Annotated in this window: 45 protein-coding genes, 2 tRNA genes and 1 pseudogene (2 of these 48 running past the window's edge); 21 read left to right on the top strand and 27 right to left on the bottom strand. The window is 73.5% G+C overall.

Features of this window, described 5'->3' with window-relative positions:
- The 5 genes from OG946_RS11735 to ehuB form a co-directional block, all read right to left on the bottom strand.
- On the bottom strand, window positions 1-16 hold the start of the coding sequence (locus OG946_RS11735; protein WP_326796066.1) for an IclR family transcriptional regulator. 794 nt of this gene lie to the left of the window's left edge; 16 of the gene's 810 nt are visible here — the first part of the coding sequence; it begins with the start codon at window positions 14-16; its stop codon lies beyond the left edge, outside the window.
- Between the two features lie 170 nt (window positions 17-186).
- Window positions 187-957, bottom strand: a complete 771-nt coding sequence (gene ehuA, locus OG946_RS11730) for an ectoine/hydroxyectoine ABC transporter ATP-binding protein EhuA (protein ID WP_442814606.1) — start codon at window positions 955-957, stop codon at window positions 187-189.
- Between the two features lie 22 nt (window positions 958-979).
- Window positions 980-1,633: an ectoine/hydroxyectoine ABC transporter permease subunit EhuD gene (gene ehuD, locus OG946_RS11725; RefSeq protein WP_326796064.1), complete on the bottom strand. Its 654-nt coding sequence runs from the start codon at window positions 1,631-1,633 to the stop codon at window positions 980-982.
- The gene (gene ehuC, locus OG946_RS11720) at window positions 1,630-2,376 is read right to left on the bottom strand and encodes an ectoine/hydroxyectoine ABC transporter permease subunit EhuC (protein ID WP_326796063.1); all 747 of its coding nucleotides are present in this window, start codon (window positions 2,374-2,376) and stop codon (window positions 1,630-1,632) included. The genes ehuD and ehuC overlap by 4 nt, the downstream gene beginning before the upstream one ends.
- Window positions 2,376-3,293: an ectoine/hydroxyectoine ABC transporter substrate-binding protein EhuB gene (gene ehuB, locus OG946_RS11715; protein WP_326796062.1), complete on the bottom strand. Its 918-nt coding sequence runs from the start codon at window positions 3,291-3,293 to the stop codon at window positions 2,376-2,378. The genes ehuC and ehuB overlap by 1 nt, the downstream gene beginning before the upstream one ends.
- Before the next feature lie 97 nt (window positions 3,294-3,390).
- Between ehuB and OG946_RS11710 the strand changes: the two genes are divergently transcribed.
- Complete coding sequence (locus OG946_RS11710) at window positions 3,391-3,891, top strand: DUF3830 family protein (RefSeq protein WP_326796061.1); 501 nt, start codon at window positions 3,391-3,393, stop codon at window positions 3,889-3,891.
- Between the two features lie 52 nt (window positions 3,892-3,943).
- On the opposite strand, the gene OG946_RS11705 is transcribed toward OG946_RS11710, so the two are convergent.
- On the bottom strand, window positions 3,944-5,389 hold the full coding sequence (locus OG946_RS11705; protein WP_326796060.1) for an amidase: 1,446 nt from the start codon (window positions 5,387-5,389) through the stop codon (window positions 3,944-3,946).
- Window positions 5,390-5,433: 44 nt separating this feature from the next.
- Window positions 5,434-6,375, bottom strand: coding sequence for a D-2-hydroxyacid dehydrogenase (locus OG946_RS11700; RefSeq protein WP_326796059.1), 942 nt, complete (start codon window positions 6,373-6,375; stop codon window positions 5,434-5,436).
- A gap of 246 nt (window positions 6,376-6,621) precedes the next feature.
- On the opposite strand from OG946_RS11700, the gene OG946_RS11695 reads away from it, so the two are divergent.
- Together OG946_RS11695 and OG946_RS11690 are read left to right on the top strand one after the other, a co-directional pair.
- A complete protein-coding gene (locus OG946_RS11695; protein ID WP_326796058.1) occupies window positions 6,622-7,596 on the top strand; it encodes a maleate cis-trans isomerase family protein in 975 nt (324 codons plus the stop codon).
- A 100-nt stretch (window positions 7,597-7,696) separates the two neighbouring features.
- Window positions 7,697-8,437, top strand: a complete 741-nt coding sequence (locus OG946_RS11690; protein ID WP_326796057.1) for a maleate cis-trans isomerase family protein — start codon at window positions 7,697-7,699, stop codon at window positions 8,435-8,437.
- 96 nt (window positions 8,438-8,533) lie between these two features.
- Here the strand turns inward: OG946_RS11690 and OG946_RS11685 are convergent, their stop codons facing one another.
- Window positions 8,534-10,303, bottom strand: coding sequence for a putative bifunctional diguanylate cyclase/phosphodiesterase (locus OG946_RS11685; protein ID WP_326800222.1), 1,770 nt, complete (start codon window positions 10,301-10,303; stop codon window positions 8,534-8,536).
- Between the two features lie 446 nt (window positions 10,304-10,749).
- Between OG946_RS11685 and OG946_RS11680 the strand changes: the two genes are divergently transcribed.
- Window positions 10,750-12,183, top strand: coding sequence for a M6 family metalloprotease domain-containing protein (locus OG946_RS11680; RefSeq protein ID WP_326796056.1), 1,434 nt, complete (start codon window positions 10,750-10,752; stop codon window positions 12,181-12,183).
- 102 nt (window positions 12,184-12,285) lie between these two features.
- On the opposite strand, the gene OG946_RS11675 is transcribed toward OG946_RS11680, so the two are convergent.
- The 8 genes from OG946_RS11675 to OG946_RS11640 all read right to left on the bottom strand — a co-directional run bounded on the left by OG946_RS11675 (window position 12,286) and on the right by OG946_RS11640 (window position 20,652).
- A tRNA-Lys gene (locus tag OG946_RS11675) sits at window positions 12,286-12,359 on the bottom strand.
- On the bottom strand, window positions 12,337-12,924 hold the full coding sequence (locus OG946_RS11670) for a bifunctional DNA primase/polymerase (protein WP_326796055.1): 588 nt from the start codon (window positions 12,922-12,924) through the stop codon (window positions 12,337-12,339). The genes OG946_RS11675 and OG946_RS11670 overlap by 23 nt, the downstream gene beginning before the upstream one ends.
- 124 nt (window positions 12,925-13,048) lie before the next feature.
- The gene (locus OG946_RS11665; protein ID WP_326796054.1) at window positions 13,049-13,429 is read right to left on the bottom strand and encodes a hypothetical protein; all 381 of its coding nucleotides are present in this window, start codon (window positions 13,427-13,429) and stop codon (window positions 13,049-13,051) included.
- A 109-nt stretch (window positions 13,430-13,538) separates the two neighbouring features.
- Window positions 13,539-15,110, bottom strand: coding sequence for an AAA domain-containing protein (locus OG946_RS11660; protein WP_442814323.1), 1,572 nt, complete (start codon window positions 15,108-15,110; stop codon window positions 13,539-13,541).
- Window positions 15,107-16,654, bottom strand: coding sequence for a hypothetical protein (locus OG946_RS11655; RefSeq protein ID WP_326796053.1), 1,548 nt, complete (start codon window positions 16,652-16,654; stop codon window positions 15,107-15,109). The genes OG946_RS11660 and OG946_RS11655 overlap by 4 nt, the downstream gene beginning before the upstream one ends.
- On the bottom strand, window positions 16,651-17,907 hold the full coding sequence (locus OG946_RS11650; protein WP_442814605.1) for a hypothetical protein: 1,257 nt from the start codon (window positions 17,905-17,907) through the stop codon (window positions 16,651-16,653). Before OG946_RS11650 ends, OG946_RS11655 begins: the two co-directional genes overlap by 4 nt.
- 219 nt (window positions 17,908-18,126) lie before the next feature.
- Window positions 18,127-19,170 (bottom strand): phosphatase PAP2 family protein, encoded by a 1,044-nt coding sequence (locus OG946_RS11645; RefSeq protein WP_326796052.1) that lies wholly within the window; start codon window positions 19,168-19,170, stop codon window positions 18,127-18,129.
- A gap of 192 nt (window positions 19,171-19,362) precedes the next feature.
- Window positions 19,363-20,652 (bottom strand): tetratricopeptide repeat protein, encoded by a 1,290-nt coding sequence (locus OG946_RS11640; protein WP_326800219.1) that lies wholly within the window; start codon window positions 20,650-20,652, stop codon window positions 19,363-19,365.
- Between the two features lie 302 nt (window positions 20,653-20,954).
- On the opposite strand from OG946_RS11640, the gene OG946_RS11635 reads away from it, so the two are divergent.
- Complete coding sequence (locus OG946_RS11635; protein WP_326796051.1) at window positions 20,955-21,329, top strand: hypothetical protein; 375 nt, start codon at window positions 20,955-20,957, stop codon at window positions 21,327-21,329.
- A gap of 67 nt (window positions 21,330-21,396) precedes the next feature.
- The gene (locus OG946_RS11630; RefSeq protein WP_442814322.1) at window positions 21,397-22,254 is read left to right on the top strand and encodes a spermidine synthase; all 858 of its coding nucleotides are present in this window, start codon (window positions 21,397-21,399) and stop codon (window positions 22,252-22,254) included.
- A gap of 21 nt (window positions 22,255-22,275) precedes the next feature.
- Here OG946_RS11630 and OG946_RS11625 read toward each other — a convergent pair whose 3' ends face one another.
- Window positions 22,276-22,848, bottom strand: coding sequence for a hypothetical protein (locus tag OG946_RS11625; protein WP_326800217.1), 573 nt, complete (start codon window positions 22,846-22,848; stop codon window positions 22,276-22,278).
- Between the two features lie 141 nt (window positions 22,849-22,989).
- On the opposite strand from OG946_RS11625, the gene OG946_RS11620 reads away from it, so the two are divergent.
- Window positions 22,990-23,694, top strand: a complete 705-nt coding sequence (locus tag OG946_RS11620) for a response regulator transcription factor (RefSeq protein ID WP_101424383.1) — start codon at window positions 22,990-22,992, stop codon at window positions 23,692-23,694.
- On the top strand, window positions 23,691-25,175 hold the full coding sequence (locus tag OG946_RS11615; RefSeq protein ID WP_326796050.1) for a HAMP domain-containing sensor histidine kinase: 1,485 nt from the start codon (window positions 23,691-23,693) through the stop codon (window positions 25,173-25,175). The genes OG946_RS11620 and OG946_RS11615 overlap by 4 nt, the downstream gene beginning before the upstream one ends.
- 217 nt (window positions 25,176-25,392) lie before the next feature.
- Here OG946_RS11615 and OG946_RS11610 read toward each other — a convergent pair whose 3' ends face one another.
- The 4 genes from OG946_RS11610 to OG946_RS11595 form a co-directional block, all read right to left on the bottom strand.
- On the bottom strand, window positions 25,393-26,811 hold the full coding sequence (locus OG946_RS11610) for a GH1 family beta-glucosidase (protein WP_326796049.1): 1,419 nt from the start codon (window positions 26,809-26,811) through the stop codon (window positions 25,393-25,395).
- Window positions 26,812-26,926: 115 nt separating this feature from the next.
- Window positions 26,927-27,820 carry a carbohydrate ABC transporter permease gene (locus tag OG946_RS11605; protein WP_326796048.1) on the bottom strand — a complete coding sequence of 298 codons (894 nt, stop codon included), beginning with the start codon at window positions 27,818-27,820 and terminating at the stop codon, window positions 26,927-26,929.
- A 10-nt stretch (window positions 27,821-27,830) separates the two neighbouring features.
- Window positions 27,831-28,832, bottom strand: a complete 1,002-nt coding sequence (locus tag OG946_RS11600; RefSeq protein WP_326796047.1) for a carbohydrate ABC transporter permease — start codon at window positions 28,830-28,832, stop codon at window positions 27,831-27,833.
- A 10-nt stretch (window positions 28,833-28,842) separates the two neighbouring features.
- Entirely contained in the window at window positions 28,843-30,015 is a 1,173-nt protein-coding gene (locus tag OG946_RS11595) for an ABC transporter substrate-binding protein (protein ID WP_326800216.1), read from the bottom strand.
- A gap of 443 nt (window positions 30,016-30,458) precedes the next feature.
- Here OG946_RS11595 and OG946_RS11590 point away from each other — a divergent pair, with 443 nt between their 5' ends.
- From OG946_RS11590 to glmS, 6 genes are all read left to right on the top strand, one after another.
- Window positions 30,459-31,514, top strand: a complete 1,056-nt coding sequence (locus OG946_RS11590; RefSeq protein ID WP_326796046.1) for a LacI family DNA-binding transcriptional regulator — start codon at window positions 30,459-30,461, stop codon at window positions 31,512-31,514.
- Window positions 31,515-32,834: 1,320 nt separating this feature from the next.
- Entirely contained in the window at window positions 32,835-35,666 is a 2,832-nt protein-coding gene (locus OG946_RS11585) for a glycoside hydrolase family 48 protein (protein WP_326796045.1), read from the top strand.
- Between the two features lie 159 nt (window positions 35,667-35,825).
- Window positions 35,826-38,420, top strand: a complete 2,595-nt coding sequence (locus OG946_RS11580; RefSeq protein WP_326796044.1) for a glycoside hydrolase family 9 protein — start codon at window positions 35,826-35,828, stop codon at window positions 38,418-38,420.
- A 605-nt stretch (window positions 38,421-39,025) separates the two neighbouring features.
- Entirely contained in the window at window positions 39,026-40,186 is a 1,161-nt protein-coding gene (locus tag OG946_RS11575) for an RNA-guided endonuclease InsQ/TnpB family protein (protein ID WP_326796043.1), read from the top strand.
- Window positions 40,187-40,676: 490 nt separating this feature from the next.
- Window positions 40,677-40,907, top strand: coding sequence for a hypothetical protein (locus tag OG946_RS11570; protein ID WP_326800215.1), 231 nt, complete (start codon window positions 40,677-40,679; stop codon window positions 40,905-40,907).
- 38 nt (window positions 40,908-40,945) lie between these two features.
- Window positions 40,946-42,760, top strand: coding sequence for a glutamine--fructose-6-phosphate transaminase (isomerizing) (gene glmS / locus OG946_RS11565; RefSeq protein ID WP_326796042.1), 1,815 nt, complete (start codon window positions 40,946-40,948; stop codon window positions 42,758-42,760).
- A 48-nt stretch (window positions 42,761-42,808) separates the two neighbouring features.
- Here the strand turns inward: glmS and OG946_RS11560 are convergent, their stop codons facing one another.
- Window positions 42,809-43,936, bottom strand: coding sequence for a HesA/MoeB/ThiF family protein (locus OG946_RS11560; protein ID WP_326796041.1), 1,128 nt, complete (start codon window positions 43,934-43,936; stop codon window positions 42,809-42,811).
- A 178-nt stretch (window positions 43,937-44,114) separates the two neighbouring features.
- Between OG946_RS11560 and OG946_RS11555 the strand changes: the two genes are divergently transcribed.
- The gene (locus tag OG946_RS11555) at window positions 44,115-45,467 is read left to right on the top strand and encodes a M14 family zinc carboxypeptidase (protein WP_326796040.1); all 1,353 of its coding nucleotides are present in this window, start codon (window positions 44,115-44,117) and stop codon (window positions 45,465-45,467) included.
- Window positions 45,468-45,779: 312 nt separating this feature from the next.
- Here OG946_RS11555 and OG946_RS11550 read toward each other — a convergent pair whose 3' ends face one another.
- Window positions 45,780-46,301, bottom strand: a complete 522-nt coding sequence (locus OG946_RS11550; RefSeq protein ID WP_047015912.1) for a universal stress protein — start codon at window positions 46,299-46,301, stop codon at window positions 45,780-45,782.
- A gap of 882 nt (window positions 46,302-47,183) precedes the next feature.
- Here OG946_RS11550 and OG946_RS11545 point away from each other — a divergent pair.
- From OG946_RS11545 to OG946_RS11535, 3 genes are all read left to right on the top strand, one after another.
- Window positions 47,184-48,506, top strand: coding sequence for a helix-turn-helix domain-containing protein (locus tag OG946_RS11545; RefSeq protein ID WP_442814321.1), 1,323 nt, complete (start codon window positions 47,184-47,186; stop codon window positions 48,504-48,506).
- 5 nt (window positions 48,507-48,511) lie between these two features.
- Window positions 48,512-49,120, top strand: coding sequence for an oligoribonuclease (gene orn / locus OG946_RS11540; RefSeq protein ID WP_326796039.1), 609 nt, complete (start codon window positions 48,512-48,514; stop codon window positions 49,118-49,120).
- A 92-nt stretch (window positions 49,121-49,212) separates the two neighbouring features.
- Window positions 49,213-49,285: transfer RNA gene (locus tag OG946_RS11535), tRNA-His, on the top strand.
- A gap of 75 nt (window positions 49,286-49,360) precedes the next feature.
- Here the strand turns inward: OG946_RS11535 and OG946_RS11530 are convergent.
- Window positions 49,361-49,900, bottom strand: coding sequence for a CGNR zinc finger domain-containing protein (locus OG946_RS11530; protein ID WP_442814320.1), 540 nt, complete (start codon window positions 49,898-49,900; stop codon window positions 49,361-49,363).
- Window positions 49,901-49,984: 84 nt separating this feature from the next.
- Here OG946_RS11530 and OG946_RS11525 point away from each other — a divergent pair, with 84 nt between their 5' ends.
- The 3 genes from OG946_RS11525 (at window position 49,985) to OG946_RS11515 (ending at window position 52,978) form a co-directional block, all read left to right on the top strand.
- Window positions 49,985-51,250, top strand: a complete 1,266-nt coding sequence (locus OG946_RS11525; protein WP_326800213.1) for an MFS transporter — start codon at window positions 49,985-49,987, stop codon at window positions 51,248-51,250.
- Between the two features lie 121 nt (window positions 51,251-51,371).
- Entirely contained in the window at window positions 51,372-51,779 is a 408-nt protein-coding gene (locus OG946_RS11520; RefSeq protein WP_326796037.1) for a YciI family protein, read from the top strand.
- On the top strand, window positions 51,776-52,978 hold the full coding sequence (locus OG946_RS11515; RefSeq protein ID WP_326796036.1) for an RNA polymerase sigma factor: 1,203 nt from the start codon (window positions 51,776-51,778) through the stop codon (window positions 52,976-52,978). The genes OG946_RS11520 and OG946_RS11515 overlap by 4 nt, the downstream gene beginning before the upstream one ends.
- Window positions 52,979-53,207: 229 nt before the next feature.
- On the opposite strand, the gene OG946_RS11510 is transcribed toward OG946_RS11515, so the two are convergent.
- The 3 genes and pseudogenes from OG946_RS11510 to OG946_RS11500 form a co-directional block, all read right to left on the bottom strand.
- Complete coding sequence (locus OG946_RS11510; RefSeq protein ID WP_326796035.1) at window positions 53,208-55,541, bottom strand: GNAT family N-acetyltransferase; 2,334 nt, start codon at window positions 55,539-55,541, stop codon at window positions 53,208-53,210.
- Window positions 55,541-56,851: pseudogene (locus tag OG946_RS11505) on the bottom strand (lysine N(6)-hydroxylase/L-ornithine N(5)-oxygenase family protein); the annotation flags it as partial. The pseudogene OG946_RS11505 and the gene OG946_RS11510, both read right to left, overlap by 1 nt.
- Window positions 56,805-57,671, bottom strand: partial view of a pyridoxal phosphate-dependent decarboxylase family protein gene (locus tag OG946_RS11500; RefSeq protein ID WP_326796034.1) — the 3' portion only. 735 nt of this gene lie beyond the right edge of the window; the window shows 867 of its 1,602 coding nt (coding positions 736-1,602); its start codon lies beyond the right edge, outside the window — the gene reads right to left on this strand; the stop codon is at window positions 56,805-56,807. The pseudogene OG946_RS11505 and the gene OG946_RS11500, both read right to left, overlap by 47 nt.

Here is a 57,671-nt window from a genome sequence, read left to right as displayed (position 1 = left end):
GGTGCAGGACCGGCACGTGGTCTCCCTGAAGTGTCTCCTCAGGTGTTCCCCGCTTTCCCTGCCGTCAGGCCCCGGAGACCCCCTCCTCCCCGTAGTTGTCCGTAACTCACTGTTCCCTCCCCCGAAGCACGCCGGCGGGCGTCCTCCGTGACCGGAGGGCGCCCGCCGGATGGCGTCCGCCGCGTCTCAGAGGATCGCGTTCAGGAACTGCTGCGTACGCTCGTTCTCCGGATCGCTGAAGATCTTCTCCGGCGGCCCGGACTCGATGATCTTTCCTTCGTCGAACATCAGCACGTCGTCGGAGATGTCCCGGGCGAAGTTCATCTCGTGGGTGACGCACAGCATCGTGATGTCCGTCGTCCGCGCGATGTCCCGCAGCAGGTCGAGCACGCCCGCCACCAGCTCCGGGTCCAGCGCCGAGGTGACCTCGTCCAGCAGCAGCACCTGCGGCCGCATCGCCAGCGCGCGGGCGATCGCCACGCGCTGCTGCTGGCCGCCGGAGAGCTGGGTGGGGTACTTGTCGATGTGCTCGGTGAGGCCCACCAGCTCCAGCAACTCCCGCGCCCGGGACTCGGCCTCGTCCTTCGCCATCCCCAGCACGTGCACCGGGGCCTCGGTGATGTTGCGCATCACCTTCATGTTCGGGAAGAGGTTGAACTGCTGGAACACCATGCCGATGTGCTTGCGCACCTCGCGGACGTGGTTCTCGCCCGCCGGCTCCAGCTTGCCGTTGCGCTCCTCGTGGAAGAGGTAGTCGCCGTTGACCTTGATGGTGCCGCTGTCCGGCTCCACCAGGGTCATCAGCAGCCGCAGGATCGTGGTCTTGCCGGAACCCGAGGGCCCGATGAGCGTCACGTGCTTGCCCGACGAGACGTCGAAGCACAGGTCGTCCAGGACGACGTTGTCGCCGAACCGCTTGGTCACGTTGTGGAAGCGGATCAGCTCGCTGCCGTCCACGGGCGGGTTCTCGGTGGTGGAGTCAGGTGTTGTTGACAAGGCGACGCTCCAGGACTCGGATCAGGAGGGAAGCGGGGTACGCGATCACGATGAACGCCACGCCCACGATGGTGATGGCCTCGGTGGTGAAGGTCTCGTTGCTGAACTGCCGGGCCTCGCCGAGCATGTCCAGTGCGCCGATGACGGCGATCATCGGCGAGTCCTTGAGCATCGCGACCACGTAGTTGCCCAGCGCGGGCACCACCCGGCGGATGGCCTGCGGCAGGATCACGGACGACCACGTCCGGCCGCGCGACAGGCTGAGCGCCTTCGCCGCCTCCCACTGGCCGACCGGCACGCCGTCGATGCCCGCGCGGTACACCTCGGCGGTGTACGTCGAGTAGTGCAGGCCCAGGCCGACGATGCCGGTGGTGAGCGGGGACATGGACGGGCCCCATTGGGGCACCACGTAGAACAGGAAGAACAACTGCACCAGCAGCGGCGTGTTCCGGATGAACTCGGTGATCGCGGTCACCGGCCAGCGGACCCACCGCTGCGGCGCGCGCTGCGCCATGGCCCAGACCAGGCCGAGCGCGAAGGCGATCAGCGTGCCGAGCGCCAGGGCCTGGAGCGTGACGAGCACGCCGTCCCAGAACCGTGGCATGAAGTCGTCGACGACCTCCCAGTCGAACGTCATCCCAGACCTCCAGCGCCTTGAGTGCTCGCCTGCATGGACTCACCGCTGGGGCTGAGCTTGCGGGAGAGCAAGCCGTTCCTCTTCTCCGGAGCCCGGCCCACCCCCGCTTTGGCCCGGCGCTCCAGCATCCGCATGAGGCGGGTGAGGATGAACGCGAGAATGAAGTACAGAACCAGGAGCAGCGTGTAGATCGGCGCGCTCTCGTTCTTCGCCAGCCGCAGCAGGTTCCCGGCGAACGTCATGTCGGCGACGGCGATGACCGACACCAGCGATGTGCCCTTCAACAGCTCGATCAGCAGGTTGTTGAACGGCGGGATCATCTCGGGCCACGCCTGCGGCAGTTCTATGCGCCGCAGCCGCTGCCAGCGGGTGAAGCTGAGCGCGATGCCCGCCTCCCGCTGCGCCGCGGGCACCGCCGCCAGCGCGCCGCGGACGATCTCGGAGCCGTACGCGCCGTAGGTCAGGCCGAGCGCCAGGGTGCCGGACCACAGCGGCACGAACTGCCAGCCGAGCATCAGCGGCACCGCGAAGGCCATCCAGAACATGAAGATCAGCGCGGACATGCCGCGGAAGATCTCGAAGTACGCGCCGGCCAGGAACCGCACGATCCAGAACCGCGAGGTCCGCAGCGTACCTATGACGAACGCCACGACTGCGGACAGCACCGCGCTGTAGACCAGCACCTGGATCGTGATCCAGATGCCCGGGAGGAACCATTCCGTGAAGAAATCCCAGCTCATCATCAGGGACAGAGCTCCTTCACCGTCATGTCCGTCATCTCCCGTTCGGTGAAGCCGAAGGGCTTGACGATGCGCAGCAGCTCGCCGCTGTCCTTGAGCTTGTGCAACTCCTTGTTGAAGGCGTCGCGGAGGTTCTTCTCCGAGAGCCGGAACGCGAAGCCGCCGGCGCCGTAGGCGGGTTCACCGTCGACGATCGGCTGGAACGGCTTCGTCCCCTCGGCCCGCCTGGAGCCTTTGACCGCGTTGGTCACGGTGACGCTGGTGCCGGCGAAGGCGTCCACGCGGCCCTGCTCGACGGCCTCCAGGCCGGCCACCTGGTCCGGCAGGACCAGGACCTCCTTGACGCCGTTGGCCTTCGCGTAGTCGATCTCGGCGTACGCGGTGCCGCTGGCCAGCTTCAGGCCCTTCTCGGCGATGTCCTTGTAATCCTCGATGCCGTGCGGGTTGCCCTTCTTCACGATGAAGGCGTCCAGCATCAGATAATCGGGGTCCGCAAAGAGCACCTGCGCACACCTGTCCGGGTTGATGTACATTCCCGCGGACACCACGTCGAACAGCGCCACCTTGAGCCCGGGGATCAGCGCCCCGAACTCCACCGGCACCGGTTCGATCTTCGGGATCCCCAACCGCTTGAAGACCACCTCGGCGATGGCCGGTGCCTCCCCGACGGCGTCGCCGTCCTCGTTGATGTAGCCGAAGGGCACCTCGCCGGCGATGCCGACCTTGACGACGCCGCGGTCCCGCAGCTCTTCGAGCAGGTCACCCCCTTCGACGGTGCCGTCCGCCTCGGCCGTCCGGCTGCAACCGGCGGCCCCGCCGATCGCGCCGGCAGCGCCGACTGCGGCGGCTGATGCGAGCAGCGAGCGGCGCCTCAGCCCGCCCGGCCCGCTTCTCGTCTCGTTCTCACCACGTAGAACCATGGGCGCGCGGCTACCCGTCCCCGCCGAAGTTATGCGGGTCGGTTCCGGCCGGTGATCCTCCCGTTATCGTGGGATACACCGAACGAGGGAGTGGTGCATGTCTGCACGATTTGTCGAAGTCTCTCTGGCCAAGCGGGGCGTCCGCTGCACGGCGAAACTGCTCGACGACAGAGCCCCCATGACCTGCGCCGCGGTCTGGAACGCGCTACCGCTCGGCGGCGACGTCTACCACGCGAAATACGCCCGGAACGAGATCTACGCCCTGCTCCCCGCGTTCGCGCCCGCCGAGCCGCCGCTGGAGAACCCCACGGTCACCCCCATTCCCGGGGACCTGTGCTACTTCAGCTTCACCGACACCGTGCTCGGCACCGCCAGCTACGGCTACGAGGCGGAGGCCAAGCACCAGGGCCGCGCCAGCGTCGTCGACCTCGCGCTCTTCTACGAGCGGAACAACCTGCTCATCAACGGCGACTCCGGCTGGGTCCCCGGCATCGTGTGGGGCTCGGTCGTGGAGGGGCTGGACGAGATGGCCGCCGCCTGCCAGGACCTCTGGCGCGCCGGCGCGCTCGGCGAGACCCTCAACTTCCGCCGGCTCTGACCGGGACGGCGCTACGGGGCCGCAGCCCGCGGCCCCGTAGCGCCTTCATGGCTCAGCCCAGGGCCGGGGGCCGGATGCCGTCCGCGATCCCCGACTCGTACAGCGCCTGCGCCGTGCGCAGCACCAGCGCGTCCCGGTGCCGCGCCGCGACGAGCTGCAGCCCCACCGGCAGCCCCGCACCGTCCACCCCGCAGGGCAGGCTGACGGCCGGCTGCTGCGTGAGGTTGAAGGGGTACGTGAAGGGGGTCCACCCCGTCCACCGGGTGAACCCCGAGTCCTTCGGCACCTCCACGCCCGCCTCGAAGGCCGTGATCGGCACGGTCGGCGTGACCAGCACGTCGTACGTCTGGTGGAAGCGCCCCATCGACTGCCCGAGCGCCATCCGCACGTCCACCGCGGCCAGGTAGTCCAGCGCGCTGTACCGCTCGCCCAGCTCCACGATCTCCTTCAGCCCCGGATCCAGCAGCTTCCGCGCTTCCGGACCGTACGGCTGCACCACCCGCGCGGCGCCGCTGAACCACAGCGTGTGGAACGCCTCCTGGCACGCCGCGAGCCCCTCGCACAGCCGCGGGTCGGCCTCCTCCACGTACGCGCCCAGGTCGGAGAGCCGCTCCACCGCTCCCCGCACCACCGCGGCCACCTGCCGGTCGACGGGCACCTGCCCGCCGAAGGTCGCGCTGTACGCCACCCGCAGCCCCCGCACGCCGTCCGCCGCCCCTTCCAGGGCGTCGACGAAGCCGCCCGCGGGCGGGCCGAGCTGCGACCAGTCCCGCGGGTCCGCGCCGCTGATCACGTCCATCATCAGCGCCGTGTCCCGGACGTCCCGGGTCATCGGCCCGACGTGCGCCAGCGTGCCGAACGGGCTCGCCGGATACAGCGGCACCCGCCCGTACGTGGCCTTCAAGGCGACGATCCCGCAGAACGCCGCCGGGATCCGCACCGAGCCGCCGCCGTCCGTGCCCAGGCTCAGCGGTCCCGCGCCCAGCGCCACCGCCGCCGCGCTGCCGCCGCTGGAGCCGCCGGTGGTGCGGCCCGCGTCGTACGGGTTGACGGTGACCCCGCTCAGCGGGCTGTCCGTGGTGCCCTTCCAGCCGAACTCCGGCGTCGTGGTCTTGCCCAGGAACACCGCCCCGTGCTCGCGCAGCCGCGCCACCGAGGGGCCGTCCTCGTCCCACTCCCGGTCCGGGTCGACGAGCCTGGAGCCGCGGAGCGTGGGTGTGCCGCGCTCCAGGATCATGTCCTTGACGGTCACCGGCACGCCGTCGAGCAGCCCGGTGGGCTCGCCGCGCTGCCAGCGGCGCGCGGACGCCTCGGCGCGGGCGAGCGCCGCGTCCCGTACCGCGTCGTCGAGGGTGACGAAGGCGTTGGCCAGCTCCTGCGCCCGGGCCGCGCGCGCGAGGGCCGCGCGGGTGGCGTCGACGGGCGACAGGTCGCCCGAGCGGTAGCCGCGCAGCAGCTCCACCGCCGTGAGATCCGCCGGATCCGTACTCCCCGTCATCCCGCCGCCTCCTAAGTCGTCCGTCACCTTCTCCGCATTCTGCGTCACCGTACGTACCCGAGCTGCTTGTCCACGACGTTGAAGAGCGGCCGGCCCGCCTCCCACAGGTCGAACAGCTTCAGGAACTGGTCGGACAGCGCCCCGCGCCACCCCACGATGTCGCCGCTCATGTGCGGCGAGACGAACAGCCCCGGGACCTGCCACAGCGGGTCCTCGGGCGCCAGCGGCTCGTTCTCGAAGACGTCCAGGGCGGCCGCCGCGATCTCCTGCTGCTCCAGCGCCGCGACCAGCGCCGTGGTGTCGACCAGCGGGCCGCGGCCGACGTTGATGAACCGGGCCCGGTCCGGCATCGCCGCGAACGCGTCGCTGCCGAACATCCCGCGGGTCTCCTCCGTCAGCGGCGCCGCGCAGACCACCCAGTCGGCCTCCACCAGCAGCGCCGGCAGCTCCGCCTGGCCGCGTACGCCCTCGCGCGCGGTCCTGCCCACGAGCTCCGTACGCACGTCCAGGCAACCCAGCGTCTCCGCGATGGCCCGCCCGATCGGCCCGGCGCCCACCACCACCGCCCGGGTCCCCGCGAGCCGCAGCGTCTCGCGGTGCTGCCAGCGGCGCTGGCGCTGCCGCTCCCAGGTGCCCGGCAGGTCCTTCGCCATCGCCAGCACCAGCCCGGCAACGTACTCCGCGATGGGCCGGTCGAAGACCCCGCGGGCGTTGGTCAGTACCGTGTCCGAGGCGGCGAACTCGGGGGAGAGCACATGGTCGACCCCGGCGCTCGGGGTGTGCACCCAGCCGGGCCGCGGTCCCGGCCCCGGCCAGGCTCTGCGCACCGCGGGCGAGGTGAAGTCCCACACCAGCACCACGTCGGCGGTGGGCAGCAGCTCGGCGAGCCCGTCCTCGTCCGTGCTGGTCACGTGGGCCCGGCCGCGGAGCCGGTCCAGGTCGGGCGGCGGGTCGTCGTCGAGGACGAGCACGCGGATATCGGACATAGGAAGGAAACCGTCCCGCAATGTGGCACTGCTGCAATGGGGCCGGTGACGGGGCAGTACTGATTCCCTCACCGGATGTAGCCTGAAAGAGAAGGCGGAAAAACGTCGGAGATGCGAGGATTGACCACGCTAGGGGTGTGCCTCTACCTTCGTCAATAACCGCATCTGTCACTGCGTCCCGGTCGCTCGCCGGCTGCTCCAGATGTTTTACCTTCCCCCAGCCCTCCGTACGAACGGGGCATCCTCATGGACGTCTCTTTTCTGGGCGGACCACAGCCACAGCGTGGTGTGGGTGTCGTAGCCCCTTTTGACTTCGCGCTCGACCGCGAGCTCTGGCGATGGGTCCCGGACGATGTGTCCCTGCATCTGACGCGCACCCCCTACGTCCCCGTCGAGGTCAGCCTCGACCTGGCCAGGCTCGTGAGTGAGCACCAGACCCTTCGCGAGGCGGTACGGGCCCTGACGGCCGTCTCCCCCGAGGTCATCGCCTACGCGTGTGCGTCCGGCAGCTTCGCCGACGGCCGCATGGGCGAGCGTGCCATGACCGCCGCCATGTCGTCCGCCGCCGCGGTGCCGGCGCTGACGACATCCGGAGCCATGCTCGCGGCGCTGAACGAGATCGGTGCCCGTCGCACCGCCATCGTCACGCCGTATACACCGTCCGTCACCGGCGCCCTGGAGGAGTTCCTCGAAGAAGGCGGCATCGAGGTCACGGGGCGCGCCAGCCTCGGCCTGACCCGGCACATCTGGCGGGTGCCGTACCGGGAGGTCGTCGAGATGGCGCGGATCGCGGTCGCGCAGGGCTCCCCGGACGCGCTGTTCATCAGTTGCACCAACCTGCCGACGTACGACGTCATCCCCCAGCTCGAAGCGGAGCTGCGGATGCCGGTGCTCTCCGCGAACCAGGTCACGGTCTGGGAGGCGCTTCAGCGCATCGGCAAGGAGGCCGTGGGCCCTTACCAGGCGCTGCTGGACCCGGCAGCACGGCTCGGCTGGGCGGCCATGGCGCCGCCGGACGCCACGGTGCTCCCGGACGTGACGGTGCTGTCGGCGGAGCCGGCGGGAGGGCCCCCCGAGGTCCCCGCGCCGCCCGGGGACATCGCCGCCCCGCCGCCCCCGCCGGAGGCGGCGCTCGCGGGTTCCGCGCAGGCGCAGGACGCCGACGCGGTGGACGCGGTGGAGCCGCTGTGGCCGGACGATCCCGGGCAGTGGCCGGCGTAGGGCGGGGCGGGCCGCCGCAGGCCGGCGGAGCAAGAAGACCGGAGACCCGGCGTGGGGGAGTGCCCGCGCCGGATGACGCACGTCCACGTAGGGAGGCAGTGTGCAGCAGACCGCGAAGGCGACCGCGACCGTCGGGTTCCTCTACCCCGGGTACTCGGCCGAGGACGACTACCCCCGCATCCAGGACATGCTCGGCGGCGAGACGGCGCTGCCGCTCGTCCACACCGACATCGGCGAGGACGCCCACCGCGTGGACGCCCTGCTGGAGATGGGCTCCGCCGCCCGGCTGGCCGCGGGCGTGGACCAGCTCAAGGCCCAGGGGGCGCAGGCGGTGGTCTGGGCGTGCACCAGCGCCAGCTTCGTCTACGGTCCCGAGGGCGCGGCGCGGCAGGTGGCCGAGCTGTCCGAGACCGCGGGGCTGCCGGCCTCCAGCACGTCCTTCGCCTTCGCGCGCGCGGTGGCGGAGCTGGGCGTGCGCCGGGTGGCGGTGGCCGCGACGTACCCGGAGGACGTGGCGGAGCTGTTCGCCGTGTTCCTGAAGGCGGGCGGCGTCGAAGTCACCTCGACCCGCGGCAGCGGGATCATCACCGCCGCCGAGGTCGGCACCTGGGCCAGGGACGAGGTGCTGGAGCTGGCCCGCGCGGGCGACCACCCGGACGCGCAGGCGGTGCTGCTGCCGGACACGGCGCTGCACACGGCGGCGTACGTCGCGGAGGTGGAGGCGGCGCTCGGCAAGCCGGTGCTCACGGCGAACCAGGTCACGGTCTGGGAGGGGCTGCGTCTCCTGGGCCGCCGGGCGGCGGAGCCGGCGCTGGGGCGGCTCTTCGGCGCCCGGGACTGACCGCGCGCGCCCGGGGGCGTACGCGCCGGTGCGACGGGCGTACGAGCCGGGCGGGGGACGTACACGACGGCCGGAAGGCGACGCCCTCCGGCCGTCCTACAGCAGCCGCTCCACCCGCTCGGCCGGCACGGCCCGGGAGTAGAACCAGCCCTGCGCCGTGTCGCACCCGATCCGGCGCAGCCGCTCGGCCTGCTCGCCGCTCTCCACGCACTCCGCGGTGACGCTGATGCCCAGCCGGTGCGCCAGGTCGACCAGCGCCTCGACGATCGTCTCGTCCGCCGGGCTCGGGTGCTCCGCGGAGCTGAAGCCGCGGACGAACGAGCCGTCGAGCTTCAGCGCGGACACCGGCAGCCTGCTGAGGTACGCGAGGTTGGAGTAGCCCGTACCGAAGTCGTCGATGGCGATGCCGACGCCCATCTCGCTCAGCTCCTGGAGCGCCTGCAGCGGCCGGCCGGCCGAGCCCATGACCGCCGACTCCGTCAGCTCCAGTTGCAGCAGCCGCGGCGGCAGGCCCGTCTCCTCCAGGATCTGCGCGACATCGGCGACCAGGTCGGAGTCCCACACCTGCCGCACGGCGACGTTGACGCTGACGAACACCGGGTCCGCGGGGCGCAGCCGGCGCCAGCCGGCCGCGCGGTGGCAGGCGGTGGCGAGCACCCAGCGGCCGAGCGGCACGATCGCGCCGTTCTCCTCGGCCAGTCCGATGAACCGATTCGGCGTCAGCGTGCCGAGCTTCGGGTGCTGCCAGCGCACCAGCGCCTCCACGCCGCGCACGCTGCCGTCGCCGAGGTCGATGAGCGGCTGGTAGTCGAGCGTGAACTCGCCGCGCTCGATGGCCGGGCGCAGCGTGGAGGAGAGCGCCTGCCGGGTCATCCGGTGGGCGTTGCGCTCGGGGTCGAAGAGGGTCCAGCGGGCCTTGCCGTCTGCCTTCGCCCAGTACAGCGTGGTGTCGGCGGCCTGCATCAGGGCCGTGGCCGTCTGCCCGCTGGCCGCGCGCTCGACGACGCCGATGCTTGCCGAGACCGCGAGCCGCTGCCCGGCGAGGTCGAAGGGCTCCTGCAGCGCGTCGAGCAGCCGCTGCGCCAGCTCCCCGAGCTGCTCGGTACCGGCGGAGCGGGCCACGAGCACCGCGAACTCGTCGCCGCCGAGCCGGGCGACCGTGATGCCGTGCTTCTCGGCCTTGCCCGCCTCCGCGGTGCAGGCCACCAGCCGGCGGGCGACGGCGGCGAGCAGCCGGTCGCCCACGCGGTGGCCGAGGGTGTCGTTGACGGCCTTGAAGCCGTCGAGGTCGAGGTACGCGAGCCCGACGCGCCCCGCCGCCCCCGGCGCCGGCGCCGCCGCCCTCGTGCTCGTACGGGACCCGCCCTGCCCGCGGCCCCGGCCGGCGCCGCCGTGCTCGGCCGCGGGCTCCTCCGCCTGCCTGGCCTCCTGGAGCGCGCCGGTGAGCCGCTCGAAGAACAGCTCCCGGTTCGGCAGCCGGGTCACCGGGTCGTGCATCTTCAGATGGCGCAGCTTCGCGCGCAGCTCGCGCTGCTCGGTGACGTCCGAGAGCGACAGCAGCGCCCGCCCGCCGGAGAGCGGGGTGAGGGTCATCTCGACCGACAGCGACCGGCCGCCCGCGTCCTTCATCCGCCGCGTACAGCGCAGGGAGGCGCGCCTGCCCTGGAGCACGTCCACGAAGCCGGCCCAGCTCCACGGCTCGTCGCGCAGCCCGGTCAGCTCCGCCGCCGAGGCGCCGGCGAGACCGCTCTCGCCCGTGCCGACCAGCTCCTGCATCCGGCTGTTCGCGGCCCGTACGAGGCCGTCGCCGCCCACGACGGCCATCGCGAGCTGTGCCCCGTCGAAGGCGGCGCGGAAGTCGTCCACGGGCGCGCCCGCGGGGAGGTGACGTTCCGTGACCGCCTGGAGTGAGGTCCCGGGCCCGCAGCCCGGCCCTTCGAGAGATACGCTCACCGCTCGCTCCCGCCCGTGGGGACCGCTCGGCTCCGCCGCTGCAGAGCCACAGCGCTGGAAATGTGCCCGATCATAGGGCTACCGGCTGTGTCGATCCAGTGACGCCGCTACGGCGCGGAAAGCGCTGAGCCGGATGGGGCCGGGAGTGATCGCACATGGCCGCCTCCTGCCGGGCGAATGACCAGATGTGACTTTGTGTTACCCGCACATGCTCCTGATCTCCCCTCTCGTCCCGCCCCGGAGTCACCCGTGTGGGGCACTGGAACAGGACGGACGGGAACAAACACGAACAAAGTGGGCTGTGTTCCCTACTCTTCCGAGCCGATGAGGTCGATGTGGCCCACCCATCCATACCCCCTGTGGAACAGGACCAGTCGCGCGCGTTGCACCGGGCCGCCGCCGTGGCCACCTCGCTGTCCGCCGTCATGGCCACCTCCCTCATCGCCGACCCGGTCGGTGCCCAGCCCGGACACCCCTGCGCGCTGGAGCGGACCGCCGCCCACCACTCCGAGGGGATCGCCGGCTGGGACCCCGCGTACCCGCGGCCGAAGAAGACCCTCGACGCGGTGATGGTGTATCTCTCCTTCCCCGATTCGGAGCCGCTGACCTCCCCGGACGAGTTGACCGGGGACCACTTCCCGGCCACCGCCGAGTTCTTCGAGCGGGCCTCGTACGGGCAGTTCCGGCTGAAGGTCGACGCGCGCGAGCGGTGGATACGCATGCCGTCGGACTCCCTGTCCTACGGCATCGCCCGTGACTGGGACCCGGCGGCGCGCAGCCGTTTCCTGAACGACGCGGTGTCCGCCGCCGATCGGAAAGTGGACTTCCGTGATTACGACGTGGTCTATCTCGTCGCCGACCCTGATGCCCCCGGCGTGGATTCCGACGCCACCAAGGTGGTCAACTTCGAAACCCCGATGCGCGCCGATGGCACCGACCTGCACCGCATCGTCACCGTCTTCGAGCAGCATCCGCCCGACCGCAACGTCCTCGCCCACGAGACCGGCCACGTCTTCGACCTCCCCGACCTCTACCACCGTCCGCTCGACGGCAGGGCCGACTGGGACACCCACGTCGGCGACTGGGACCTCATGGGCAGCCAGTTCGGGCTGGCGCCCGACCCCTTCGGCTGGCACAAGTGGAAACTCGGCTGGCTGGGAGACGACCAGGTCGGCTGCGCCGCGAACCCCGGGTCTGACCGCTTCACGCTGCACGCGCTGTCCGCCCCCACGAGCCCGCGGACGCCTCCGCGCGGGACCACGGAGACGCAAGCGGAGAACGGGGCGGGAGAGGTCCGGGGGCGAAGGGACGCGGGAGGTACGGGTGATACCGGGGGCGGCGGGGACGCGGGAGGCCCGGGGGACCGGGGCGAGCCGGGCGATCGGGGCGAGCCGGCCGATCGCCGGGAGCGGGGCGGGAACGGGAAGGGGACGGCGGTCCTGCGGCGCGGCACCCGGCTCGTCGTCGTGCCCACCGGCGCCACCACCGCCATCGCCGTCGAGGCCCGCGGTCGCTACGCCAACGACCGGCACGCCTGCACCGAGGGCGTCCTCGTCTACCGCGTCCACACCGGCACCGACTCCGGCGGCGGCCCCGTCGAGGTCGTCGACGGCCACCCCCGCACCGCCGCCTGCCACGACACCTCCGTCTACCCGCCGCTCGCCGACGCCCCGCTGGGCGAGGACGAGAGCCTGGAGCTGAAGCGCGAGGGCGTACGCGTGGAGGTCACCGGACGTACGGCGGACGGGGGCTGGGGCGTACGGGTCGTACGGGGCGCAGCGAAGCGGGGCTGACCGGCGGCGCGGGTGCCGGTGCCGCGGCGGGATCCGGCCCGGAACGCGGACCGGGCGCCTTCGGAGATCCGAAAGCGCCCGGGTCGACGGTCTTGCATGCTGTACGCCGTCAGGGACTCGAACCCCGGACCCGCTGATTAAGAGTCAGCTGCTCTAACCAACTGAGCTAACGGCGCCTGTCGACGTGGTCGACTTTAGCACCCGGGCCCCGGAGATCGAAAATCGGTATTCGGGAGCGGCCGCCGCGGCCCGCACGCACCCCCACAGCAGCTCCTTCGGGCCCGGCAGCCACGGGAACCGCACCTCCGGCGCGACCAGCCAGCGCGCCGCCCCCGCGCCGGCGCCCTCGCGCCGCCCGTACACCGGGGGCAGCGTGACCGCGTCGCCCGGCCCGTGGCAGAGCGCCGGGGGCAGCCCGGGGCGCCACTCCTCCCAGGACAGCAGGGCGGGCAGCCGGGCGGCGGTGCCGGGGGCGGCGAAGAGCAGCGTCCGGTCGCGTACGGCCGCGGCGGGGCCGCTGCCCGCGCCGCGCGACCACAGCAGCTCCAGCACCCGGCGGCCCGGCAGCGCGGGGAGGCTCACCACGTCGAACGCGCCGCCGCACGGCAGCACGGCGGGCGCCGCGGGGCGCTGCGACCACAGCGCGTGCACGCTGCGCGGGAAGGGGCTGGCGGAGGCGAGCCAGTCGGCGCCCGCGGGGGTCACGTCGCTGGCGGGAGTGTCCGATGCGTGACGGTTCATGGAAACCACATCTACGCGCGCTGCCGCACGCCCCCGTACAGATCCGCGGAACCGGGGACAAGTCGGCGCGGAGGCGAGTACTCTGCGGCGGTTTGCGCGCGTGCTGCGTGTCCTCGCGCGCCTGCTACGTCTCCGAAGGGGACCCCGTGCCGCCGCCCGCGAGGAGGTCGCGGCCGTACTCGACCATCCGCTTCGCGTAGTCCTCGGTCCAGTCGGCCCGCTCCGCGATCGCCTCCGGCGTCAGCCGGTCGAACCGCTTGGGGTCGGCGAGCTGCGCCGCCGCCATCGCCTGGTACTCGATGGCCCGGTCGGTCGCCGCCCGGAAGGCCAGCGTGAGGTCGGTGGCGCGGGCCAGCAGCTCGCGGGGATCCTCGATCGACTCCAGGCCGAAGAAGTGCTCGGCATCGGGCTCCGCGAGCGGGGGCTCGAAGAGCAGCGCGGCGGGCCGGCGCGGGGTGCGCGGCTGCTCCGTCCGGCCTGGCCGAGCCGGGTCCGGCTCCGTCATAGGGGTCCTCCACTTGCCTCTGTGCCACCGCCCATTCTCCCCCGCCGCGCAACCCCGCCCCCGCCCGGCGCCGCCGGACCGCCCGTACGGGCGCGTGCCGGGCCGGCGCTCACGCCCGTACCCGATGGTCCGCCAGGTGCGCCAGCACCGCCTGGTGGGCCTCCCAGCCGTCCGGGAACTTGACCGCCGCGCCGAGCTGCACCGGCTCCGTCGACGGGTGCTCGTCCAGCAGCTCCGGCACGCCCGCCCGGCACACCACGACGCACGCGTGCCGGTGCCGCGAGGCGAGCACGCACAGGCGCCCGGTCTCCAGGTGGAACGCCGTCGCGTCCGGGCGTCCCGACAGCGGGTGCAGCACCACCGTGACGTCGAACTCCATGCCCTGCAGCCGGTTCGCCGTGTCCACCGTCACCGCGTCCGCCGACTCCGCGGGCAGCGTCCGCGTGAGCGCGGCCCGTACCGCCGCGGCCTGGTCCCGGTGCGCCGTGCCCACCGCGATCCGGTCCGCCGTCAGCTCGCCCTCGCCGCGCTCCGAGGCCGTCGTGCCGCGCCGCTCCAGCAGCCGCCGCACAACCCGCGCCACCGCCGCCACCGCCGCCGGGTCGGTCCGCGGCGTGTGCGCCGCGGGCAGCTCCAGCAGCCCCCAGCCGCTCGCCGCCGCCTCGTCCAGCACCCGGTCGGCGCCCGACCCGTCCGACCGCTCCGCGAACGCCAGCCGCCGCTCACCCGGGCCCGTACCGCTGCGGAACGGCGTGAAGGGGTAGAACGCCCGCGACACCAGCGGCGCGGCCGACGCCGGCAGCCGCCAGGACACCGGCAGCCGGTGCTGCGGCAGCCCCGGGTGGTGCGCCAGCAGCGTCGTCACCGCGCTGGCCGCCGGGTCCCAGGCCAGCCCCGACCACTGCTCGGCGCCGACCGCGCTGAACGGGTCGAGCTGCCCGGGGTCGCCCACGAACAGCGCGCGCTCGAAGAGCCCGGCGACGGAGAGCAGCGCGTCGGAGCGCATCTGGTACGCCTCGTCCACGATGGCGTGCTCCCAGCGCTCGCCGCCGTCGCCCTCCTTCGCCCGGGCCGCGGCGACGTAGGCCCACTTCGCGGCGGTGGAGGCGATGACGCCGAGTCCCGCGAGATCGGCGACGCTCGTGGCGGTACGCACGTGCTCGTGGCCGTCGAGCACGGGGTCGTAGGGGCGGGGGTCGCTGCTGTGCAGCCGGCCGACGGGCAGGTCGGGCTGCTCCCGGGCGAGGCGGTCGACGAGGTCGTCGACCTGCGCGTTGGTCTGGGCGACGAGGAGGAGCCTGCGGCCGGCGGCGGCCAGCTCGCGGGCGGCGCGGACGACGAGGGTCGACTTGCCCGCGCCGGGCGGGGAGTCGACGAGGACGCCGCGGGAGTGGCCGTCGAGGGTGTCGCGGAGGATGGCCTCGGTGGCGGCCCGGGCGGCGGTGGCGGGGTCGGCGTCGTGGGGCCCGGGGGCGGCCCGATGCGGGGGGCGCGTGGCCGCGGTGCGGGGCTCGGGGGCGTACGCGCGGGCGCGCTGCGCGGCACCGGCCGCCTCCGCCGGGCCCGCCGCCTCGGCCGCCGGGCCGTCCGGCGCGCCCGCCCCGCCCGGCGCGCGTGTGTCCGCCGCGCGCTGGGTGCGGTCTGCGCGCCCGTACGCGTCCGTCCTCGGCTCCGTCGTCACAGGAAGTCCTCCGCCGTCACCCGGTCCGGCTCCTCCGCGGCCCGCGCCGCCGGGCTGCCGTGCGTCCACGGGGTGTCCTCCGGCTCCGGCAGCGCGGGGCCGCGGCGGGCCGTGTGCTCGAAGAGCGTCCACACCACCCGGTCGCCCGGCTCCGGCACCGAGCCCTCCGCGGGGGTACGCGAGCGGCCCATGCCGTCCTGCAACTGCACGGTGACGCGCCCGTCCCCGTACCCGGCGACCAGCGCGCGCTGCGTGCGTCCGCCGGGCAGCTCACGGTAGACCTTGCCGCCGTCCTCCAGGTGCGGTTCGTCGTCCGTGGCGACGGTGACCAGCGGCCGGGGCATCGGACGGCGGCCCTCGGAGTACGCCATCTCCACCGACTCCGTACGGCACACGAACGCCTGCCCCGCGAGCCGCCGCTCCGCCATCGTCAGCGGGTCGTCCAGCGCCTCCTGGGCGTCCAGCTCGGCCAGCGCGCGCTCGCGCTGGGCCAGCTTGCGGGCGGCGGTCACCGCGTCGTCGCGGCGCGGCTGCGGGGGCTCGCCGGCGCGCACCCGGTCGCGGTGGGCGGTGAACGACCACCTGTCGCCGAGCCACCGGCCCGGCACGTGCGCGCCCTCGGGAAGGGCACGCAGCAGGTCGTACGACCGCCAGACCGCGTCCCACGTGGGGCGCAGCCGGCTCTCCACGAGCCGGGCGACGGTCTCTTCCGCCGCCCGCGTCGCGGCCCTGTCGCCCTCGGCGCGGGCGCGGTCGAAGCGGGCCATGGCGGGGGCGAGGAGCCGGTTGTCGAACGCGGGGTCGGTGGCGGGTCCCGCCGGGGGCACGAGCAGTTGGCCCTCGGCGTCGCGGCCGGTCTCCGCGCGCTCCGCGGCCGCCGCGCCGTCCGTGATCCAGGCGAGCAGGGCGCCGAGGTGCTGGTCCTCGACGGTGCTCTGACCGGTGGCCCAGTGCCGGGCGAGCAGTTCGGTGGCCGACAGCAGCAGCGCGGCGCCGGGCACGCGGGCGCGCTCGCCGTAGTGCGACAGCCAGCGGCCGAGGAGCGGCACGCGCGGGGGCGCGGGGTGCGGGGTGTCCGGGTCGTCCTCGGCGGTCCTGCGGAAGCGCATAGAGCGGCCGAGGAGGCGCACGTACTCGACGCCGGCGCGGCTGGGCACGAGGAGCTGCGCGGCGTCGGCACAGGGCTCCGCGGGGGGCTCGTCGTCGCCGTCCGTGGTGTTCTCGGAGTCGCCGGTGCCGCCGGTGCCGCCGGTTTCGCCGTCCTCGGCGTACGACTCGACGTACGGCAGCACCTCCGCCGCCAGCTCCGCCAGAAACGCGAACCGCAGGTCGCGGTCGCGCGGCTGCGGCACGACCAGCAGGCGCGGCCGGTCGCGGTCGCAGCCGACGAGCGCGCCGAGCGGGGCGGCGGCCTCGCCGGCGGCGGTCATCGGGACGAGGACGAGCGGCCGGTCGGACAGATGCCGGTGCCGCACGGTCGCGAGCGGGGTGGCCCGCCCGGCGACCACGGCCTCCGCCCGCGCGAGGGTGACCATGAGACTCATACGCCGCCGCCCCCGTCGGCGGCGGCCAGCGCCTCCGCGCGCAGTACGGCGGCGCGCCGCAACGCCGCCACGGCGGGATCCTCCGGAGACAGACCGGCCCGGTCCACCTCCGGCTCCGCCGGCCGCGCGGCAGCGGCGGGACCCGCGGCGGTCCCCCCTGCTTCCGCCATGCCCGCCCCGGCGTCCACGCCGCTCGCCCGCGGCGCCCCGCCCGACGCCGCGGTCACGACCTCCGCCACCGTGCGCAGGCCGCCCAGGTCGCTGCGTACACCGCGGCCCAGGGCGGTCACGTCGCCCCGCTCGCGGGCTTGCGCGCGGCAGTGGAAGGCCAGTTCGCAGGCCGCCAGGCACTCCGGGGCGTACGCGGCGGGCACCGACTCCACCGCCGTCAGCAGCCGGGGCGGGGGCTGGCGCACGTCCAGGGTGAGGTCCGCGGGCAGGGTGGCGGCGATCGCTTCGAGGCGGGTGAGGCGGGCCAGCTGGCGGCGGGTGGCGGCCAGTTGCTTGCGTACGTCGACGGGCTCGGCGACCGGCTGGTTGGAGAAGTCCTTGGGGCACACCAGCAGCACGTTGTCGTGCACCTCGCAGTGCGGCTGCAGCGCCAGCACGTACACCGCCGCCTGCCGGGCCGCCGCGCCGACCTTCGCCGGGTCCGCGGCACCGTCGAGGATCGGGAAGGACTTGATCTCGACCACCGTGCAGCGCCCGTCGGGGCCGACGACCGCCGCGTCCGGCTCCAGGTACACCGGCGCGCCCGCGACCTCCAGGCTGACCATCGGGTGCCGCAGCAGCGTCCAGCCGTCCGCCGCCACCGCCTCGGCGAGGGCCAGCCGGGTGCGCTCCGTACGCCCGCGCGGGCCGGGGGCGGCCAGGTCGGGGACGTGCACGGCGGCGGGCTCCGGCGGGGTCTCGCCGGTCCGCTCGGCGAGGAGGCTCAGCAGCTCGGCCCCGTCGTCGGCGGTGATACGGGCCTCGAACGCGTTGCCGCGGGCGAAGGCGAACTGCGACTGGCCGAACGGCGCCGGTCTGCCCAGCGCCTCGGCGAGCGCGCCCTTGTCGATCCCGGCGCCGTCCAGCAGCGTCCGGCGGCGGCACCCGGGGTTCGCCGCCAGCGCGGCGAGCGCCCGCGCGTCCAGGGCGCGCGCCTGGACGTCCGCGCCGCGCAGCGCGTCGAGCCGGCGGCGCAGCGAGGGTCCGGGCGCCGGGTCGGTCCCGTGCCCGGCGGCGCCTGCGTCGGCGTGGGCGGGGGTCAAGTCGCCCGTAGCGGTCGTACGTTCCACGCGCCGCAGTCTGGCACGCCCCACCGACACCGGGGGTGCCCACGGAGCGGGAGCGGCGCCGCGGCGGTCCGCCGGGTGGCCCGCCGCGGGGTCGTGTCCACCGGTGTCAGGCGCGCCCGCGGCGCATCCGGCGGATCTGCGCGTACGGGCGTACCGGGCGCGGCACCCGTCCATCGCCGCGCCCGCCGCGCGTCAGTACGCGAGTCTCCTGCACATCACCTGTGCCGCGCCCCCGCGCTGCTCCACCGGCGCCCGTCTGCCGCCCGACGGTGCCGGCGGGTCGCCCGGGCCCGGGTTCTCGTGGGTGGCGCGCGGGCTCGGGATGTGGGGCGCTTCCGGGGCGTCCCCCGGGGCGCCGCCCCCGCCCGTGCGGACCTTCTCCGGCGCGCGGTCGTCCGCCGGTACGTCGCTGCCGTCCGGGTCGTCGGGCCGCGGGCCGCCCGCGGCGACCACGCCGCCGCCCGCGGGCGTGCCGCCGCCGCTGACGTGGGAGGCGAGCCGGTACACCCGGCGGCGGATGCCGTCCGCGGCGCGCAGCGACGGGCGGAGCAGCAGCCAGCCGATACCCATGACGGCGGCGCCCGCGACCGCGTCGAGGAAGTAGTGGTTGGCGGTGCCCATGACCACGATGGTGGTGACGAGCGGGTATGCGACGCCCAGCAGCCGGACCGGCGTGTGCGGGGCGTGCCGCCACAGCACCACCGCGCACCACAGCGCCCAGCCCACGTGCAGGCTGGGCATCGCCGCGTACTGGTTGGTCAGCCCGCCGAGCCCGCGGGGCGCGCTCGCCTCACCGCCCCACCAGCCGTAGGACGAGTACTGCGCCATCGTGTCGACGAACCCGTAGGCCGGGTCCAGCAGCCGCGGCGGGCAGGTCGGCATGAGGATGAAGCCGACGAGCGCGACGACGGTGGAGAGCAGCAGCCAGGTGCGGTAGCGCCGGTAGTGCACGCGGTGGCGGAGCCAGACCCACACCAGGACCACGGGCGTGACGACGTAGTGCAGGGACGCGTAGATGAAGTCGGCGGGGACGCCGAGCACCGCGTGCGCGGTGAACAGTCTGTTGAGCGGGTCCTCGAAGTTGATGTGCAGGGTCTTCTCGATGTCGAGCAGCGCGAGGCCGTTGTCGACCGCCATGGTCACGTCGCCGCGGGCCAGCAGCCGGCCCGCCGAATACGCCATGTACACCACGACGACGAGCAACAGCTCCGTCCACCAACGCTGCCTCAGTCGCATGGTCCAGGCACTCCGTCTCCGCTTCCCCGCTACGGGCCGCCCCACGTGGCCCACGGACAACCGTACGGTGTACGTCAGCCCACCGCACGATGTATATCCCTCCACCGGTTGGTGGATGCAAACCTCCACCGAAGAGTGGAGGGAGCCAGAAAGACGCGGAATGATCCGGAAAGGTTGCCTGGGGTCGGCGGATCAGGCGGAAATCAGCCCCGGGTTCGTCAGGAACGCGTCCACCTCGGAGCTGCCTGACCAGCGCCGCAGCCTCTCCGCGGTGGCGTCGAGCATGGCGCGTACGCGCGTGGAACGCACCTCCTCCAGGAGCGCGAGCGCGCTGCCGGCCGCGGCGGCGGCCTCGTCGGGCCGGCCTGCGGCGGCGAGGTCGGCGGCCAGCTCCGCGGTGAACAGGGCGGTGTTGCGGGCGAAGTGCGGGTCCTGCAGGAGTACCGCGCGGCGGGCGCACTCGGCGGCGCGGGTGTGGTCGCCGAGCGCCGCCCAGCACTGGGCCTCCAGGCCGGTCAGCTCGGCCTCGCCGTAGAAGGACATCCACTCCGGGCACGCGTCCGCCGTACCCCGCGCGAAGAGGTCGCCGGCCGTGGTCAGCGCCTCGCGGGTCGCGGCGGGGTCGCCGAGGAGCGCCCAGCCGCCGGCCTCGCGGGCGGCGAGCAGCGAGCGCAGCCGGTCGCAGCCGGCCGCGGCGGCGGCCTGGCGGCCGGCCTGGGCGGCACGTACGGCCTCGTGGGCGCGGCCGGTGTCGCGGGCCAGGAACGCGGTGTTGGAGAAGGCGTGCGCCTCCAGGGCGGGGTCGTCGGCGAGCCGGGCGGTGGCGAGGGCCTCGGCGTAGTGCGAGCGGGCGTCGGCGTAGCGGCCGGAGTCGTGGGCCAGCCAGCCGACGGAGAGGGCCAGCTCACCGGCCGCGGCGTGCAGCCGGTCGGCGTCGGAGCCGGGGCGCGGGGCGGTCTCGGGGAGCAGGGCGCGGGCGGTGCGCAGGGTGCAGCCGGCGCGGGCGTAGAGGTCGTCGGCGCCGTGCCGGTCGTCGTGCAGCCGGATGCGGCGTACCGCCTCCGCCACGGCGGCCTCGGGGAACTCGGGCGTACGGGCCCGGGCGGGCGGCAGCGCCGCGAAGGGCGGGAGCGGCGGCGGCCCGCCGGCCGCGGGGGAGGGCTTCGCCGGCCCTTCCGGAGGCGTGGGGCGTACGGACGTGCGCGGGGGCGCATCTTTCCTGCCGCGCGCCCTTCGGCCCCGTACCGCCGCCCGCGGCTCGAAGCCCAGATCGCCCAGCGAGCGGCCCGGGAACATGTGGAGGAACACGCGCTCGTACGCGTAGTTGGGGCACCGGATCTCGCCGGACTCGACGCGGCCCACGTAGCGCGCGTCACACGAGACCTGTTCGCCGATCTCCCGCGCGGCCCGCCGCACCGAGGCGGCGAACTCGCCCGGTGACCGGCTGCCGCGCAGCTCGCGGAAGGCGGCGTTGGGGCGCAATCGGTCGGGTGGTGCGGCCACGTCCGCTGTTCCTCCCTGATGCTGCTCGACAACTGCTGTGCCGCGACCGCCGATCGGCAACTGATGTGCCCCACGGTCGGCGCCGCACGGCGGCCCGCTCGCACCCGCGGTGCGCGCGCCGCCACGCAGAGTCTGCCGACCCGCGGGACTCCTCGCCCCCGATCCGCCATAAAACGCCATCCTTTGCGGCGACTTCATACCGTGCCGTTGACGCGGTCCTGGCGTTGGATGTGCAGAGGACCGGGGGAACCACGACGGGGACTGGATGAGGAGGGGTTCCTGTGCCGGACACCGGCGGGGAGACCACTGTCGGTACGAGAGCCGCCGCGGACCCGTGTGACCTGGTCACCGTCCCGGCAAGACACGGCCTCGAAGCGGTCGACATCCTCCGGCTGCGCACGGCCGTCGGGCCCGTGCTGCACGACGGCGGCGTCGACACCCTCGGCTTCCTGGTGCCGCCGGGCACGGCGGCGCGCTGGGACCTGCCCGGCAGCGCGTGCACCCCGACGCTGCGCCGCGGGCCCGCGGCGCCGCCGGTGGCGGGGACGTACTGGCTGGTGCCGCCGGAGGAGGCGGCGCCGGTGACGGACCCGGTGCTGCTGGCGGCGGCGCTGTGCGAGGCGGCCCGTACGATCGAGGCCGCCGACCGCTTCTGAGCCCCGGGCCGCCCGCCCCGCACCCCCGCGGAGCGCGCCCAGGACCCGGGCGGGGGATACTGGGCCCGTGGCCAGGCAGAGGTCGCGCGGCGGGCGCAGCCCCGTCGTGGTGGACGTGGACGGCGGCACCGCCGAACTGCGTCCCGACCCCGACCGCCCGCGCGCCTGGATGCTGCTCCTCGACGGCGCCCCGCAGTCGCACGTCGACCTCGACGACCCCGCGCACCTGGCGTTCGAGTACCAGCGCCGCCTCGGCCACGTCGCCGACCTCGTCGCCCCCGCCGGCCGCCCCGTGCAGGTCCTGCACCTCGGCGGCGGCGCGCTGACCCTCCCGCGCTACATCGCCGCCACCCGCCCCCGCTCCGTCCAGCAGGCCGTCGAGATCGACGGCAGGCTCACCGCGCTGATACGCGCCGAACTGCCGCTGCCCGAGCGGGCGCGGATCCGGGTGCGGCACGGGGACGCCCGCGCGGTGCTCGCCAGGATGCCGGACGACTGGGCGGATCTGATCATCGGCGACGTCTTCCACGTCGCACGCACGCCCGCGCACCTGACGACCACGGAGTTCCTGGGCGACGTACGCCGGGTGCTGCGCCGCGGCGGCGTCTACGCCGCCAACCTCGCCGACGGGCCGCCGCTCGCGTATCTGCGGGCGCAGACCGCCACCGCCGCCGCGGTCTTCCCCGAGCTGTGCGTCGTCGCCGCCCCCGCCGTCTGGCGCGGCCGGCGCTTCGGCAACGCCGTGCTCCTCGGATCCGCCGTCCCGCTGCCGGTCGGCGAGCTGACCCGCAGGGCGGCCACCGACCCGCAGCCCGGCCGCGTCGAACACGGGCGCGCGCTCCGGGACTTCGCCGCCGGCGCCCGGCCGGTGACCGACGCCACGGCGACCGAGTCGCCGGCGCCGCCGCCCGGGGTGTTCACGTAGCCGAGGACGGGTCCGGGTCCTTCAGGTCGCGTACTCGTTCGTCTCCACCCGCGGCGGGCCGTCGTGCCACGTGCAGATCACCGACGTCCGCCGGCCGTCCGCGACGAAGTCGACGCGGATCCACGTCGTCTGCTCCCACGTCTGCATCTGCCACCCCGCGTCCGGCGTCGCCGACACCAACTCCGCGGAGTCCGCGGCCATCTCGAACGTCACCCGCCCGCCGGCCACCGGATACGTCTGCACGTCCCCCGTCGCGCTCGCCGCCGGCCGGTCCTGCTGCGCCGCGTCCCCTGCGCCGTCCCCCGGGCCCTCTTCCGCCCCCACCGTGCCCTCGGGGCTCTGCGTACGCCGCTCGCGCTCCGGCAGAGCCTGCGAACTCTCCGGCGCCGACGGGGTTTCCGGCTCCGGCGTCGGCGAGGGCGGCGCGGGCCGCTCCGTCGCCGTGCCGACCAAAGGAGGCTGCGAGGACGGCGCCCGGCCCGACAGCGGCACCGTGTGCGGCCGGTCGGACGTGCTGTCCAGCACCAGCCTGACCCCGAACCACGACACGGTTACGGCCGCCAGTGTCGCCAGGGTCCACGCGAGCGCGTGCACAAGCCTTCGACGCATCAGCTATATCCTGCCGCACCCGCCCCCGCGATGCCGCACCCCGGCCGGAACCGCTTGCCGCCGGTTATCCACAGGCGGGCGGAGGCGGGGCGGCGCACACCGCGCTTTTGGCGTACGTTGCCGGACATGGCAAGTGTGCTGCTGGTGGAGGACGACCAGTTCGTGCGCTCCGCGCTGATCAGGCACCTCACGGACGCCGCCCACACCGTGCGCAGCGTGGGCACGGCGCTGGAGGCGCTCCGCGAGGTCGCGCACCACGGGTTCGACGTCGTGATCCTCGACCTCGGGCTGCCCGACCTCGACGGCGCCGAGGCGCTGAAGATGCTCCGCGGCCTCACCGACGTGCCGGTCATCGTCGCCACCGCCCGGGACGACGAGTCCGAGATCGTCCGCATCCTCAACGACGGTGCCGACGACTATCTCGTCAAGCCCTTCTCCGTCGAGCATCTGCAGGCCCGCCTCGGCGCCGTGCTGCGCCGCGCCGGGGGCCGCACCGCCGCCGCACCGCCGCCGCGGCAACTGCGCGTCGGCGGCCTCGCCATCGACCTGCGGCGGCGCAGCGCGGAGCTGGACGGCCGCGAGCTGGACCTGACCCGGCGCGAGTTCGACATGCTGGCGTTCCTCGCCGAGCGGCCCGGCGTCGTCGTACCGCGGCGGGAGCTGCTGTCCGAGGTGTGGCGGCAGTCGTACGGCGACGACCAGACCATCGACGTCCATCTGTCCTGGCTGCGCCGCAAGCTCGGCGAGACCGCCGCGCGGCCCCGCTATCTGCACACCCTGCGCGGCGTCGGCGTGAAGCTCGACCCGCCGGCCGGGATCCCGCCCGCATGAGGTGGGCGCTGGTCAAGGTGTGCCTGGCGGTCACGGTGATGGTCGTGGTCGCCTTCGCCGTGCCGCTCGGGCTCGTCGTCAAGGAGATGGCCCGCGACCGGGCCCTGACCAACGCCGAGCGGATCGCCGCGGGCATCGGCCCGGCGCTGGCGATCACCACCGACGCCGAGCAGTTGGAGCGCGCGGTCGGCAGCACCGAGGCCGGCGCGGGCGGGCGGATCGCGGTGCACGTGCCGCGCGGCAGCGCGGAGGGCATGTCGGCGGTACGGATCGGGGAGCCGCGCGCCGGCGCGGCCGACGTGGAGCGCGCCTCAGGCGCGGGGACGTCGCTGCTGGTCGCCGTCGCCGGCGGGCACGCGCTGCTGCAGCCCATCGCCGTCGAGGGCGACCGGGTCGCCGTCGTCGAGGTGTTCGTGCCGGCGGGGGAGCTGACCGAGGGCGTGGCGCTGGCGTGGCTGGTGCTGGCGGGCGTCGGCCTGGCGCTGATCGCGGGCTCGGTCGCCGTCGCGGACCGGCTCGGCACCCGGATGGTACGGCCCGCGCGCCGGCTCGCGGGCGCGGCGCACGACCTGGGGGAGGGCAAGCTCGGCGTCCGGGTCGAGGAGTCCGGGCCCTCCGAACTGCGCTCGGCGGCCGTGGCGTTCAACTCGATGGCCGACCAGGTCGCGCTGCTGCTGGCCAACGAGCGCGAGCTGGCCGCCGACCTCTCCCACCGGCTGCGCACCCCGCTGACCGTGCTGCGGCTCAACGCCGCCTCCCTGGGCGAGAGCGGCGCCGCCGAGCAGACCCGGCAGGCGGTGGCCCAACTGGAGCGCGAGATCGACCAGATCATCGCCACCGTGCGCGAGCAGCGCGGCCGGCCCGCGGGGCAGCAGGCCGCGGCGGCCGCCGGCTGCGACGTCTCGGCGGTCATCAGGGAGCGGATGGAGTTCTGGTCGGCGCTGGCGGAGGACGAGCGCAGGTCCGCCCGGCTGGCGGGGGTCGACCGGCCGGCGCAGGTGCCGGTGGCGCGCGCCGAGTTGGTCGCCGCGATCGACGCGCTCATCGGCAACGTCTTCCGGCACACCCCGGAGGGCACGGACTTCTCCGTCGACGTGCACCACGCGGGCGACGCCGTGATCGTGCTGGCGTCGGACGCGGGAATGGGCATCCGCGACCCGGAGGCGGCGCTCGCCCGCGGCCAGGGGCAGGGCGGGCCCGGGTCGACGGGGCTGGGTCTGGACATCGTGCGGCGGGTCGCGGAGTCGACGGGCGGGGACGTGCGGATCGGCCGGTCGGTGCTGGGCGGCGCGGAGATACGCCTCTGGCTGGCGCTGAGCGCCGGGCCCGCCGCGGCGGACGGCGAGCGGCGCCGGCAGCGGCACCGCGTGGTGCGGCGGCGGCGCGGCCGGGCGGCGGAGGGCCCGGCGGGAGGCGGCGCGGGGGACGGGGACGGGACGGCGGCCGCCGCGGGCGCGAGCGCGGGTGCGCGGCGCGCGTAGCGCGGGCGGCGGCCCCCGCCCCTGAAAGGCGCCGGCCCGTCGCGCCGGCCGCAGGCCCCCGCCCGTCACGCGGCGGCCTCCGTCCGGGCCGCGACGGCCCTCGCCCTCCCCTTGTGGCGCCCGCCGGTTGCCGGTCCGGCGGACGCCCGTCTCTCCGCCCGGCCCCCGGGCGCCGGTCTGCTGTGCCCCGGTCCGCCGAGCGCCGTGGCGCCGTCCGTCAGAGGCCGGGTGCCGGCAGCGCCCCCGCGCGGATCACGTCCGCGTACCAGCGGGCGCTGGACTTCGGCGTGCGCTGCTGCGTCGTGTAGTCCACGTGCACCGCGCCGAACCGCTTGCCGTAGCCGTACGCCCACTCGAAGTTGTCCAGCAGCGACCACAGGAAGTAGCCCCGCACGTCCGCGCCCTCGGCCATCGCGCGGTGCACGGCGCCGATGTGCCCGTGCAGGTACGCGATGCGGTCCGGGTCGTGGACCGAGCCGTCCGGCTCCGGCTTGTCGTCGTACGCCGCGCCGTTCTCGGTGATGTACAGCGGCAGGTCCGGCGCGTCGGCGGTGAACCGCAGCAGCAGCTCCGTCAGCCCCGTCGGGTCGACGGTCCAGCCCATCGCGGTGCGCTCGCCCGGCGGCTGGTGGAAGGCGATGTGGTCCGCGGCCGGCCAGGGGGACTGCGCGCCGCCGCCGTGGCCGTCGGCGCGCTCGGGCCTGGCGTCGCCGGAGACCGCGGAGACCACGGTGGGCGTGTAGTAGTTGAGGCCGATCGAGTCCAGCGGCCGGCTGATGAGCGGCAGGTCACCGTCCCGTACGAAGGACCAGTCCGTCAGCCGCGCCGTGTCGTCGAGCAGATCGGGCGGGTACGCGCCGTCGAGCATCGGCCCGGTGAAGATGCGGGTGGCCAGCGCGTCGACCTGGCGGGCGGCGTCGCGGTCCGCCTCGGAGTCCGTACGCGGCCGGACGACCGCGGGGTTGAGGCTCACGGAGACCTGGGCGCGGGCGGGCAGCGCGGTCCGCAGCGCGTCGGTGGCAAGCCCGTGCGCGAGGTTGAGGTGGTGCGCGGCGCGCAGGGCGGCGACCGGGTCGGTGCGGCCGGGGGCGTGCACCCCGGCGGCGTAGCCGAGGAACGCGCTGCACCAGGGCTCGTTGAGCGTGGTCCACAGCTCGACGCGGTCGCCGAGGGCCTCGCCGACGAGGCGGGCGTAGTCGGCGAACCGGTGCGCCGTGTCGCGCTCCGGCCAGCCGCCCGCGGTCTCCAGCTCCTGCGGCAGGTCCCAGTGGTAGAGCGTGAGCACCGGCTTGATGCCGGCCGCCAGCAGCTCGTCGGCGAGCTGCCGGTAGAAGTCGAGCCCGCGCTGCACGGCGGGCCCGCGCCCGGTGGGCTGGACGCGCGGCCAGGAGACGGAGAAGCGGTACGCCCCGACGCCGAGCCCGGCCATCAGCTCGACGTCCTCGGTGCGCCGGTGGTAGTGGTCGACGGCGACGTCCCCGGTGTCGCCGCCCGCGGTCTTCCCCGGGGTGTGCGAGAAGGTGTCCCAGATGGAGGGGGTGCGGCCGTGCTCCCGCGCGGCTCCTTCGATCTGGTACGCGGCGGTGGCCGTGCCCCACAGGAAGTCCTCGGGGAAGGTGGCGGTGGTGTCGGACATCTGGGAGCGCTCCCAATCTCGGCAGTGGCGAACATCGTGGACAGGTCGGTCGGGTCGCGAGGATTCCCTGACTGCGGTCGCGGGCGGGCCGCGGATACGGGTGTGCACGGCCGGCTCAGCCCTTGACCGCGCCCTGCATGATGCCGCCGACGATCTGCTTGCCGAAGAGCAGCAGGAGGAGCAGCAGCGGCAGCGTGCCCAGCAGGGCACCGGCCATGATCACGGACTGGTCCGGGTTGTGGCCGCGGGGCAGGCCGGTGAGCGCCACCTGCACGGTCGGGTTCTCCTGGGTGAGCGCGATGATCGGCCAGAAGAACTCGTTCCACGCGAAGACGAAGGTGAGCATGCCGAGCACGGCCATGGCGGGCCGTGCCGCGGGGAAGACCACGTGCCAGATGACCCGCACGCTGCTCGCGCCGTCCACCCGGGCGGCCTCGATCAGCTCGGTCGGCAGCGCCTGGATCAGGTACTGCCGCATGAAGAACACGCCGAAGGCGCTGACCAGGAACGGCAGGATGACGGTCTGCAACTGGTCGATCCAGCCGAGCTCCGCGACCGCCATGTACAGCGGCACGACACTGAGCTGCGGCGGCACCATCATGGTGCCGATCACGAGCAGCAGCAGCAGGTTCTTGAAGCGGAACCGCAGCTTGGCGAAGGCGAACCCGGCCAGGGTGCCGAAGAGCACGGTGCCCGCCGCGACCGACCCGGCCACGATGGTGGTGTTCAGCAGCGCCAGGTCCATGTTGGCGTCGGTCCAGGCGGTCTCCATGTTGGAGAAGAGGTTGCCGCCGAACCAGAGCGGCGGGGGCGTCTCCGCCAGCCGCGTGTTGGTGCGGGAGGCCGCGATCGCGGTGTAGATGAGCGGGCCGATCGAGATGGCCGTGAAGAGCGCCAGGACGGCGTACGTCAGCTTGCCGGCCCGCTGCTGCCCGCCGGCCTCGCCGGCGCGCGGCCGGCGTCGACGGCGGGCGGCCGCCGGGGGAGCTGTCGTCTTGAGCAGTGCCATGAGCTCTCCTTCAGCTCTTCCGCAGACGGCGCGCGATCAGGGCGTTGACGACGCCGATCACCACCAGGATCAGGAACATCACCCAGGCGATGGCCGCGGCCCTGCCCAGGTGCAGGTTGCGCCAGCCCTGCTCGTACATGTAGAGACCGAGCGTCTGGAACTGGTGGTCGGCGCCGCCGGTGGCGCCCTTCGTCTCGTCGAACAGCAGCGGTTCGCCGAAGAGCTGCACGGAACCGATCGTCGACACCACGACGGTGAACAGGATCGTGGGGCGCAGCGACGGGATCGTGACGTGGCGGAACTGCTGCCAGCGGGACGCCCCGTCGAGCGAGGCCGACTCGTACAGATCCTGGGGCACGGCCTGCATCGCGGCCAGATAGATCAGGGTGTTGTAGCCGGTCCAGCGCCAGATCACGATGCTGGCCACGGCGAGGCGCGAGGTCCAGTTCCCGGCCTGCCAGTCGATCTCGCCCACGCCGAACTGGCCCAGCACCCAGTTGATGACCCCGTAGTCGCGGCCGTAGAGCATGGCGAACACCAGCGTCGCGGCCGCCACGCTCGTGGCGTACGGCGCCAGCATCGCCACCCGGAAGAAGGACGAGGCGCGCATCCGGTAGTTGAGCAGGTGCGCGAGGCCGAGCGCCATGAGGAGCTGCGGGACGGTGGACAGCACCGCGAGGACGAAGGTGACCCACAGCGAGTTCCAGAAGAAGTCGTCTTCCAGGAGCCGGCTGTAGTTGTGCAGGCCGGCCCACTCCATGTCGGTGGGTGCGGTCAGCTCCACCCGGTGCAGGGACGCCCACGCGGTGTAGAGCAGCGGGAAGAGGCCGAACGCGGCGAAGAACAGGAAGAACGGCGAGATGAAGGCGTACGGGCTGAACTTGGCGTCCCACCGGTAGCGCCGGCTGCGCCAGGTCTTCCGCGGGTCGCGGGCGGCGGCCCGGGGCGCGGGCGGGGCCGCGCCCCCCTCCGCTGAGGGGGGCGCGGCCGCGGTCGAACCTGTCTGGGTCATGATTCCCGTCTCACTGGTCCAGCGCGTTGTCCACCGCGTCGACGGTCGTGTCCCAGCCACCGTCGGCGTCTTCCTTGCCCTGCTCGACCAGCCGCAGCCCGTTGGCGATGTTCTCGGCGATGACCTGGTCCTTCGGGCCGATCGTCTGCACCGGGGTGCCCTCGGCGGCGGCGGCGAAGATCTCCCCGATCGGGGCGTCGCCGAAGTACTCGTTCGTGGCGCTCTTGACCGAGTCCATCTCGTACGCGGACGGGGTGCTGGGGAAGCTGCCGCGCTCGGCGAAGAGCGTCGCCTGCTGCTCGGGCGCGAAGAGCCAGGCGACGAACTTGGCCGCCTCCTCCTTGTTCTCCGCCGCCTCCGGCACGCCGAAGAAGGAGCCGCCCCAGTTGCCGGGCACGGGCGCCTGGGCGACGTCCCACTTGCCCTTGGACTTCTCACCGCCCTTGTCCGCGATGTAGCCGAGCATCCACGGCGGGCAGGAGATGGTCGCGAAGTCGCCGTTGCTCATCGCCTGGTCCCAGCCCTTGGTGAACTGCTGGAGGTTGGCCGTCAGCTTCTCCTCCGCGGCGGTCGAGGCGATGTCCCAGGAGTCCTGCACGCCCTGGCTGTCCTTGTAGATGACCTCGCCGTCCTCGTCGTAGTACCGGCTCTCGGTGGAGGACACGGCCGCGTTGTACACGCCGCCGGCGGCGTCCGCCCAGGCGACGCCCTCGGGGCCGTTCTTCTGGAAGTCGCGGCCGGCGTCGAGGTACTTCTGCCAGTCGCCCTCCCACAGCTTCGAGACCTCGTCGCGGTCGGTGGGCAGCCCGGCCGCCTTGAAGTGGTCCTTGCGGTAGCAGATCGCCATCGGGCCGATGTCGGAGTCCAGGCCGACGAGCTTGCCGTCGGCGGTGGAGCCCTGCTGCCACTTCCAGGGCAGGTAGTCCTCCTCGGAGACGCCCTCCACCTGGGAGAGGTCCATGAACTTGTCGGACTGGGTGCCGACGATCTCGGCGATGTTGGCGACCTCGATGGCCTGGACGTCCGCCAGGCCGCTGTTGCTGGTGAGGTGGTTCAGCAACTGCGGGTAATAGTTCTCGTTCCGCTCGATCACCGTCTCCTTGATGGTGATGTCCGGATTGAGCTTCTCGTACTCGTCGTAGAGCCCGGCCTCCTTGAAGCCGAAGGTGCCGAAGAGCCCCATCGTGATGGTGGTCTTCCCGCCGCCTCCGTCCTCGGAGCCGGCCTTCGAGCCGCCGTCGTCGTCATCGCTCGCGCACGCGCTGAGCAACCCGGTGCCCAGAGCGGCTGCGGCCAAAAGGCCCACGGCCCGTCGGGTCGTGCGGTAACTGCGCACTGCATCCTCCTAGCGCCCTGACGCGTGCCGCTCCTGCCGGAGGTCTACGAGGGGGGATCGGGAGTGGCGGCTCGGGCGGGCTTTCGTGCGGGTTCTCTATGGGTCGAGTAGAGTGGGAGCGCTCCCAGAAGTGATTGGTTGAAGGGTGGCCTGTCGGCGAGGGGGTGTCAAGGGACCGGACATCTCGACTGGCTCCCGTTACGCGGCTGTTAGCTTCGGCGCGGTCCGTGGGCCGGGGTCGGGGGCGAGAATCGGACAGTCAGCAGACAGCCATAACGCGGGAGGGTGGAATGGCGGTCAGGGATCGGCGTACGCCGGTGACACGTGGCGGGCGGGGTGGCAGACCGACGCTGGAGCAGGTCGCCGCGCGAGCCGGGGTGGGCAGGGGGACGGTGTCCCGGGTGATCAACGGATCGGACCAGGTCAGCGAGCAGGCGCGGACGGCCGTCGAGCGGGCGGTGGCGGAGCTGGGCTACGTGCCCAACCGCGCGGCGCGGGCGCTCGCGGCCGGCAGCGCGGACGCGGTCGCGCTGGTGATCCCGGAGCCCGAGACCCGGCTCTTCTCCGAGCCGTACTTCTCGGACATCGTCCGCGGGGTGAGCGCGGAGCTGGCGGAGACGGACAAGCAGCTCCTGCTGACGCTCATCCGTTCGCCCCGGGAGCGGGAGCGGCTGGCGGCGTATCTGAGCGCCGACCGGGTCGACGGCGTGCTACTGGTCTCCGTGCACGAGGGCGACCCGCTGCCGGAGATGCTGGCGGCCATGGGGCTCCCGGCGGTGCTCAACGGCCGGCGGGCGGCGGGCGAGGCCGTGCCGTACGTCGACTCGGACAACACCGGCGGCGCACAGGCGGCCGTGGAGCATCTGATCGGCCGCGGGCGCTCGGCGATCGCGACGATCACCGGCCCCTCCGACATGTACGTCGCGAGCTGCCGGCTGGAGGGCTACCGCCAGGCCTTGAAGGGAGCGGGCCGGGAGGAGGACGCCGGTCTGGTCGCGGTCGGGGACTTCACCGAGGAGGGCGGCCGGCGGGCGATGGAGGAGCTGCTGGAGCGGCGGCCCGCGCTGGACGCGGTCTTCGCCGCCTCCGACGTGATGGCGGCCGGCGCACTCCAGGTGCTGCGGGCGGCGGGCCGTACGGTGCCGGACGAGGTGGCGGTCGTCGGCTTCGAGGACTCGCCGGTGGCCCGGCACACCGACCCGCCGCTCACCAGCGTCCGGCAGCCCACGGAGGAGATGGGGCGGGCGATGGTGCGGGTGCTGCTGGACGGGATCGATGCGAAGGACGCCACCCAGGGGCGGCACGTGGTGCTGCCGACCGAGCTGGTGGTACGCGCCTCGGGGTGACCCGGGCGGCGCGGGCGGCCCCGGCGGTCCTGCCGCCGGCACCGGGACGTGACGCGGGGCGGGGCGGGCCCGGCTCGGGCCCGCCCCGTCGGCGTGCACGGGCCGGCCTTCCGGCCCCTAGCTTGAGTTTTAACCTTGTGGTGGGGCGTGTGGGCATGAGCCTGCGCTGATCGGGTCAGATGGTTTCCCGCTGGGGTGCGGGTTCAGCGGCCGGCCGTGCGCCGCGGTGGCGGGCTAGCGGAGCGACGACGTTCGGAGGGCATGGATGCCTCAGACCTGGAAGAACGGGAAGCCGTCGGAGCCCCCCGCCTGCGCCCTGGACTCAGCGCGGCAGCCGGGCTCTGTGAGTTCGAGCCGCCCGCACCTGGTGTCATCCAGTCGTACCTCCGACCACGCGAGAACTGAGCCGCTGTTGCATTTACCGCAACACGATCCGCCGGAGCCTCCCGCCACCGACGGACGCCATCGGCGAGCCGCTGCCTCTCCTCTAGCCGCTGCTCGGCAGTCAGCCCCTCCCGCCAGGCACGGCCGGCGTCGGCGAGCCGCTGGCCCACCTCTGCCTGCCGCTCGGCGGTCATCGCATCCCACCGCGCACGGCCGACATCGGCGCGCCGCTGCCTCTCCTCTGCCTGCTGCTCAGAGCTCAGCCCCTCCCACCACCGACGGTAGGCGTCGGCGAGCCGCTGGCTCTCGTCTGCCCGCTGCTCGGGGGTCATCGCATCCCACCGCGCACTGCGGCCATCGACGGCCCGCTGGCTCACGCCTGCCTGCTGAGGGGGCATCACGTACGGCGCGTCCACTGTGGGGTCGTCAGAGTCAGCCTGAGGGCTCGGAGGTGTGGTCACTAGCACTCCCAGATATCGGTAGAAGGGGAGACGGTCCACCTGGGTCAACGGCTGTCACCACTGCGAGGTTCACCGGCACACACGCTATTTCGGCGGGGCCCGGATCGCACGCACCAGACTCCCCCTACGCCCCGGGGGGCGTGGGCGGTGCCCCCTGCGCCGCCCGCCCTACGGGCGAACGACGCGAGATTGAAGACAGACCCTAGCGGGCAACTGCCCCGGCCGCGGGGCGACTTTCGTCCGGAGGGTTGACAGGTGCATAACCCTTCGGGAAATTGGGAGCGCTCCCACCCTTCAAGACTTGCACCTCCTTCCGCGAGGTGAGGACGGGGGCGTACCACACCAGGACCACCCCGTCCGGTCAGCTCAGCCGGGTCGGGCGCACACAGGCCCCGTGCGCCCGGCCCGGCTGTCCCCCCACGCCGTCCGCTCGCGCGTCCGCACGCCCGAACACCTTCCAGCTCCAGGAGGATTCGTGCACGCACCCCGCACTCCCGACGAGTCCGCACGGCTGTCGCGAAGATCGTTCACCACCGCCGCCGGCGGCGCGCTCGTCGCCCTCGGCGCCGGGCAGGCCGTGGCCGGCGCCACCGCCCACGCCGTCCAGGCGCCGGCGGGCGACCGCACGAAGGCCGTCGCCGCCACCCCGTACACCGACGCCTTCCTCGCCCAGTACGAGAAGATCAAGGATCCGGCCAACGGGTACTTCAGCCCGGACGGCATCCCCTACCACTGCGTCGAGACGCTGATCGTCGAGGCGCCCGACCACGGCCACCAGACCACCTCGGAGGCGTTCAGCTTCTGGATCTGGCTGGAGGCCGCGTACGGCAGGGTCACCGGCGACTGGGGCCCGTTCAACGGTGCCTGGGAGACCGCCGAGCGCTCCATCATCCCGCCGCACGCCGACCAGCCCAGCAGCGGCTCGTACAACCCGGGCTCGCCCGCCACCTACGCGCCCGAGCACCCCGAGGTCTCGTCGTACCCCTCCCAGCTCGACCCCGGCGTGCCCGTCGGCCAGGACCCCATCGCCGCCGAACTGGCCTCGGCGTACGGGACGATGGACGTCTACGGCATGCACTGGCTGATGGACCTCGACAACGTCTACGGCTACGGCAACACCCCCGGCACCGGCGGCCAGAACGGGCCCGGGCCCGGCGCGTCCTTCATCAACAGCTACCAGCGGGGCTCGCAGGAGTCGGTCTGGGAGACCATCCCGCAGCCGACGACGGACCTCTTCGAGTACGGCGGCCCCAACGGCTACCTCGACCTCTTCGTCGGCGACGCCTCCTACGCCCGGCAGTGGAAGTACACCAACGCCCCGGACGCCGACGCCCGCGCCGTGCAGGCCGCGTACTGGGCGCTGACCTGGGCCAAGGAGCAGGGCAATGCCGGGCAGATCTCCGCCTCGGTGGCGCGGGCCGCGAAGATGGGCGACTACCTGCGCTACGCCATGTTCGACAAGTACTTCAAGCAGATCGGCGACTGCGACAGCCCCACCGGCTGCCCCGCGGGTACCGGCCGCACCTCCCAGCACTACCTGCTGTCCTGGTACTACGCCTGGGGCGGCTCCACCGGCAGCGGCGGCGGCTGGGCCTGGCGCATCGGGGACGGCGCCTCCCATCAGGGCTACCAGAACCCCTTCGCCACCTGGGCGCTGTCCACCGTGCCCGAGCTGACCCCCAAATCCCCCACCGCGAAGAGCGACTGGGCCAAGTCCCTCACCCGCCAACTGGAGTTCCTGCGCTGGCTGCAGTCCACCGAGGGCGCCCTCGCCGGCGGCTGCACCAACAGCTGGGAGGGGCAGTACGGCACCCCGCCCGCCGGCACGCCGACCTTCTACGGCATGCCCTACGACTGGCAGCCCGTCTACCACGACCCGCCCAGCAACAACTGGTTCGGCTTCCAGGTCTGGGGCATGGAGCGCGTCGCGCAGTACTACCACGCCACCGGCAACGCCGACGCCGGGGCGATCCTCGCCAAGTGGGTGGCCTGGGCCTCCGCCGAGACCACGGTCGGCGCCGACGGCAGCTACCGCTTCCCGTCCACCCTGCGGTGGACGGGCGCCCCCGACACCTGGAACGCCGCGAACCCGGGCGCCAACGCCGGCCTGCACGTGGACGTCGTGGACTACGCCGACGACGTCGGCGTCGGCGCCGCGCTGGTCATGACGCTGGTCTACTACGCCGCCAGGGCCGCGGACACCGACGCCGCGGCGCTGGCCAAGGCGCTGCTCGACGCGATGGCCGCGCACGCCGACGACAAGGGCATCGCCGTCCCCGAGACCCGCCGCGACTACAACCGCTTCGACGACGAGGTGTACGTGCCCGCCGGCTGGTCCGGCACCTCCCCGCACGGCGACCCCATCGCACCCGGCGTCACCTTCATCGGCCTGCGCTCCTGGTACCGCGAGGACCCGGACTGGGAGAAGGTGCAGACGTACCTCGACGGCGGCGCCGCGCCGGTGTTCACGTACCACCGCTTCTGGGCCCAGGCCGCCCTGGCCCTCGCCCTCGCCGCCTACGGCGAACTGCTCGGCGGGGAGACCCCCGGCGGACCCGGAGACGACACCGAGCCGCCGACCGCGCCGGGCGGGCTGCGGGTCACCGGCACCACGGCGAGCAGCGTCGCGCTGGCCTGGACCGCCTCGACGGACAACGTGCGGGTCACGGCGTACGACGTGTACCGCGACGGCACCCCCGCCGGCAGCGCGACCTCCACGTCCTTCACCGACACCGGGCTCTCCGCCGCCACCGCCTACTCCTACACGGTCGCCGCCCGGGACGCGGCGGGCAACGCCTCGCCCCACTCGGCCGCGGTGGCGGCGAGGACCGGGACGGGCACCGGCACCGGGGCGGTGAAGGTCGAGTACCGCAACAACGACCAGGCGGCGACCGACAACCAGATCAGGCCCGGCCTGCGGATCGTGAACACCGGCGGCGGCGCGCTGAGCCTGTCGACTCTGACCCTGCGGTACTGGTTCAGCGGCGAGTCCGGCGCGGCCACGTACAGCACCTGGTGCGACTACGCCCAGCTCGGCGCCGCCAACGTCACGCACCGCGTGGTCGCGGCCGGCGGCGGCAAGGCCGGTGCCACGCATTATCTGGAGGTCGGCTTCACCGCCGGCGCCGGCAGCCTCGCCGCCGGCGCCTCCACCGGCGACATCCAGTTGCGGCTGAACAAGACCGACTGGTCCGCCTTCGACGAGTCGGACGACTACAGCCGCGCCGCCACCACGGGAACGTACATCGACGCGCAACGAGTCGTCGCGTACGTCGCCGGCTCGCCGGTGTGGGGCACGGAGCCCTGACGCCGGCGCGCGGCCGGTGTGTACGGCGCCGGACCTTTCCGGCCCGTACGCACCGGCCGCGGCACGACGGCGGGTCGACCCCCGCCCCGCGAGGGCGCGGCCGTGACGACGAGGGGTGCGGCCGCGCCCCCCACACCCCCTGCCGAAAGGACGTCTTCCGTGAGACGGCACATACCCCGTGCCCTCGCCGCCGCGCTGGTCGCCGGAGCGCTCGCCGCGCCCGGCGCCGCCGCGGCCGACGAGGGCCCCGAGCTGATCCTCAACGGCGGCTTCGACGCCGGCACCGCGCCCTGGTGGTGGACGCCGGACAGCCCCGCCACCGTGGTCGGCGGGCGGCTCTGCGCCGACGTGCCCGCCGGGACAGCCAACCCGTGGGACGCCATCATCGGCCAGAACGACCTGCCGATTGCCGCCGGCGAGACCTACGCCCTGCGCTATACGGCGACCGCCACCGCACCCGTGACGATCCGCACCAACGTGCAGCAGGCCGTGGAGCCGTGGGGCCAGTTCTTCTCCTCCGCGGACCAGGTGACGGACACCGCCAAGACCTTCGAGCACGTCTTCACCGCCACCGCCGCGGACGACGCCGCCCAGCTCGCCTTCCAAGTCGGCGGCAGCGACGCGGCGTTCACCTTCTGCGTCGACGACGTCTCCCTGCGCGGCGGGGCGGAGCAGCCGCCGTACGACCCGGACACCGGCTCGCCCGTGCGCGTCAACCAGGTCGGCTACCTCACCGAGGGGCCGAAGAACGGCACCTTCGTCACCGAGTCCGCCCAGCCGCTCACCTGGACGCTGAACGCCGCGGACGGCACCGAGAAGGCGAGCGGCACCACCGTGCCCGCGGGCACCGACCCGACCTCGCTGGAGAACGTGCACACCTTCGCCTTCGGCGACTTCACCGAGGCGGGCGAGGGCTACACCGTCACGATCGACGGCGAGACCAGCGAGCCGTTCGCCATCGGCGACGACATCTACGGCACCCTGCGCACCGACGCGCTCGCGTACTTCTACCACAACCGCAGCGGCATCGAGATCGACGCCGGACTGGTCGGCGAGGAGTACGCCAGGCCCGCCGGGCACGTGGGCGTCGCGCCCAACCGGGGCGACGACGACGTCCCGTGCCAGCCGGGCGGCTGCGACTACACGCTGGACGCCGCGGGCGGCTGGTACGACGCGGGCGACCACGGCAAGTACGTCGTCAACGGCGGCATCGCCGCCGCGCAGGTGATGGGCGCGTACGAGCGCACGCTGACCACCGAGGGCGCCGACGGCGAGCCGCTCGGCGACGGCAAACTCGCGGTGCCCGAGCGCGGCAACGGCGTGCCCGACGTGCTCGACGAGGCGCGCTGGCAGCTGGAGTTCCTGCTCGCCATGCAGGTGCCCGCGGGCGAGGACCTGGCCGGCATGGCGCACCACAAGCTGCACGACGCGCAGTGGACCGGCCTGCCGACGCTGCCGCACGAGGACCCGCAGCCGCGCGAGCTGCACCCGCCGTCCACCGCCGCGACGCTCAACCTGGCCGCGACCGGCGCGCAGTGCGGGCGGCTTTACGCGGACTATGACGAGACGGCCGCCTTCGCCGACCGCTGCCTGGCCTCGGCCCGTACCGCGTACGCCGCCGCGAAGGCGCACCCCGACATGCTCGCCGACCCGGACGACGGCACCGGCGGCGGCGCGTACAGCGACGGCGACGTGAGCGACGAGTTCTACTGGGCCGCCGCGGAGCTGTACCTGTCCACCGGCGAGGACACGTACCTCCAGGACGTGCTCCGCTCGCCCCTGCACGGCGACGCCGCGGCGGTCTTCCCCGACGGCGGCATGTCGTGGGCCGCCACCGCCGGGCTCGGCGCGCTGGACCTGGCCACCGTCGACAGCGGGCTGACGGACGCGCAGCTCGCCGTCGTAGGCGGCATGGTCACCGACGCCGCCGACGGCTACGCGGCCGACGCCGCGAACGCCGCCTACGGCGTCCCGTACGCCCCCGCGGGCGGGCGCTACGTCTGGGGCTCCAACAGCCAGGTGCTCAACAACATGGTCGTCCTGGCCACCGCCCACGGCCTGACCGGCGAGGCCGGCTACCGCGACGCCGTGCTCACGGGCCTCGACTACCTGCTGGGCCGCAACCCGCTGAACCAGTCGTACGTCACCGGACACGGCGAGCGCGACTCGAAGAACCAGCACCACAGGTTCTGGGCCAATCAGCTCGACCCCAGCCTGCCCAACCCGCCCGCGGGCGCGCTGGCCGGCGGCCCGGACTCGCAGTTGGAGGACCCGGTGGCGCAGCGGGAACTGGCGGGCTGCCCGCCGGCGATGTGCTACATCGACGACATCGAGTCGTACTCGACCAACGAGGTCACGATCAACTGGAACGCCCCGCTCGCCTGGATCGCCGGCTACGCCGACGACCTCGGCAGCGGCGGCGGCGGCGACCCGGGGCCGGGGCCCGGCGAGGAGTGCTCCGCGGCGTACTCGGTGCCCAACGAGTGGCCGGGTGGCTTCACCGGCAGCGTCACCATCACCTGCGACGGCGCCGCCCTCGACGGCTGGACGGCGGAGTGGGACTTCCCCGACGGCCAGCGCCTGCAGAACGCCTGGAACGCCGTCTGCACCCAGACCGGCACCACGGTGAGCTGCCGCAACGCGCCGTACAACGGTGCGGTGCCGGACGGCGGTTCGGTCTCCTTCGGCTTCAACGCCGGCTGGAGCGCCAGCAACGGCACGCCGCGGGAGGTGAAGCTCGGCGGAGGCACCTGAGCTGCCGTACGTGAGCTGCCGCACCTGAGCGACACTCGCACCTGAACGACCGTCCGCGCGCCGCCGTGGCGGGGTGCTCCCGCCCCGGCGGCGCGCGGATTAAGTGCTTCCGATGCGTTCCTCAAGAGAGCCTTAAGGCTCGCGCCCGGTGCCCGTGTTGCGATTTTTGCCCGAGTCGGGGCCGCTAGCGTGCGTAGCGTTCCTCGGGACGGCGCGGAGGCGGTGGTCTCCAGCCGTGCCGAGCGGTGCGGGCCGTCCCCCCACCGCCTCCCCTCAGCGGGCTCCGCGGCCTCGCCGCGGACCGGCAGCCGCCGGGGGGAGGCGGGCCCGTGCCCCCTGTCCCGGCCGCGCCGGGGTCACTCCCAGGGCACCTGCGTCGAGCGGTAGAAGTCGATGCCCATCGCCTCCCACCGCGGGCCCTGCGCCACCAGCCGGTCCCGGTAGCCGTCCCAGCCGAGCTTCGCGGCCGGGGACCAGCCCAGCTCGGCGGCGCCCGCGGCGCGCGGGAAGTCGATTCGCCTCCAGAGCAGATCTTCGTTTGCCCGAACTACGTGCCCGGGACCGTAAGTTGACCTTGCCCGCTGGAGTCTATTAGCGTCACTTGTATGAAGATCGTCGCGCAGGTGAAGTTGCAGCCGGGGTCGGTCTACGTGGCCGATTCGCTGGCAGCGACCCTGCGTGCCTGCAACCGGGCGGCGAACTGGATCTCCGAGGTTGCACACGAGCGTGATCTCAAGCGTCGTAACGAGCTGCACCATGCGGTGTACTACGACATGAAGGCCACCTACGATCTCGCCGCTCAGGCGTCGGTGCGCACGATCAAGAAGGTCGTGGATGCCTACGCGACCCTTGCGGGGAACATCAAGAACGGGAATCTGTCGGAGAAGGCCGAAGGCAAGGCAACTTCCAAGCCGATCCGGTTCCGTGAAAACGCGGCGCAGCCGTTCGATGACCACTGTCTGACGTGGAACGTGGATGAGCAGACCGTCAGCATCTGGACGGTTGCGGGGCGGATCAAGGGCATTCCGTTCGTGTGCTCGTCCGAAGCGCTTAAACTCCTTGCCTCGCGCAAGGGGGAGTCCGACCTGGTGTTCCGGGACGGATCGTTCTACCTGACCGCCACCATCGACCTTCCCGAACCCGACGCCTACGAGCCGGAAGGATGGCTCGGGGTCGATCTCGGGATCGTCAACATCGCCACGACCAACGACGGTGCGAAGCTGTCCGGCCGGAGGGTCAACCGGTACCGGCGGCGCATAAACCGCCTGCGGACCAAGCTGCAGAAGAAGGGCACCAAGTCCGCCAAGCGGCGCCTTAAGAGCATCCGGCACCGTGAAGCCAGGTTCGCCACCGACACCAACCACGTCGTTTCGAAGACTATCGTCATTACCGCTGAACGCACCTCTCGCGGCGTCGCCCTGGAAGATCTGAAGGGCATCCGCAAGAGGGTTACGGCCAGGAAAGAACAGCGGTACAGGCTGCACTCGTGGGCGTTCGCCCAGCTCGGCGCGTTCGTCGAGTACAAAGCCAAGCGGGCAGGGGTTCCCGTGGTCCACGTGGACCCGCGCAATACCTCCCGCCAGTGCTCCGAGTGCTGGCACACCCACCGGACCAACCGGGTGTCCCAGGCATGGTTCGCGTGCCGCTCCTGCGGGAACGTGATGAACGCGGACCGCAACGGCTCCCGCAACATCGCCCACCGGGCCGATGCTGTGTGGCAGCGGGGCGAAGTCAAGCGCCCCAGGACCGTCAAGCAACACGCTTAGCGCCTCCTCAGACGTAGGCCGACGCCACAGCCAGTGGCGCTCAGGACTTACAAGCCCTGGGCTTCGGCCCTGGGGTACTTGACGTCCAGGTACGTCCAATTGGCGGGCGACAGCACCAGCAGCGTGCCTGCCTTGGCGGCGTCGTCCTGCGCTAGGTGCTGACCTCCTGGGCCGGCGGTGCTGATCTCTGCCGCCGCACCCCCCGGGCTCTTCCACGGCGTGCAGACGCTGCGCCCACGGCTGCCTTCGACCGTGGAGGCGGACACGCCGCGGTGACGCCGCACAGATGGTCACATCGGGCTGCGGTCGCGCGTGCGGCATGGACATTCCGGACATCGGGCGTGCCGCCAGAGAGTGGGGCGCGATCAAGGTCTAGGCCGTTCCGGCTAGGAAATGGAGTAATTCCTGCCCGATTCCGGGCAGACTTCTTGCGGAAGTGGTGATCATCAAGCAGTATCAACGGGTGCACGACGACCTCATCGACCACCTGATGCGCAGCGCGCCACTCAGCCGCGGCGAAGCCGCGCGGGTCGTGCAGGACGTCCTGGCCTACTTCGACGAGACGACGCCCGCGTTCGTCCGCCGGCGCCACCGCGAGCTGCAGGCGGGCGGCCTGGTGAACGACGAGATCTTCGACCGGATCGCCCGCGAGCTGGCGCACCGCGCGGTCGCCCCGCCCGAGCTGACCCGGCGCCAGCTGCGCCGCCTCGTCTACGGCTAGCCCCCCACCCTCACCCTCTCCCGACAGGAAGCGACGATATGTGCGGAATCGTTGGTTACATCGGCAAGCGCGACGCCGCGCCGCTGCTGCTCGAAGGGCTCCAGCGGCTGGAGTACCGGGGCTACGACTCCGCCGGCGTGGCCATCGCGGCCCGCTCCGGCGCGCTGAAGACCGTCAAGGCCAAGGGCCGGGTACGTGACCTGGAGGCCCGGCTGCCCAAGCGCTTCGCCGGCGCCACGGGCATCGCCCACACCCGCTGGGCCACCCACGGCGCCCCCAGCGACGCCAACGCCCACCCGCACCTGGACGAGGCGGGCAGGGTCGCCGTCGTCCACAACGGGATCATCGACAACGCCGCCGACCTGCGCGCCAAGCTCGCCGCCGACGGCGTCGAGCTGACCTCCGAGACCGACACCGAGGTGCTGGCCCACCTCGTCGGCCGCTCCGCCGCCGCCACCCTGGAGGAGGCCGTACGCGAGACGCTGCGGCTGGTGGAGGGCACGTACGGCATCGCCGTGCTGCACGCCGACCACCCCGACCGCATCGTCGTCGCCCGCAACGGCTCGCCCGTCGTGCTCGGCATCGGCGAGCGGGAGATGTTCGTCGCCTCCGACGTCGCCGCGCTGGTCTCGCACACCCGCCAGGTCGTCACCCTCGAAGACGGCGAGATGGCCACCATCAAGGCCGACGACTACCGCACGTACACCACCGAGGGCTCGCGCACGTCGTCCTCGCCGGAGACGGTGGAGTGGTCGCCCGAGTCGTACGACATGGCGGGCCACGACACGTACATGCACAAGGAGATCTGCGAACAGGCCGAAGCCGTCGACCGCGTGCTGCGCGGGCGCATCGAGGACCGGTTCTCCACCGTCCACCTCGGCGGCCTCAACCTGGACGCGCGCGAGGCGCGCGCGGTGCGGCGCGTGAAGATCCTGGGCTGCGGCACGTCGTACCACGCGGGCATGATCGGCGCGCAGTTGGTCGAGGAGCTGGCGCGGGTGCCCGCGGACGCCGAGCCGGCCAGCGAGTTCCGCTACCGCAACCCCGTCGTCGATCCCGACACGCTCTACGTCGCCGTCTCCCAGTCCGGCGAGACCTACGACGTGCTGGCCGCCGTGCAGGAGCTGAAGCGCAAGGGCGCGCGGGTCCTCGGCGTCGTCAACGTCGTCGGCTCGGCCATCGCCCGGGAGACGGACGGCGGCATCTACGTGCACGCGGGCCCGGAGGTCTGCGTGGTGTCCACCAAGTGCTTCACCAACACCGTCGTCGCCTTCGGCCTGCTCGCGCTCCACCTCGGCCGCATCCGCGACCTGTCGGTCGCCGACGGCCGCCGCGTCATCGAGGGGCTGCGGCGGCTGCCCGAGCAGATCGCCGAGATGCTGCGCGGCGAGGACGAGATCCGGGCGCTGGCGAAGGAGTACGCGCACGCCAGGTCGATGATGTTCATCGGCCGGGTCCGCGGGTACGCGGTGGCCAGGGAGGCGGCGCTGAAGCTCAAGGAGGTCAGCTACATCCACGCCGAGGCGTACCCGGCCTCCGAGCTGAAGCACGGCCCGCTGGCGCTGATCGAGCCGGAGGTGCCGACGGTGGCGATCGTGCCGGACGACGAGCTGCTGGAGAAGAACCGGGCGGCGCTGGAGGAGATCAAGGCCCGCGAGGGCCGCATCCTCGCGGTGGCGCACCGGCGGCAGGAGAAGGCGGACCACACGATCGTGGTACCGCGCAGCGAGCCGGAGCTGGACCCCATCCTCATGGGCATCCCGCTCCAGCTCTTCGCGTACCACACGGCGCTGGAGCTGGGCCGGGACATCGACAAGCCGCGGAACCTGGCGAAGTCGGTGACGGTGGAGTAGGCACGGGCGGTGGCGGCGGCCGGCTCCGATGCCGGTCGCCGTCGTGTCTCACCGCAGGCCGCCGCAGGCCGGGCAGTCGGGACGGCGGGGCAGCCGGACGGTCACCTCGTCGCCGGGCACCATCAGGTTGAACCCGAAGCGGTTGCCGGGTTCGAGCGGCGGGATGCCGGTCAGCAGGGCCAGGGCGCCGTACGCGACGAGCGCGCCGGATAACCCGGCGGTGACGGCGTTGGCGGGGTTCCACGGCAGGTGCGCGGAGGTGCCGGGCTCGTCGGCTCCGGGGGCGAGGCCGAGGTCGGCCCGCTCCCTCGCCTGGTCGTGCAGGCACTCCCAGCACCCGCCGGTGCCGGGCCGGTGGATGCCCGCGGTGACGAGCGGCCCGCTGTAGCCGCCGTCCACCCACGGCAGACCGGCGGCCAGGCAGGCCCGGTTCGCCCAGCGCCGTATCTGCGGCGGCCCGTCGGCGCCCAGCACGAACACGTCGTACGGGGGCGAGGACACGACGAGCGCGGCGAGTTCCGCGGCGGTGGCGATGCGGCGCACCTCGCCGGTGACGCGGATGTCGGGGTTGAGACCGGCGAGTCTGGTCACCGCCGCCTCGGCCTTCCGCCGCCCCACGTCCGCCTCCGCGTACAGCAACTGCCGGTTGAGGTTCGACAGTTCCACCCGGTCGTCGTCGACCACGTGCAGGCGGCCGACGCCCGAGGCGGCCAGGTGCCAGGCGGCCGCGCCACCCGTACCCCCGACGCCCAGGACGAGTACCCGGGCCTCCTTCAGCCGCAGTTGCGCCTCCCACGCGCTGGCGCGGGCGCCGAGGTCCATCCAGCGGAGCAGCGGTACGCCCCGGCTGTAGCGCTCGGCCTCCCGCGGCGAGAACTGCGCGGGCAGCGGCGCGGCCGCGTCCTCCAGGAAGCCGGCCGCGGCCAGCCGCTCCAAGGCCGCGGTGACGTCGCCGGGTTCGACCTCCTCGTGCCGGCTGCGCACCGCGGTGACGATGTCCTGCGCACTGCGGGTGCCGTCGGCAGCTTCGACCAGCGTCCAGACCCAGCCCCGCGGGTCCTCGATCTCCGCGCCGACGCCGTAGATCACGCTGCCGATACGGACGTTTCCCGCCACGGTGCGATAGCCGCGGTGCTCCGGTTTGACCCGTGGCCGCGCCCACTCTCCCACCGCCATACCCCACTCCAGGATGCTGCGCCAGGAAGCTTGCACCGACGCGGCCCAATGTGCACTACTGAGTGAGTCGTTTCAAGCACACAGAGTTGACCAGGTGGGAGGGAGGCGCGATGCAGGAGATCAGGATCCGTCGTCTCGACAAGAAGGAGACGACAGGCGGCAGCAACCCCAGCGGCGAGTGACGTCGGTCGGCGTCCCCGCGTTGGCGCGGCACCGCTACCCCACCGTGGACGACCTCACCAGGACCGCCCGCGACCTGGCGCGGCGCCATCCGTCCCGCTGCCGGCTCCGGCAGGTCGGCGAATCCCGCGCGGGGGAGCCGCTGTGGCTGCTCTCCGTGGGCCACGGCACCCGGAACGTCCTGGTGGTCAGCGGCGCGCATCCGAACGAGCCAGCCGGGGGCGCGGCCGTCGCCGACCTGGCCTACCAGGCCGTACGCGGCAGGCGCAGCGGGCGCGTCGGGGCCGGCGCGCGTGACCGCCGGCCGCGCGACGCCGCCTGGCACTTCCTGCTCTGCCTGGACCCGGACGGCGCCCGCCACACCGAGCCCTGGACCCGCCACCCCGGCACCCTGGAGCGCCAGCTCCGCCACTTCTACCGGCCCGCCGCCGACCAGCAGCCCGAGTGGCTGCCGCCGCCGGGCGGCCGGACCGCACCGCTGCCCGAGACCCGGGCGCTGCTGACCGTGCTGGACGAGCTGCGCCCTGCGGTGCAGTTCTCCCTGCACGCCAACGACGTCGGCGGTGCCTGGGCGCAGCTCACCCACGACCTGCCGGGCGCCCGCGCGGCGCTCGCGGACGCTGCCGCCGGGCTCGCCGTGCCGCTGGCCGCGGCCCCTGTGGACACGCTGCACATGCCCGGTGCGGGGCCGGGCGTCTTCCTCATGGCCGCGGGCGCGGGGCTCGACGCCAACGTCGTACACCGCGACTGGCTGACCCGTTCGACGTGGTTCCACCCGCTGCGGTACGGCACGGTCACCGCGGTCGTCGAGACGCCCGTCTGGGCCGTCGAGGGCGTCGCCGACCTCCGGCCCACGGGGGCGCCCGGGCTGGTCGTGGGGCGGGCCGTGGGGCATCTGCGGGCGCAGGCCGACCGGTTGGCGGGGCTGCTGGACGAGGCCCGTACCGGACTCGGCGCCGCCCCCGGGCCGTTGCTGGACGCCGCGGCCTGGCTGACCGAAGCCTGCTTCACCAACGCCGCGCAGTGGTCCGCGCCGCCCTCGCCGGGCAGCCCGCCGCCCGCGGCGACCGCGGGCGGCGCCCTCGCGCTGCGCATGGCCGCCCAGCGGCTGCCGCTGCGGGCGGCGGCGATGCTCGCCCGCGCGACGGACGGCCATCCCCTCGGGCCGGCGGCGGAGACGCTGCTCACCCGCTGGCGCCGCAGCTACGCGGCCGACTTCGGGCCCCGCTGGATCCCCGTACGCGAGCAGACCACCCTGCAGACGGAGTTCATCACCCGCCTCGCCCGTCTGGCCCTCAACTCCCCCCGCCGCCCGGACGGCTCCCCCGCAACCCACCACCGCGACCGCTGACCCGGGCCTCAGGTGCGGGGCGGTGCACCCGCCCCCCAACCCGCCGTCCCCAGGGGGAGGCGAAAGAGCGGCCCTCTGCGCGTGCCACCACGTCGCGCAGAGGGCCGCCTCCCCTGTGCCGGCGTCGCCCAATACGCCGGCGGTGCCGCTGCCGTACCGGGGACCGTCACCTCCCGGTCGGCAGCGCGTCATCGTGTCCCCTATATGCCCCTCACAAATTCACAACCCACATCTACCCGCGAGTAGATTTCTCCGGGGAGGCGTGACCGCGCGCACCACCGGCGCGACCGGCGCAAACGCGCGCGGGGGCGGCTACGGAACGACGACGACGGGCCGTTGCGCCCGCCGGGCGAGGCGGCCCGCGACCGAGCCGAAGATGCGGCCCACGATGCCCTGCGTGGAGCCGACCACGATGGCGTCGGCCTCGTACTCCCGGCCGACTTCCTCCAGTTCGTGGCAGATGTCGCCGCCGCGCTCGACGAGGATCCAGGGCACGTCCGACAGGTAGTCGGCGCAGGCGAGTTCCAGCCCGAGGACTTCGGTGCGGTGGTCGGGGACGTCCACGAAGACGGGCGGCTCGCAGCCGGCCCAGACGGTGGTGGGCAGCCGGTTGGCCACGTGCACGATGATCAGGCCGCAGCCCAGGCGCCGCGCCATCCCGACCGCGTAGGCCAGGGCGCGTTCACTGGACATGGAACCGTCGAAGCCGCAGACGACGCCGTGCTTGAAAGCGGGATCGCAGCCTTGGCGCGGCTCGGCCGCCGCCTCCAGGTCCGCCGTGGGATCGGCGACCGGCTTGCGGTCCGCGGGTTCGGGGAATTCGTGACCGGCCATCGGTGTCTCGGCGAAGGGAATCCTCGTGGCTGGAGGGACACGGCTTGCTGTGTCCGCACTTCCTGTGTCCGGGAATCATCTTCCCAATCCCGTACAACAAGGGTACGGCGACACCACCTCCCTTGCCCAGGGGCGGGCGGCGGTATGCCAGGTGGCCCCGGCGAACGGTTCACAGGAGCATGCCCCAGTGCGGCGTCCCGCGCAACGCCGGAGGGGCGGCGCGGCGGCCGGGGGGACCGGTCCCGGGCACTGCCGGGGGCGCACGGCGGCGGCGCTCGGGGATCACGCCGCCGCCCTTCGTGCCGCCCCCCACGCTTCCGTGCGCTGTCGCCGCGCCCCCGGGGTGCGTCGTCGCCGCCGCGAAGGCAAACGTGGCACGTGCGCCGGGGTCGCGCCGCAGGACACGGCGCGGCCGGGGCGGTCACCGGCGTTTTCGCGGCTGGGCGCGGGCGTACGCCCGTGGTTGAGGGGACAACCTCCTGTGACCCCGATCTTTTCGGCCAACTTCCCTTCTGTACACCGGAGTTGCAAGACTTAAGGCTGGAACGTTCCGGGCTCGGGGGGCTGGGGGCGCAGTCGGGGCGCACGAGCCTTGCACGTCGGAGAACCGGAGGGGGGTGGCCTTCCCTGTCGCGTGAACCAGTGACACCGTTCGCGATCGAAAGCTTCACGCCAGGTTTCCTTGTCGACATAGAGGTAGGGCCGAACCTGCCACGCGTGTCACACAAGACGCGCTCTACCTGTCGTTATAGATGCGGGGCTGAAGCTGTCCGGTCCGTCGGACAACACACAGTAGATTTGATCTTGGCCGAGAGACCGAGATCGTCCCGGGGGTGTAGGTGCAGGACGCGGAGGAAGAGAGAAGCGAGGGGGCTTAGCGTCATGAGCCAGGACTCCACCGGAGCGGGCGCAACGATCCGGTCCGGCGGGCCACGCACACCCGAGGTGGCGGCAGCCACGGTGCGGGCCGAGGCGGTGCGGGGCGAGGCACCGCGCCCGCCCCGGCGGCGCCGTGAGGTCGTCGCCGTGCTGCTGTTCAGCGGTGGCCCCGTCTTCGAGAACTCCATCCCCCTCTCCGTCTTCGGAGTCGACCGCCAGGACGCCGGCACCCCCCGGTACCGGCTGCTGGTCTGCGCCGGTGAGGACGGCCCGCTGCGTACCACCGGCGGCCTGGAGCTCTCCGCCCCGTACGGGCTGGAAGCGCTGGCCAGGGCCGGCACCGTCGTCGTGCCCGCGTGGCGCTCCATCACCCAGCCGCCGCCCGCCGCGGCGCTGGACGCGCTGCGCAGGGCGCACGAGGACGGCGCCCGCATCGTCGGGCTGTGCACCGGCGCGTTCGCACTCGCCGCGGCCGGGCTGCTCGACGGCCGCCCGGCGACCACGCACTGGATGTACGCGCCGACGCTCGCCAAGCGCTACCCGTCGGTCCACATGGACCCGCGCGAGCTGTTCGTCGACGACGGCGACATCCTGACCTCGGCGAGCACGGCCGCCGGCATCGACCTGTGCCTGCACCTGGTGCGCCAGGACCACGGCGCCGAGGCCGCCGCCGCGCTCTCCCGGAGGCTGGTGGTGCCCGCGCGGCGCGGCAGCGGCCAGGAGCGCTACCTCGACAGGTCTTTACCCGAGGAGATCGGCGGAGACCCGCTGGCGGAGGTCGTGGCCTGGGCGCTGGAGAACCTGCACGAGCAGTTCGACGTGGAGACTCTGGCGGCCCGCGCGTACATGAGCCGACGCACGTTCGACCGGCGGTTCCGCTCGCTCACCGGCAGCGCACCGCTGCAGTGGCTGATCACCCAGCGGGTGCTTCAGGCGCAGCGGCTGCTGGAGACGTCGGACTTCTCCGTGGACGAAGTGGCAGGGCGCTGCGGCTTCCGCTCGCCGGTCGCGCTGCGCGGGCACTTCCGCCGCCAGCTCGGCTCCTCCCCGGCCGCGTACCGGGCCGCCTACCGGGCCCGCAATCCCCAGGCCGTACCGCCGCCGGAACCCCCCACGGTGCCGGCGCCGCGGCGCCCGCAGCCGCCCGGCGCGGCCGGGCCCGCGGGGGCCGCGGGCGGCGGCGTGGGAGGCGGCCTGGACAGCGCGGAGAAGCCGCAGTCGGACGCCTACGCACCCGGCCACCCCGAGCCGCACCCGCCGCGGCACCGGGGCGCCCTCGCCAGGCGCGCGACCGTACCGGGACAGAGGGACCGGCACGTAGGGTGAGGGCCATGAACGATCGGATGGTCTGGATCGACTGCGAGATGACGGGCCTCTCGCTGATCGACGACGCGCTCGTCGAGGTCGCCGCGCTCGTCACCGACTCGGAGCTCAACGTGCTCGGTGACGGCGTCGACATCGTCATCCGGCCCCCGGCCGCGGCCCTCGCCTCCATGCCCGACGTCGTACGCGCCATGCACACCGCCTCCGGCCTGCTCGACGAGCTGGCCGGCGGCACGACGCTGGCGGACGCGGAGCGGCAGGTGCTCGCCTACGTACGCGAGTTCGTCCCCGAGCCCGGCCGCGCCCCGCTCTGCGGCAACTCCGTCGGCACCGACCGCGGCTTCCTCAACCGGGACATGCCGGACCTGGAGGGCCACCTGCACTACCGCATCGTGGACGTCTCGTCCGTCAAGGAGCTGGCCCGCCGCTGGTACCCGCGGGCCTACTTCAACAGCCCCGAGAAGGCGGGCAACCACCGCGCGCTGGCCGACATCCGGGAGAGCATCGCCGAACTCCGCTACTACCGCGAGGCGGTCTTCGTCCCCCCACCGGGCCCGGATTCGGAGACCGCCAAGGCCATCGCGGCCCGCCACACGCTGGCGGCGGACGGCTCGTAACGAAGCCACCGCAGCCCGGGGAAAGCCGGAGGCGAGCACCGCCGGCGACCCTGTACACTTCTACACGGCCGGTGCGGAAGCATCAGCTCACGGTGGGTGTAGCTCAGATGGTAGAGCACCTGGTTGTGGTCCAGGTGGCCGCGGGTTCAAGTCCCGTCACTCACCCTCTTCGGTCAGGGCCCGTATCGCTTCGGCGGTGCGGGCCCTGACGCGTTCCCGGGCGCTACGGTGCGTGGCCGCTCAGTCGGAGGCGGCGGCGCGGCGGGCGGCGTAGGTGCGGGCCTTGGCGCGGTTGCCGCAGCCCTGCATCGAGCACCAGCGTTTGCTGCGGTTCTTCGACGTGTCCCAGAACACCTCGTGGCAGGTGTGCTCCGCGCAGCGCTTGAGGCGGGCGGCGTCGCCGGTGATCGTCAGCGTGCTCCAGGCGAGGGCCAGCTCCGCGACCGCCCGCTCGGTGGGCGTGAGGCCGGGGGCGGGGACCGGGGTGCCGGCGGCGGTGAGGTGGAGCGGGAAGCGGGTCAGGGCCGCGTCGGCCGCCGCCGTGACGGCGGGGTCGGGGGTGTCGCCGACGTGGGTGCCCAGGTGTTCGCGGATGCCCGCGCGCAGGGCGACGGCCGCCGCGTGCAGGCCGGGGTCGGGGGTGCCGGTGACCGGCAGGCCGTGCGTGGTCAGCCAGGTGGCCAGCTCGTCCGGGGTGCTCAGGGTGTCCGTGCCGGCGTAGATGTCCAGGGTGTTGGCGAAGTCGGCCACCAGCTCGGCGGCCCGAGGAGGTGTGCGCATGCAGACCACTTTACCGGCTATCGCGTTTGGTGGTAACTTTCTCTCACCGGTAAACGGCTTTGGTGGTTAGAGGGGGGGTGCGTGATGGGTGCAGCCGGGGTGCTGGAGAGTGATCGGCTACGGGCCGGGCGGGACGCCGGGCGCCGCAACACCGCCGTCCTCGTCGCGTTCACCGCCGTGACGAACCTCGCCGACGGCGTCGTGAAGATGGCCCTGCCGCTGCTCGCCGTCCGCGCCGGCGGCTCTCCCGCGCAGGTCACCGGGGTGGCGCTGGCCATCTCGCTGCCGTGGCTGCTCGTCGCCCTGCACGCGGGCGTGCTCGTCGACCGCGTCGACCGGCGCCGGCTGCTGTGGATCGTCAACGTGCTGCGGCTGCTCGCCATGGTGCCGCTGCTCGCCGCCGCCGCGAGCGGCGACCTGTCCCTAGCGCTGCTGGCCGCCGCCGGTGCGGCCATCGGGGTCGCCGACGTCGTCGCCTCCACCGCGGCCACCGCGCTGGTCCCCGCCGCCGTCCCGCCCGCCGGGCGGGACAAGGCGAACGCGTGGATGGCCGGGGCGGAGACGGTGTTCAGCGAGTTCGCCGGGCCGTTCGTCGGCGGGCTGCTCATCGCGCTGGGCGCCGGGTGGGCGCTGGGTGCGACCTGGGCCGCGTACGCCGCGGCGGCGCTCGTGCTGCTGCTGCTCGCCGGGCGGCTCCGGGCGGGGGCCGTAGCGTACGAGAACGGGGGCGAGGCACCCGCCACCACCGTCAACGGGCAGATCGCCGAAGGGCTCCGCTACCTCTGGCAGCACCGCCTGCTGCGCTCCCTCTCCCTCATCCTCACCGTCCTCTCCGGCACCTGGGGCGCCTGGCTCGCGCTCATCCCGCTCTACGCGACCCGCGACATGGGCCTCACCCCCGGCGAGTACGGCGTGCTGCTCAGCGCGCTCGGCATCGGCGGGCTCCTCGGCGCCGTCACCGTGACCCGGCTCAACCGGGTGCTGGGCCGCCGCCGCGTGATGCTCGCCGACCTCTTCGGCACCGCCGCGATGGCCGCCGTCCCGGCGCTCACCGCCGACGCGCGCGCCGTCGCCGCGGCCGCGTTCCTCGGCGGGCTCGGCGGCACGCTGTGGACGGTCAACAGCCGCACGGTCATCCAGCGGGCGGTGCCGGACGCCATGCTCGGCCGGTTCAGCTCCGCGAACCGGATGTTCGCCTGGGGCGCGATGCCGCTGGGCGCCGGGCTGGTCGGGCTGCTCGCGGAACTCGCCGGGCCGCGGGCGGCGTTCGGCTTCTTCGCGGTGGCCTCGCTGCTGACGGTCCCGTTCTTCCTGCGGGCGGCGGCCCGGGGCGCGGTCGCGCTGCGCTGAGTTCTGCTGCCGGGAATTTTCTTCCGGGATTTTTTCGCGGGGATGTCGAGAACCGGCGCGCGGCTCCGTCCCCGGGGTGAACGCGGCCCACAATGGGCCGTACCTCGGCAAGGAGAAGATCATGGCCAAGTACCTGCTGCTCAAGCACTACCGCGGCGCGCCGGCGGCGGTCAACGACGTACCGATGGACCAGTGGGAGCCGGAGGAGGTCACGGCCCACATCCAGTACATGCGTGATTTCGCCGCCCGGCTGGAGGCCACCGGCGAGTTCGTCGGCGAGCAGGCGCTCGCCCCGGAGGGCACCTTCGTCCGCTACGACGGCGAGGGCCGGCCCCCGGTCACCGACGGGCCGTTCGCCGAGACCAAGGACCTGGTCGCCGGCTGGATGGTGATCGACGTCGAGACCTACGACCGCGCGCTGGAGCTGGCCGCCGAGCTGTCCGCCGCGCCGGGCGCGGGCGGCAAGCCGATCCACGAGTGGCTGGAGATCCGCCCGGCCTACGGTGTGCAGGCCCCGGCCGCCGAGTGAACGAGTCGCTGCTGCGGGAGCTGGTGCCGGAGGTCATCGGGGTCCTCGTCCGCCGCGGAGCAGACTTCGCGGCGGCCGAGGACGCCGTACAGGACGCCCTGGTCGAGGCCGTGCGCGGCCGGCCGGAGGGCGACGCGCCGCGGGACCCCAAGGGGTGGCTGATCACGGTGGCGTGGCGCAAGTTCCTCGACACCGTACGGGCCGAGAGCTCGCGGCGGCGGCGCGAGGAACGGGTCGAGGCCGAACCCGTGCCGGACGGGGGCGGGGCGGTCGACGACACGCTCCAGCTCTACTTCCTGTGCGCGCACCCGTCCCTGACGCCGGCCTCGGCCGTCGCGCTGACCCTGCGCGCGGTCGGCGGGCTGACGACGCGGCAGATCGCGCGGGCGTATCTGGTGCCCGAGGCGACCATGGGGCAGCGGATCAGCAGGGCGAAGCGGACGGTCTCCGGGGTGCGGTTCGACCAGCCCGGGGACCTGGCGACCGTGCTGCGGGTGCTGTACCTGGTGTTCAACGAGGGCTACTCCGGGGACGTCGACCTGTCGGCGGAGGCGATCCGGCTGACGCGGCAGTTGGCGGCGAGGACGGGCGCGGCGGCGAGGACGGGCGCGGCTGCGGGTGTGGGCGGGGCTGCCGGGGCCGGTGGTGAGGAGGTCGCGGGGCTGCTGGCGCTCATGCTGCTCCACCACGCGCGGCGGGCGGCGCGTACCGGCCCGGACGGCAGGCTCGTACCGCTCGCCGAGCAGGACCGCGGGCTGTGGGACACCGGGCTGATCGCCGAGGGCGTCGGGATCCTCCAGGCGGCGCTGGCCCGGGACCGCCTGGGGGAGTTCCAGGCGCAGGCGGCGATCGCCGCGCTGCACGCGGACGCCCCCACGGCGGGGGAGACGGACTGGGTGCAGATCGTGGAGTGGTACGACGAGCTGGTACGCCTCACCGGCAGCCCGGTGGCCAGGCTCAACCGTGCGGTGGCGGTGGGCGAGGCGGACGGGGCGCGGGCGGGGCTGGCGGCGCTGGCGGAGCTCGATCCGTCGCTGCCGCGGTACGCGGCGGTGGCGGCGTACCTGCACGAGCGGGACGGCGATACGGAGACGGCGGCCGGGCTGTACGCGCAGGCGGCCCGCTCGGCGCCGAACATACCGGAGCGGGACCACCTGACGCGGCAGGCAGCGCGGCTCAACGCGCGGCTGCGGGGGTGAAGGGGGCGGTGGCGCGGGTGGGTTAAGGGGGTGGTCGGGGCACGGCTTTGTCAGTGGAGCGGCCTACCCTGGGGCGGGTGTGCGGGGTTCGGGGGGCGGGTTTCGGCGTTCGGTTCGGTTCGGGCTCGGCGTTCGGCGTCGGCGTTCGGGTTCGGGGCCGGTGGGCGCGTGCCTGCCGGGCCACCGGCGTCGCGTCGTCGGTGGCCCGGGCCGCTGTCGGTGCGGCGGCCTACCCTGGGGCGGGTGTGCGGGGGCGGTAGGGGGCCAGGGGGTTGCGTAGGGTGCCCACCAACTGCAGGGCCGCCGACGGGTCCGTCAGGTCGACCATCTGCCGGTTGTCCCGCAACTGCAGCCTGTTGAGGCACGACAGCGCGAACTCCGGCGCGAACAGGTCGTGCCGCTCGAACCGGTCCGCCAGGTCCGGCACCGCCGCCCGGTAGTCCCGCGCGCACTCCGCGACCGTCCGCCAGAAGTCCTCCTCGCCCAGCACCCCCGCCTCGTCCAGCAGCGGTGCCAGGAAGCGGAAGAAGCAGTCGAAGACGTCCGTGAAAATGGACAGCAGTTGCATGTCGTCCGGGACCTCGGCGCGGATCCGCTCCGCCGCCGGCGGCAGCGGCAGGTCCGGGTCCATGACCACGACCTCCTCCGCGATGTCCTTGAACAGCGCGCGCACCACCGTCCCCGCCTCGTCCAGGACCAGGATGACGTTCTCGCCGTGCGGCATGAACGCCAGCCCGTACGCGTAGAAGGCGTGCAGCAGCGGCGTCAGATACGCGTCCAGATACCGCCGCAGCCACACCTCGGGCGCCAGCCCCGAGCCCTCGATCAGCGCCGCCGCCAGCGGCCGGCCGGCGCGGTCGGTGTGCAGCAGCGCCGCCATCGTCGCCGGCCGCTCGCCCTCGGCGAGCCGCGGCACCGGGCTCTCCCGCCACAGCGCCGCGAGCATCTTGCGGTACGGCGAGCCGGGGGCGGTGGCGGCCTCGTACGCCTCGTGGCGGTAGCCGACGGCGGCCAGTTCGCGCAGGACCACCAGGCCCGTGCCGCGCAGCACCTCGTCCTGGTCGACCAGCCCCGCGACCCAGTCGTTGATCGCCGGGGTGGCCTCCATGTACGCGGCCGACAGCCCGCGCATGAAGCCCATGTTGAGCACGGACAGCGCCGTCTTGACGTAGTGCCTCCGGGGCGCGGAGGTGTTGAAGAAGGTGCGTATCGACTGCTGCGGCTGGTACGTGTCCTCGCTCTCGCCGAGGTACACCAGCCGGCGCGCGGCGACCTCGCCCGCGAAGGTGACGGAGAGCTTGTGCTCCCACTGCCAGGGGTGCGCGGGCATCAGCAGGTAGTCGTCCGGGTCCAGGCCCAGGGCCCGGAGGCGGGCCGCGAAGCCGTCCAGCACGCCGGGCGACAGCTCCGCGCGCAGCAGCGTGTCGTAGTCGAGGTCGGCGGCGCAGGTGAAGGCAGCCCGGTCGCGGTGGGCGGCGAGCCAGACGAGGCGGGTGCGGGCGCCGGTCTCGGGGGCGTACGTGCGGTAGTCCGAGGCTCCCAGCCCCAGGCGGCCGTTGTTGGCGACGAAGCAGGGGTGGCCCTCCGTCATCCCCGCCTCGATCCGCTGGAAGTCCGCGGTCGCCAGGTCCGCGTCCTCGGGCCCGGTGAGCTTGTACGCGGTGCTCGCCAGCGTGGACGTGATCTCCTCCAGGTACACCGGCAGCACCTCGGCGCTCAGCCCCAGGGGCTCCCGGAGTTCGGCGAAGAACCGCAGCGCGTCGGGCGCCGAGCCCGCCGGCGGGTCGCCGGGTGCGTGGCGGGTGACGGTGCGCGGGTCGACGCGCCAGTGGTCCAGGGCGTAGCGCCGGGCCTCGAAGCGGTATTCGGCGTCCCCCGCCCGTAGCGCGTACGAGCCGACCCCCCGCGGCTCCGGCGTCAGCAGCCGCTCGTGGGTGAACTCCCCGATAGCCTTGGCCAGCAGCCGGCGGGTGGCCTCCGCCCAGTGGTCAGGGGTGAGGTGCCCGGTGGGGTCGGGGGGCGCCGCCGCCCGCGAGGCGGCGAACTGCTCGCGGGTGCAGAAGCTCAGCAGCGCGTCCTTGCCCGGCCTCCCCGGGGCGCCCGGTATCCGTACGCGGCGCGCGACGCGGAAGCCCACGGCCTCGTTGAGCGCGTGCACCGCGGTGTTGCGCGCGTCGGGCTCGACCACGACCCGGCGCACCGCCGGGTCGGCGAAGAGCCACTCCATCACCGCCGTGATCACCGCCCGGGTGAAGCCGTGCACGGGGGTGTCCGCGGGCGCGGTGAGGAAGTGCATCCCGACGTCGCCGTCCTCGGCGGCGTAGACGCCGGTCAGCTCGCGGTGCGCCGGGTCGTAGCGCTCGGCGAGGAAGGCGGGGGTGCCGTCGGCGAGGCCGAGCCAGGCGTCGTGGTGCGGGTCGGCGGCGATCCGCGCGTACTCCTTCTCGACCTCCGCCGGCGTGCAGCCCTGCATCAGCCAGAACGCGGCCTTGGGATGGGTGACCCAGGTGTGCAGCAGCGGCGCGTCCAGGACCGGGTCCAGGGGGCGCAGGGTGAGTTTCATCAGGCCGGCGCTCCGAACTCCTGGAAGGCGATGGACTTCTCGACCGGGTAGACCTCGCGGCCCGTCATCTCCCGGATGATGCAGGAGTTGCGGTACGCGGCCATCCCCAGGTCGGGGGCGGCGAAGCCGTGGGTGTGCAGCTCGGCGTTCTGGACGAAGACCTCGCGGCCCGCGTGGTCGACGGTGTAGTTGCGGGCGACGGCGAAGCGCCCCTGCTCGTCGCGCGCGAGGCGGTCGGCGATGCCGGCGAGGAAGGGCGGCTCGGCGTAGCGGTAGCCGGTGGCCAGCACCAGTCCCTGGGTGGCCAGCTCGAAGTCCCGGCCCTGCTCCTCGTGGCGCAGCCCCAGGGTGTACGTGCCGTCCGCGTACCCGGCGGAGACGAGGGCGGTGTTGGTGAGCAGCCGGGTCGGCACCGGGCCGCGGCGGGACTTGACGTACAGCAGGTCGAAGATGGCATCGATCAGCTCGGTGTTGATGCCCTTGTAGAGGCTCTTCTGCGCGGGGCCCAGCCGGTCGCGGACGGGCGCCGGCAGCGCGTGGAAGTAGTCGACGTACTCGGGGGAGGTCATCTCCAGCGTCAGCTTGGTGTACTCCAGCGGGAAGAACCGCGGGGAGCGGGTCACCCAGGTGAGGTGGTAGCCGTCGGGGCGAAGGTCCTGGAGGAGGTCGTAGTAGATCTCGGCGGCGCTCTGCCCGCTGCCGACGATCGTGACCGACTCCTTGGCCCGCAGCCGCTCGCGGTGCTCCAGATAGCGGCTGTTGTGGAGGAGGTCGCCGCCGAGGCCGCGGCACGGCCCGGGTACGTACGGCGGGGTGCCGGTGCCGAGGACGAGGCGGCGTCCGCGGTACGTGCCGCGCGGGGTGCGGACGACGTACGTGCCGTCGGCCGCGTCCCGTACGACCGCGGTGACCTCCTCGCCGAAGCGGACGCTGGGGAGTTTGGCGGCGGCCCAGCGGCAGTAGTCGTTGAACTCCTCGCGCAGCGGATAGAAGCTCTCGCGGATGTAGAAGGAGTACAGCCGCCCGGTCTCCTTCAGGTAGTTCAGGAAGGAGTACGGGGACGTGGGGTCGGCCAGCGTGACCAGGTCCGACATGAACGGCGTCTGGAGCGTGCTGCCTTCGATGAACATCCCGGAGTGCCAGTCGAAGTCGGGCTTGCGCTCCAGGAAGACGCCGTCGAGGCCGTCGACCGGCGCGGTCAGGCAGGCCAGGCCCAGGTTGAACGGGCCGAGGCCGACGGCGACGAAGTCGTGGACGCGGGACTCAGCGGGCGGGGACTGGCGGGGCTGCCGGGACTTCGGGGCCTTCGGGGACTGCCGGGCCTTCGGGGGCTGCTGAGTGGGCGGAGTCGGCGGAGTCGGCGGAGTCGGCGGCGGGGGGGACGTCGGGGACAAGGGATTCTCCGGTGTGGTCGGCGGCGTGCGCGGCTATGAGGTCGAGGACGGCGGCCAGGTCCTCGGTGGTGGTCTCGGGGTTGAGCAGCGTGAACTTCAGGTGGTGCCGGCCGTCGACCTTGGTGCCCGCGACCATCGCGGCGCCGGAGGCGGCCAGCCGTTCGCGGGCGCGCAGGTTGGCGGCGTCGACGAGAGCGGGGTCGGTGCCGGCCGGGCCGTCCGGGACGTAGCGGAAGACCAGCGTCGACAACTGCGGCCGTACGACGACCTCGAAGCGGGGGTCCGCGTCGAGCAGCCGCCACCCGCCCCCGGCGAGGTCGCAGACCTCGTCGAAGAGCGCGCCTACGCCGTCGGCGCCCATGACGCGCAGCGTCAGCCACAGCTTGAGCGCGTCGAACCTGCGGGTGGTCTGGAGCGACTTGTCGACCTGGTTGGGGATCTGCTCGGCGGCCATGCGCTCGGGGTTGAGGTAGTCGGCGTGGTACGTCGCGTGCCGCAGGGTCGCCCGGTCCCGTACCAGCACGGCCGAGGAACTGACCGGCTGGAAGAAGGACTTGTGGAAGTCGACGGTCACCGAGTCGGCGCGCTCGATGCCGGCGAGCAGGTGCCGGCGGCGGCCCGAGACCAGCAGCCCGCAGCCGTACGCCGCGTCCACGTGCAGCCACACGCCGTACCCGGCGCACACCCCCGCGAGCTGCGCCAGCGGGTCGACGCTGCCGAAGTCGGTGGTGCCCGC

The sequence above is a fragment of the Streptomyces sp. NBC_01808 genome (assembly GCF_035917395.1).
GTDB lineage: Bacteria > Actinomycetota > Actinomycetes > Streptomycetales > Streptomycetaceae > Streptomyces.
Note: the sequence above shows the minus strand (reverse complement) of the source record. Positions and strands in the feature narration are given on the sequence as shown.

Excerpts from the sequence above, each read along its gene's own strand:
- OG946_RS11525 (WP_326800213.1), top strand. The coding sequence starts at position 49,985 with ATGGGTGCAGCCGGGGTGCTGGAGAGTGATCGGCTACGGGCCGGGCGG.
- OG946_RS11545 (WP_442814321.1), top strand. The coding sequence starts at position 47,184 with ATGAGCCAGGACTCCACCGGAGCGGGCGCAACGATCCGGTCCGGCGGG.
- OG946_RS11550 (WP_047015912.1), bottom strand. The coding sequence starts at position 46,301 with ATGGCCGGTCACGAATTCCCCGAACCCGCGGACCGCAAGCCGGTCGCC.
- OG946_RS11670 (WP_326796055.1), bottom strand. The coding sequence starts at position 12,924 with ATGAACCGTCACGCATCGGACACTCCCGCCAGCGACGTGACCCCCGCG.
- OG946_RS11570 (WP_326800215.1), top strand. The coding sequence starts at position 40,677 with ATGCGCAGCGCGCCACTCAGCCGCGGCGAAGCCGCGCGGGTCGTGCAG.
- OG946_RS11695 (WP_326796058.1), top strand. The coding sequence starts at position 6,622 with ATGGACGTCTCTTTTCTGGGCGGACCACAGCCACAGCGTGGTGTGGGT.
- ehuD (WP_326796064.1), bottom strand. The coding sequence starts at position 1,633 with ATGACGTTCGACTGGGAGGTCGTCGACGACTTCATGCCACGGTTCTGG.
- OG946_RS11620 (WP_101424383.1), top strand. The coding sequence starts at position 22,990 with ATGGCAAGTGTGCTGCTGGTGGAGGACGACCAGTTCGTGCGCTCCGCG.
- OG946_RS11590 (WP_326796046.1), top strand. The coding sequence starts at position 30,459 with ATGGCGGTCAGGGATCGGCGTACGCCGGTGACACGTGGCGGGCGGGGT.
- OG946_RS11530 (WP_442814320.1), bottom strand. The coding sequence starts at position 49,900 with ATGCGCACACCTCCTCGGGCCGCCGAGCTGGTGGCCGACTTCGCCAAC.
- OG946_RS11600 (WP_326796047.1), bottom strand. The coding sequence starts at position 28,832 with ATGACCCAGACAGGTTCGACCGCGGCCGCGCCCCCCTCAGCGGAGGGG.
- OG946_RS11575 (WP_326796043.1), top strand. The coding sequence starts at position 39,026 with ATGAAGATCGTCGCGCAGGTGAAGTTGCAGCCGGGGTCGGTCTACGTG.
- orn (WP_326796039.1), top strand. The coding sequence starts at position 48,512 with ATGAACGATCGGATGGTCTGGATCGACTGCGAGATGACGGGCCTCTCG.
- OG946_RS11655 (WP_326796053.1), bottom strand. The coding sequence starts at position 16,654 with ATGAGTCTCATGGTCACCCTCGCGCGGGCGGAGGCCGTGGTCGCCGGG.
- OG946_RS11615 (WP_326796050.1), top strand. The coding sequence starts at position 23,691 with ATGAGGTGGGCGCTGGTCAAGGTGTGCCTGGCGGTCACGGTGATGGTC.
- OG946_RS11560 (WP_326796041.1), bottom strand. The coding sequence starts at position 43,936 with ATGGCGGTGGGAGAGTGGGCGCGGCCACGGGTCAAACCGGAGCACCGC.
- OG946_RS11520 (WP_326796037.1), top strand. The coding sequence starts at position 51,372 with ATGGCCAAGTACCTGCTGCTCAAGCACTACCGCGGCGCGCCGGCGGCG.
- OG946_RS11710 (WP_326796061.1), top strand. The coding sequence starts at position 3,391 with ATGTCTGCACGATTTGTCGAAGTCTCTCTGGCCAAGCGGGGCGTCCGC.
- ehuC (WP_326796063.1), bottom strand. The coding sequence starts at position 2,376 with ATGATGAGCTGGGATTTCTTCACGGAATGGTTCCTCCCGGGCATCTGG.
- OG946_RS11665 (WP_326796054.1), bottom strand. The coding sequence starts at position 13,429 with ATGACGGAGCCGGACCCGGCTCGGCCAGGCCGGACGGAGCAGCCGCGC.
- OG946_RS11700 (WP_326796059.1), bottom strand. The coding sequence starts at position 6,375 with ATGTCCGATATCCGCGTGCTCGTCCTCGACGACGACCCGCCGCCCGAC.
- OG946_RS11705 (WP_326796060.1), bottom strand. The coding sequence starts at position 5,389 with ATGACGGGGAGTACGGATCCGGCGGATCTCACGGCGGTGGAGCTGCTG.
- OG946_RS11595 (WP_326800216.1), bottom strand. The coding sequence starts at position 30,015 with ATGGGGCTCTTCGGCACCTTCGGCTTCAAGGAGGCCGGGCTCTACGAC.
- ehuB (WP_326796062.1), bottom strand. The coding sequence starts at position 3,293 with ATGGTTCTACGTGGTGAGAACGAGACGAGAAGCGGGCCGGGCGGGCTG.
- OG946_RS11605 (WP_326796048.1), bottom strand. The coding sequence starts at position 27,820 with ATGGCACTGCTCAAGACGACAGCTCCCCCGGCGGCCGCCCGCCGTCGA.
- OG946_RS11610 (WP_326796049.1), bottom strand. The coding sequence starts at position 26,811 with ATGTCCGACACCACCGCCACCTTCCCCGAGGACTTCCTGTGGGGCACG.
- glmS (WP_326796042.1), top strand. The coding sequence starts at position 40,946 with ATGTGCGGAATCGTTGGTTACATCGGCAAGCGCGACGCCGCGCCGCTG.
- OG946_RS11510 (WP_326796035.1), bottom strand. The coding sequence starts at position 55,541 with ATGAAACTCACCCTGCGCCCCCTGGACCCGGTCCTGGACGCGCCGCTG.
- OG946_RS11645 (WP_326796052.1), bottom strand. The coding sequence starts at position 19,170 with ATGCGACTGAGGCAGCGTTGGTGGACGGAGCTGTTGCTCGTCGTCGTG.